Origin of the sequence: Candidatus Kapaibacterium thiocyanatum (genome assembly GCA_001899175.1) — a bacterium.
Taxonomy (GTDB): domain Bacteria; phylum Bacteroidota; class Ignavibacteria; order Kapaibacteriales; family Kapaibacteriaceae; genus Kapaibacterium; species Kapaibacterium thiocyanatum.
Window position 1 is genome coordinate 1 of sequence record MKVH01000002.1, and the last position, 57,671, is coordinate 57,671.

At 60.1% G+C, this 57,671-nt stretch carries 49 protein-coding genes and 1 pseudogene (1 of these 50 running past the window's edge); 19 read left to right on the top strand and 31 right to left on the bottom strand.

Features of this window, described 5'->3' with window-relative positions; genetic code table 11:
- Window positions 1-171: 171 nt before the first annotated feature.
- The 19 genes and pseudogenes from BGO89_00270 to BGO89_00360 all read right to left on the bottom strand — a co-directional run bounded on the left by BGO89_00270 (window position 172) and on the right by BGO89_00360 (window position 22,275).
- A complete protein-coding gene (locus BGO89_00270) occupies window positions 172-1,014 on the bottom strand; it encodes a hypothetical protein (protein OJX61073.1) in 843 nt (280 codons plus the stop codon).
- 107 nt (window positions 1,015-1,121) lie between these two features.
- Window positions 1,122-2,240: an ABC transporter permease gene (locus tag BGO89_00275; protein OJX61074.1), complete on the bottom strand. Its 1,119-nt coding sequence runs from the start codon at window positions 2,238-2,240 to the stop codon at window positions 1,122-1,124.
- Window positions 2,237-3,343: a multidrug ABC transporter permease gene (locus tag BGO89_00280; GenBank protein OJX61075.1), complete on the bottom strand. Its 1,107-nt coding sequence runs from the start codon at window positions 3,341-3,343 to the stop codon at window positions 2,237-2,239. The genes BGO89_00275 and BGO89_00280 overlap by 4 nt, the downstream gene beginning before the upstream one ends.
- A gap of 4 nt (window positions 3,344-3,347) precedes the next feature.
- Window positions 3,348-4,082: pseudogene (locus BGO89_00285) on the bottom strand (ABC transporter ATP-binding protein).
- Between the two features lie 10 nt (window positions 4,083-4,092).
- Window positions 4,093-5,010 (bottom strand): ATPase, encoded by a 918-nt coding sequence (locus tag BGO89_00290; protein ID OJX61076.1) that lies wholly within the window; start codon window positions 5,008-5,010, stop codon window positions 4,093-4,095.
- A 7-nt stretch (window positions 5,011-5,017) separates the two neighbouring features.
- On the bottom strand, window positions 5,018-5,914 hold the full coding sequence (locus BGO89_00295) for an HlyD family secretion protein (protein OJX61077.1): 897 nt from the start codon (window positions 5,912-5,914) through the stop codon (window positions 5,018-5,020).
- Window positions 5,915-5,926: 12 nt separating this feature from the next.
- The gene (locus BGO89_00300; GenBank protein ID OJX61078.1) at window positions 5,927-7,204 is read right to left on the bottom strand and encodes a transporter; all 1,278 of its coding nucleotides are present in this window, start codon (window positions 7,202-7,204) and stop codon (window positions 5,927-5,929) included.
- On the bottom strand, window positions 7,201-7,833 hold the full coding sequence (locus tag BGO89_00305) for a TetR family transcriptional regulator (protein ID OJX61079.1): 633 nt from the start codon (window positions 7,831-7,833) through the stop codon (window positions 7,201-7,203). Before BGO89_00305 ends, BGO89_00300 begins: the two co-directional genes overlap by 4 nt.
- A gap of 460 nt (window positions 7,834-8,293) precedes the next feature.
- Window positions 8,294-9,292, bottom strand: a complete 999-nt coding sequence (locus BGO89_00310; protein ID OJX61080.1) for a hypothetical protein — start codon at window positions 9,290-9,292, stop codon at window positions 8,294-8,296.
- A gap of 28 nt (window positions 9,293-9,320) precedes the next feature.
- Window positions 9,321-10,364 (bottom strand): type 2 isopentenyl-diphosphate Delta-isomerase, encoded by a 1,044-nt coding sequence (locus tag BGO89_00315; protein ID OJX61349.1) that lies wholly within the window; start codon window positions 10,362-10,364, stop codon window positions 9,321-9,323.
- Window positions 10,365-10,655: 291 nt separating this feature from the next.
- Entirely contained in the window at window positions 10,656-11,711 is a 1,056-nt protein-coding gene (locus BGO89_00320) for a DNA protecting protein DprA (GenBank protein OJX61081.1), read from the bottom strand.
- 38 nt (window positions 11,712-11,749) lie between these two features.
- Window positions 11,750-14,752, bottom strand: a complete 3,003-nt coding sequence (locus BGO89_00325) for a hypothetical protein (protein ID OJX61082.1) — start codon at window positions 14,750-14,752, stop codon at window positions 11,750-11,752.
- On the bottom strand, window positions 14,749-16,101 hold the full coding sequence (locus tag BGO89_00330) for a phosphoglucosamine mutase (GenBank protein ID OJX61083.1): 1,353 nt from the start codon (window positions 16,099-16,101) through the stop codon (window positions 14,749-14,751). The genes BGO89_00325 and BGO89_00330 overlap by 4 nt, the downstream gene beginning before the upstream one ends.
- Window positions 16,102-16,122: 21 nt before the next feature.
- Entirely contained in the window at window positions 16,123-17,421 is a 1,299-nt protein-coding gene (locus BGO89_00335) for a hypothetical protein (protein OJX61350.1), read from the bottom strand.
- Window positions 17,422-17,550: 129 nt separating this feature from the next.
- On the bottom strand, window positions 17,551-18,282 hold the full coding sequence (locus BGO89_00340; GenBank protein ID OJX61084.1) for a hypothetical protein: 732 nt from the start codon (window positions 18,280-18,282) through the stop codon (window positions 17,551-17,553).
- Window positions 18,283-18,286: 4 nt separating this feature from the next.
- On the bottom strand, window positions 18,287-19,357 hold the full coding sequence (locus tag BGO89_00345; GenBank protein ID OJX61085.1) for a hypothetical protein: 1,071 nt from the start codon (window positions 19,355-19,357) through the stop codon (window positions 18,287-18,289).
- On the bottom strand, window positions 19,354-19,938 hold the full coding sequence (locus tag BGO89_00350; protein OJX61086.1) for a hypothetical protein: 585 nt from the start codon (window positions 19,936-19,938) through the stop codon (window positions 19,354-19,356). Before BGO89_00350 ends, BGO89_00345 begins: the two co-directional genes overlap by 4 nt.
- Window positions 19,939-19,954: 16 nt before the next feature.
- Window positions 19,955-21,748, bottom strand: coding sequence for a hypothetical protein (locus tag BGO89_00355; GenBank protein OJX61351.1), 1,794 nt, complete (start codon window positions 21,746-21,748; stop codon window positions 19,955-19,957).
- 74 nt (window positions 21,749-21,822) lie between these two features.
- On the bottom strand, window positions 21,823-22,275 hold the full coding sequence (locus tag BGO89_00360; protein OJX61087.1) for a hypothetical protein: 453 nt from the start codon (window positions 22,273-22,275) through the stop codon (window positions 21,823-21,825).
- Between the two features lie 130 nt (window positions 22,276-22,405).
- On the opposite strand from BGO89_00360, the gene BGO89_00365 reads away from it, so the two are divergent.
- On the top strand, window positions 22,406-22,792 hold the full coding sequence (locus BGO89_00365; GenBank protein ID OJX61352.1) for a hypothetical protein: 387 nt from the start codon (window positions 22,406-22,408) through the stop codon (window positions 22,790-22,792).
- Between the two features lie 99 nt (window positions 22,793-22,891).
- Here BGO89_00365 and BGO89_00370 read toward each other — a convergent pair whose 3' ends face one another.
- Both BGO89_00370 and BGO89_00375 read right to left on the bottom strand, forming a co-directional pair.
- Window positions 22,892-23,134, bottom strand: coding sequence for a hypothetical protein (locus tag BGO89_00370; protein OJX61088.1), 243 nt, complete (start codon window positions 23,132-23,134; stop codon window positions 22,892-22,894).
- Window positions 23,135-23,148: 14 nt separating this feature from the next.
- Window positions 23,149-25,641: a hypothetical protein gene (locus tag BGO89_00375; protein OJX61089.1), complete on the bottom strand. Its 2,493-nt coding sequence runs from the start codon at window positions 25,639-25,641 to the stop codon at window positions 23,149-23,151.
- Window positions 25,642-25,925: 284 nt separating this feature from the next.
- Here BGO89_00375 and BGO89_00380 point away from each other — a divergent pair, with 284 nt between their 5' ends.
- Both BGO89_00380 and BGO89_00385 read left to right on the top strand, forming a co-directional pair.
- Entirely contained in the window at window positions 25,926-26,678 is a 753-nt protein-coding gene (locus BGO89_00380) for an orotidine 5'-phosphate decarboxylase (protein OJX61090.1), read from the top strand.
- Between the two features lie 113 nt (window positions 26,679-26,791).
- A complete protein-coding gene (locus tag BGO89_00385; GenBank protein ID OJX61091.1) occupies window positions 26,792-27,784 on the top strand; it encodes a hypothetical protein in 993 nt (330 codons plus the stop codon).
- 272 nt (window positions 27,785-28,056) lie between these two features.
- On the opposite strand, the gene BGO89_00390 is transcribed toward BGO89_00385, so the two are convergent.
- Window positions 28,057-28,425, bottom strand: coding sequence for a hypothetical protein (locus BGO89_00390; protein OJX61092.1), 369 nt, complete (start codon window positions 28,423-28,425; stop codon window positions 28,057-28,059).
- Between the two features lie 89 nt (window positions 28,426-28,514).
- The gene (locus BGO89_00395; GenBank protein OJX61093.1) at window positions 28,515-28,901 is read right to left on the bottom strand and encodes a glyoxalase; all 387 of its coding nucleotides are present in this window, start codon (window positions 28,899-28,901) and stop codon (window positions 28,515-28,517) included.
- 347 nt (window positions 28,902-29,248) lie between these two features.
- Between BGO89_00395 and BGO89_00400 the strand changes: the two genes are divergently transcribed.
- The 7 genes from BGO89_00400 to BGO89_00430 all read left to right on the top strand — a co-directional run bounded on the left by BGO89_00400 (window position 29,249) and on the right by BGO89_00430 (window position 37,752).
- Complete coding sequence (locus BGO89_00400; protein ID OJX61094.1) at window positions 29,249-30,262, top strand: epimerase; 1,014 nt, start codon at window positions 29,249-29,251, stop codon at window positions 30,260-30,262.
- Window positions 30,252-32,267 (top strand): hypothetical protein, encoded by a 2,016-nt coding sequence (locus BGO89_00405; GenBank protein ID OJX61095.1) that lies wholly within the window; start codon window positions 30,252-30,254, stop codon window positions 32,265-32,267. The genes BGO89_00400 and BGO89_00405 overlap by 11 nt, the downstream gene beginning before the upstream one ends.
- A complete protein-coding gene (locus BGO89_00410) occupies window positions 32,267-33,745 on the top strand; it encodes a hypothetical protein (GenBank protein OJX61096.1) in 1,479 nt (492 codons plus the stop codon). Before BGO89_00405 ends, BGO89_00410 begins: the two co-directional genes overlap by 1 nt.
- Window positions 33,723-34,598, top strand: a complete 876-nt coding sequence (locus tag BGO89_00415; GenBank protein ID OJX61097.1) for a bifunctional 5,10-methylene-tetrahydrofolate dehydrogenase/5,10-methylene-tetrahydrofolate cyclohydrolase — start codon at window positions 33,723-33,725, stop codon at window positions 34,596-34,598. Before BGO89_00410 ends, BGO89_00415 begins: the two co-directional genes overlap by 23 nt.
- Window positions 34,595-35,353, top strand: coding sequence for a hypothetical protein (locus tag BGO89_00420; protein OJX61098.1), 759 nt, complete (start codon window positions 34,595-34,597; stop codon window positions 35,351-35,353). Before BGO89_00415 ends, BGO89_00420 begins: the two co-directional genes overlap by 4 nt.
- 43 nt (window positions 35,354-35,396) lie before the next feature.
- Window positions 35,397-35,951 carry an adenylate kinase gene (locus BGO89_00425; protein ID OJX61099.1) on the top strand — a complete coding sequence of 185 codons (555 nt, stop codon included), beginning with the start codon at window positions 35,397-35,399 and terminating at the stop codon, window positions 35,949-35,951.
- A 121-nt stretch (window positions 35,952-36,072) separates the two neighbouring features.
- Window positions 36,073-37,752 carry a hypothetical protein gene (locus BGO89_00430; protein ID OJX61100.1) on the top strand — a complete coding sequence of 560 codons (1,680 nt, stop codon included), beginning with the start codon at window positions 36,073-36,075 and terminating at the stop codon, window positions 37,750-37,752.
- 10 nt (window positions 37,753-37,762) lie between these two features.
- On the opposite strand, the gene BGO89_00435 is transcribed toward BGO89_00430, so the two are convergent.
- Entirely contained in the window at window positions 37,763-38,458 is a 696-nt protein-coding gene (locus BGO89_00435) for a hypothetical protein (protein OJX61101.1), read from the bottom strand.
- Between the two features lie 335 nt (window positions 38,459-38,793).
- Here BGO89_00435 and BGO89_00440 point away from each other — a divergent pair, with 335 nt between their 5' ends.
- Complete coding sequence (locus tag BGO89_00440) at window positions 38,794-39,579, top strand: hypothetical protein (protein ID OJX61102.1); 786 nt, start codon at window positions 38,794-38,796, stop codon at window positions 39,577-39,579.
- Here BGO89_00440 and BGO89_00445 read toward each other — a convergent pair.
- Window positions 39,474-40,940, bottom strand: coding sequence for a hypothetical protein (locus tag BGO89_00445; GenBank protein OJX61103.1), 1,467 nt, complete (start codon window positions 40,938-40,940; stop codon window positions 39,474-39,476). The genes BGO89_00440 and BGO89_00445 overlap by 106 nt on opposite strands.
- A gap of 85 nt (window positions 40,941-41,025) precedes the next feature.
- On the opposite strand from BGO89_00445, the gene BGO89_00450 reads away from it, so the two are divergent.
- The 7 genes from BGO89_00450 to BGO89_00480 all read left to right on the top strand — a co-directional run bounded on the left by BGO89_00450 (window position 41,026) and on the right by BGO89_00480 (window position 49,247).
- Window positions 41,026-41,745, top strand: coding sequence for a hypothetical protein (locus tag BGO89_00450; GenBank protein ID OJX61104.1), 720 nt, complete (start codon window positions 41,026-41,028; stop codon window positions 41,743-41,745).
- 199 nt (window positions 41,746-41,944) lie between these two features.
- Entirely contained in the window at window positions 41,945-43,444 is a 1,500-nt protein-coding gene (locus BGO89_00455; protein ID OJX61105.1) for a hypothetical protein, read from the top strand.
- A gap of 66 nt (window positions 43,445-43,510) precedes the next feature.
- Entirely contained in the window at window positions 43,511-43,825 is a 315-nt protein-coding gene (locus BGO89_00460; GenBank protein OJX61106.1) for a hypothetical protein, read from the top strand.
- 86 nt (window positions 43,826-43,911) lie between these two features.
- The gene (locus BGO89_00465; GenBank protein ID OJX61107.1) at window positions 43,912-44,058 is read left to right on the top strand and encodes a 50S ribosomal protein L34; all 147 of its coding nucleotides are present in this window, start codon (window positions 43,912-43,914) and stop codon (window positions 44,056-44,058) included.
- A gap of 12 nt (window positions 44,059-44,070) precedes the next feature.
- The gene (locus tag BGO89_00470; GenBank protein OJX61108.1) at window positions 44,071-44,484 is read left to right on the top strand and encodes a ribonuclease P protein component; all 414 of its coding nucleotides are present in this window, start codon (window positions 44,071-44,073) and stop codon (window positions 44,482-44,484) included.
- A gap of 248 nt (window positions 44,485-44,732) precedes the next feature.
- Complete coding sequence (locus BGO89_00475; GenBank protein OJX61109.1) at window positions 44,733-46,580, top strand: hypothetical protein; 1,848 nt, start codon at window positions 44,733-44,735, stop codon at window positions 46,578-46,580.
- Between the two features lie 240 nt (window positions 46,581-46,820).
- Window positions 46,821-49,247, top strand: a complete 2,427-nt coding sequence (locus BGO89_00480; protein ID OJX61110.1) for a hypothetical protein — start codon at window positions 46,821-46,823, stop codon at window positions 49,245-49,247.
- A 326-nt stretch (window positions 49,248-49,573) separates the two neighbouring features.
- On the opposite strand, the gene BGO89_00485 is transcribed toward BGO89_00480, so the two are convergent.
- The 3 genes from BGO89_00485 to BGO89_00495 are packed head-to-tail and all read right to left on the bottom strand — an operon-like array spanning window position 49,574 to window position 52,688.
- Window positions 49,574-50,941 carry a hypothetical protein gene (locus BGO89_00485; protein OJX61111.1) on the bottom strand — a complete coding sequence of 456 codons (1,368 nt, stop codon included), beginning with the start codon at window positions 50,939-50,941 and terminating at the stop codon, window positions 49,574-49,576.
- On the bottom strand, window positions 50,941-51,360 hold the full coding sequence (locus tag BGO89_00490; GenBank protein OJX61112.1) for a hypothetical protein: 420 nt from the start codon (window positions 51,358-51,360) through the stop codon (window positions 50,941-50,943). Before BGO89_00490 ends, BGO89_00485 begins: the two co-directional genes overlap by 1 nt.
- A gap of 44 nt (window positions 51,361-51,404) precedes the next feature.
- Window positions 51,405-52,688 (bottom strand): 4-hydroxybutyrate CoA-transferase, encoded by a 1,284-nt coding sequence (locus tag BGO89_00495; GenBank protein ID OJX61113.1) that lies wholly within the window; start codon window positions 52,686-52,688, stop codon window positions 51,405-51,407.
- Between the two features lie 105 nt (window positions 52,689-52,793).
- Between BGO89_00495 and BGO89_00500 the strand changes: the two genes are divergently transcribed.
- Entirely contained in the window at window positions 52,794-54,824 is a 2,031-nt protein-coding gene (locus BGO89_00500; GenBank protein ID OJX61114.1) for a Fe-S oxidoreductase, read from the top strand.
- An 89-nt stretch (window positions 54,825-54,913) separates the two neighbouring features.
- Here the strand turns inward: BGO89_00500 and BGO89_00505 are convergent, their stop codons facing one another.
- The 3 genes in view from BGO89_00505 to BGO89_00515 are tightly spaced (at most 6 nt apart) and all read right to left on the bottom strand, a layout consistent with a single transcriptional unit that may run on beyond the window.
- On the bottom strand, window positions 54,914-56,191 hold the full coding sequence (locus tag BGO89_00505) for a hypothetical protein (protein ID OJX61115.1): 1,278 nt from the start codon (window positions 56,189-56,191) through the stop codon (window positions 54,914-54,916).
- A gap of 6 nt (window positions 56,192-56,197) precedes the next feature.
- Window positions 56,198-57,295 carry a hypothetical protein gene (locus BGO89_00510; GenBank protein OJX61116.1) on the bottom strand — a complete coding sequence of 366 codons (1,098 nt, stop codon included), beginning with the start codon at window positions 57,293-57,295 and terminating at the stop codon, window positions 56,198-56,200.
- A gap of 4 nt (window positions 57,296-57,299) precedes the next feature.
- Window positions 57,300-57,671 carry the end of an IMP dehydrogenase gene (locus tag BGO89_00515; protein OJX61117.1) on the bottom strand. 1,098 nt of this gene lie beyond the right edge of the window, so the window shows 372 of its 1,470 coding nt (coding positions 1,099-1,470); its start codon lies off the right edge, out of view; its stop codon occupies window positions 57,300-57,302.

Here is a 57,671-nt window from a genome sequence, read left to right on the forward strand (position 1 = left end):
GAGACCCTCGCGAGCGGTACCTACACCGTCATCGTCAGGACCTCCGATGGTATGGCTTCCGTACCCCTCGTCGTCAGACGATAGAAGCGCACGCAGGACAGGACTCTGCGAACAACGGACGTCCGATCTTCCTATGGAAGGTCGGACGTTCGTATTTGTTGGGCAGGCGAATTACTTCCCGATGCGCATGCCGAGTGCACGACTCGCTTCCCATCCGATGAGGGCGAGCTTTCGCGTCTGACCCCATCGGAATCCCGTGATACCGCCATCGCTCGTCACGACGCGATGACATGGGATGATGTAGCCGATGGAATTGCTTCCGTTGGCCGTACCGACGGCGCGTGAAGACGTGTTGCCGAGGCCCAGGCTGCGGGCGAGACCGGAATAGCTCCGCAAGGAGCCCTCCGGAATACGGAGCAGGGCATTCCATACCTTCAACTGGAATGGTGTTCCCTTCACATGCAGTCGTAGGGGTGATCTGCTCTCCGTGCCGTCGTGCAGGAAGGCATCAGCCGCACGATGATGATCGTCGGTCGCGGATTCGAGACGGGCGCTGGGCCAACGCATCCGCAGATCGTGAAGGGCCGTATCCACGTCGTCGCTGAAGTGCAGATGGCAGATACCCCGTTCCGTCGATGCCACGAGGTAGTCGCCGAATCGGGACCTGCCGAAGCAATAACGGATACGGAGGTTCCTTCCATGATCGCGGTAATCGTCGGAGGTCATCACGTCGAGCGTGATGGAATGACTGGTATGCATCGTGGAGGTCCGACGGAGTGGTACCGTCGTTTCATCGAACATGGTTTTCGCATGTCCGGACGTGATGTAGTGGAAGAACGTCTCCGGTTCGACACCCGCCCAGCGTTCGAAGAGATCGTGAAGTCGCCGGGTGGTGATTCCAAGACGTCGTGTCGTTTCATCCAGTACGATCGGTTCTGCGGCATGTGCCCGTACGTCGTCGATGATGGCGGCGACGAGTCGATAGTCCCGATCGTCGGAAGATGTCCTTGTCATGGCAGGCTCCTGTCGTCGACGTCGAAACTATGGACAAGGCCGGGGACGGACAATCCGGAAGTTGCCATCGTGAACCTCCGGAGACACGCGATATCCCGCAGGCGGGATCACATCGTCTTCCGGTAGTTCAGGATAGCCCATGCGTTCAACACGACTCCGATACCGAGAACGACGAAGAAATGCCCGCGAATATCGCCGAAGCTGCTACCCTTCAGCACGACCATCCGCATGACGTCGATGAAGTAACGGATCGGATTGATTCGTGTGAGAATCCCCGCCCAGTCGGGCATACTTTCGATGGACGTGAACAGTCCGCCGAGCATGATGAAGATCATCAGGAAGAAGAAGGCCACGAACATGGCCTGCTGCTGCGTGTCGGAGTAGGTGGATACGAGCAGGCCCAGGCCGAGCACGGCAAGCAGATAGACGGCGACGAAGGCCACGATCAGCAGGACGCTTCCTGCCGGAACGATGCCGTAGACCACGCGTGCGACCGTGAGGCCGATGCCCAGCACGACCAGCCCGAGGATCCAGAATGGAATCAGCTTACCGAGGACGAAATGATACTTCCTGATCGGCGTGACGTTGATCTGTTCGATCGTACCGATTTCCTTTTCCTTGACGATGTTCAGGGCCGACAGGTATGTCGCCACCATCGTCACGAGCAGGGCGAGGATACCCGGTACCATGAACATCCGGTAGTCGAGGTGGGGATTGAACCTGTTCGATGCCGTCACGTCGATCATCGGTGCCGGAGGGTATCGCGATGGTTCGAGCAGCCGCAGCCGGATCGCGGTGTTGTAGTCCGCGATGATCCTGCCGAGATAGGCGCCGCCGAGATTCGCCTTCACACCGTTGATCGCATTGACGGCGATGAAGAGTTTCTGTCCGTTCTCACGGATGAGGTTGCGGTCGAAGCCTGCCGGTATTTCGAGGATGAGGTCGGCCTTGTCCTGTTCGATGAGCGCATAGCCTTCGTCGAACGATGCCGGCCAGGCGGCGAGCCTGAAGTATCCGGATGCCACGATACGACGCGTCAGCTCGCGCGATCCGACGGAGTGGTCGTGATCGACGATGCAGAGCGTGACGTTCTTCACTTCGAAGTTGGCTGCCTGTGGCAGGATGAGCAGTTGCATCACCGGCATGACCATGATCATGGCCAGGATCGTCCTGTTCCGGAATATCTGACGGAACTCCTTCTGCAGCAGGAATTTCAGCGTTCTCATGCGAGGCGTACCTTGAATTTCCGGAGGCTGATGATCGTCAGCACGAGCGTCATACCGGTCAGGACCAACGTCTCCCTCCAGATCGAAGCCAGACCCGTACCCTTGATCATCACCGACTTGACGATGATGTAGTACCACTTCGCCGGCACGGCATTGGAGATGATCTGAAGCGGCAGCGGCATGTTCTCGATCGGGAACATGAAGCCGCTGAACAGTACGGTCGGCAGGAGCATGCCCATCATCGAGAAGAGCATGGCCGTCTGCTGCGTATCGGTCAGCGTCGAGATGAGGAGACCGAGCGACAGCGACGTCACGATGAAGAGCGTGCTTTCGAGGAAGAGCAGGACGATGCTGCCGTTGACAGGGAGGCCCAGGACGAAGATGCTGAGCAGGATGATCGTCGTGACGTTGACCAGTGAGAGAATGAGATAGGGAACGACCTTGGCCACGATGACAAGGAACGGTCTGAACGGAGAGACGAGAAGGATTTCCATGGTGCCGAGTTCTTTCTCCCGGACGATGGAAATGGACGTCATCATCACGCAGACGAGCATGAGGACAAGGGCCATGACACCGGGGACGAAGTTCGGTGCTCCCTTCAACTGCGGATTGTAGAGCATCCGCACCTCCGTCGTGATGCGATAGGGAAGAGCCGTGGATTGTATCATCTGCGTCTGATAGTCCATGACGATGGACGTCAGATAGTTCGTCAGCGTCGTCGCCGTGTTGGGCTCGGAAGCATCGGCGATGATCTGGATGCCGGCCTTGTTGAGGTGGACGAGATCGTCGTTGAATCCTGCGGGGAACACGACGGCGAGTTTGATGCGCCCTTGACGGAATGCCGCATCGATGTCGCCGTGCTTCGGAATCGTGCGTTCGATCCTGAAGTAGCTGCTGGCGGCGATCCTGTCTATGATCTGTCTCGATGCGACGTCGTGCGCTTCGTCCATGACGACGATGGTCGCATTCTTGACTTCGTTCGTGAGGGCGAAGCCGAAGATCATGATCTGGACGACGGGAAGACCGAACAGGATGAGGAGGGTCTTCCTGTCTCGCAGGACATGCAGGAACTCCTTCCTGATGAACGTCAGAAGCTGGTTCATGATCTCAATCTCCCGACCGTTTCGCTCCACGGGCGAGCGTGTAGAAGACGTCGTCCATCGACGTCGCGTCGAACTGCCGTTTCAGATTGGAAGGACTGTCCATAGCCTCGATGGCACCGTCGACCATGATGGAGATGCGATTGCAGTATTCGGCTTCGTCCATATAGTGCGTCGTGACGAAGATGGTCACTCCTCTGTCCGCCGCGGCATAGATGAGATCCCAGAACTGCCTGCGTGTGACCGGGTCCACTCCGCCCGTGGGTTCGTCGAGGAAGACGATGCTCGGTTCGTGCAGGAGGGCGACGGAGAAGGCGAGCTTCTGCTTCCATCCCAGAGGCAGTGAACCGACGAGTTTCTTGACCTCGTGTCCGAGCTCCAGCCTGTCGATCAATTGTTCGCTCTTCGTCTTGAGATCCTTGTCCGACAATCCGTAGATGCCTCCGAAGAACCTGATGTTCTCGGCGACGGTAAGATCCTCGTACAGGGTGAACTTCTGACTCATGTAGCCGATGTTGCGCTTGATGCGTTCAGTGTCGCGATAGATGTCGAAGCCTGCGACCCTGGCTTCGCCGGAGGACGGTCTGGAGAGGCCGCAGAGCATGCGCATGGCGGTCGTCTTGCCCGCGCCGTTGGCACCGAGGAAGCCGAAGATCTCACCACGGCGGACCTCGAAGGTGATCTCGTTCGCGGCGATGAAGTCACCGAATCGCTTCGTGAGCTTGTTCGTCCATATCACCGGATCTTCCATGTCAGGGCTTCATGAGTCGGATGAAACAATCTTCGATGGTCGGCTCGATCGTACGTATCTCGATGTCATCGTGTCCATGATCTGCGAGATAGGTGCGGAGGCGGCTCGTATCGGGGAGGGCCTCGTTGCCGAACGTCACGTGCAGGTATTCGCCGAAGGCGAAGCAGCTCGACGTCGCTTGGTAGCTCTCCATGTCGCGCAGCAGCCGATACATGTCGGCCGATCTCACGGCGAAGAGCGTATCGGGATAGGAGCGTACGATGTCGCCGGGTGTGTCTATCGACAGGATCCGGCCGCCCTGGATGAGAGCGATCCTGTCGCACAGCATCGCTTCGTCCATGTAGGGTGTCGACACCAGGATCGTGATGTCCTGGGCCTTCAGACGCTTGAGCATCTCCCAGAACTCCTTGCGCGATACGGGATCCACACCGGTCGTGGGTTCGTCAAGGAACATCACGGAGGGTTTGTGGATGAGGGCACAGCACAGGGCGAGCTTCTGCTTCATGCCGCCCGACAGCTTACCCGCGCGGCGTGTCCTGAACGGTTCGAGCTGGACGTAGATGTCCTTTACGAGGTCGTAGTTCTCCTCGATCGTCGTTCCGAAGAGCATTGCGAAGAAATTGAGATTCTCCTCGACGGTGAGGTCCTGATAGAGGGAGAAGCGTCCGGGCATATAGCCCACCCTTCCGCGTATCGCCTTGTAGTCGCGTACGACGTCGTATCCTTCGACGCTTGCCGTACCGGCATCGGGGAGCAGGAGCGTGGTCAGCATGCGGAAGATGCTGGTCTTTCCTGCGCCATCGGGGCCGATCAGACCGAACAGCTCACCGCGCCGTACCGAGAAGGATACGTCGCGTACGGCCTGGACGGTTCCATCGTCGTAGGTCTTGCCGATACCGTTCAGGATCACTGCATCCATGCGTGCCTCACTTGAAGCGTACTTCACCGTACATGCCGATCTTCAGACGACCGTCGTTCTTCACGCGGACCTTGACGGCATAGACGAGGTTGGCACGCTCGTCCTTCGTCTGGATGGTCTTCGGTGTGAATTCGGCCTTGTCGCTGATCCATGAAATCGTTCCGGAGTACTCCCGGTATCCGTTCTGTCCGTCGTCGACGAGAACGCGTACGTTCTGGTTCAGGCGGATCGACGAGAACTGGTTACCCGTGACATAGGCGCGCAAGGTGACGGTGGAGAGATCGCCGATCCTGTAGAGCGGCTTGCCGACGGCCGTCACTTCCTGCGCTTGGGCATACTTGGTGAGGACGGTGCCCGGGATGCGATTGACGATCCTGCTCTTCGCGATCTGATCGTCGAGTTGCTCGATCTGCACACGAAGGGGGATGGCTTCCTGCGTGATGCTCTGCGACGAGATGCCGAGCGTGGAGTACTGGGCATCGATCTGCTTCTCCAGCACTGCGACCTGGGCCCGCGCATCGTCGAGCTGTTTCGTCGTCGCAGCTTCGGCCTGTACGAGCTTTGTGACGCGTTGCAGCTCGCGTTCGGCCGTGACGAGCTGTTCCCGCAGTGCTGCGATCTGCGTCGCGATCTGCGGCTTCCTGCTCAGCACTGCGTCGATCTGTGCGACGAGTTGCTTCTTCTTCAGATCGAGCTGCGTCGTATCGACGTAGCCGACGTCCTGGCCGTCGACGAGAGTCTGGCCTTCCTCGATATCCAGACGTTCGATGAGGCCCGTGGCCTGGGACGATACGATGACTTCCTCCGTCTCGAAGGTACCGGCTGCGTCGGCATCGTTGTCGCCGTTGCCGCATGCCACGACGATCGATGCCGTCATGACGATCATGATGAACTTCGTGAACATCGATTCCTCGGATTACTTGCCGGAAGTGGTTTGATGGCCGTACTGGGCCATGAGCAGTTGCATGCCGTGGAGCAGTCGGTCCTGTCGGGCCAGATCCTCCGCATGTACTTCGCGCAGATAGTCGTTGGCCGTGATCGTACCGCCCTCGAGCTGGGCTTCGGCCGTGTTCTTCACCGATGCGCGCAGGACGATGATGTCGTCGTCGAGCTGCATCAGTTCGGCATATTTCTTCATGTCCGTTTCCTGTTGCGTGAGCGTCAGCTTCGTGTTGAAGAGGAAGGTCTCCTGCTGCACATCGACGATGGCGCGGTTCACATCGAGTAGTTCGCGCTCGCTGCCTGACGAATACAGGCCGGTAAGCGACCATGTCAGGCGCAACCCTCCGACATAGTAGGCCTCGAAGGAGTTCTTGAGCATGTTCAGCGCGGGCTTGCCGTATCCACCCTGGAAGAACAGGCCGACACGCGGCATACTGCGTGCGTCGATCGCGTCGTACTGTGCGTCGATGATTCTGCGCTGGGCATCGTAGAGACGGAGCTCAGGTCTGTCGATACCGTTCGAGAGCTGGATCGATGCCGGCTTCACGAGAACGACCTTCTCGTCGAGCGGGCGGTCCATGAGCAGTCCGAGCATGGCGGCATAGGTACGGCGGGCGCTGCCGAGCTCGATGTCCCGTTGGCGGGTTTTCAGCAGTTCGGCCTCGAGGACGTCGACGTTGCTTTTCAATGCCGTCCCGTTGGCCACGGCGGCCTTCATCTTCCGGATGGCCGCATCGAGGTCCTGTTTCAGTACGGCGATCTGTGCGCGTTGTTCGTCGATCAGCAGGATGCCGAAGAAGATCTGGTTGATACGTTCCCTGAGCTTGTACAGCTCGACGTCGATCTTGCGCTCTTCGGCCGTCGTCGAGACGTCCTGGATGCGTTGCTGTCGCGATATCGTCCCGCCATCGTAGAGCGTCTGCGATACTTCTCCGTAGACCTTGTACTGGTCCCTGCTCGGCGCATCGATGTTGATGCCGGGGAAGGAGATCGGAACCTGCGTCACGTCGGACTGATACGTGGCCTGTCCACTGATGCTGACCTGCGGAAGATAGCCCTTCGCCACGTTGTCCATCGAATAGTCGCGGCTGCGTGCAAGGAGTTCGCGTTGTCGTGTGAGCGGATAGTGCTCCGCGGCGCGTTGCTGGCATTCGTCCAGGGTGAGTCCTGCCGGCGTCTGGGCTTGCATCGCCGCGACCGATATCATGATGCCGCAAGCGACGGCGACATAATGCATGACCGTATGTTTCATGACTGCCTCGTCTCCATTGCTGCCTTCACCCATAGTGGAATCAGCGTTCTGCGTTCCTGCATCAGCGCCATGAAATCTTCCTGCTTCATTCCTGTTCCATACTGGAGCAGGGGACGTCCGATGAAGGGAAAGATGGTCAGACCCAGCAGGTTCATGATGAGATGGAGGGGATGGATCGCTGCCGCTCTGCCTGCGGCCACCTCTTCCTTGTATTGCTGCAGGAGAAACGAATTCGTGAGTGCGTTCTTCACGCCGATTTTCGATCCTATGCGTTCGGGATTCGCCTGGATCTCGCTGAAGATGAAGACCGGCATTTCCGGTGCGCGTTCCAGCATGTCGATGTAGCGGTTGACGATGGATGTGAATTTCTCCCCCAGCGTCGTGGACTTGTCGTTGACGACGGCGATGACGCCCTGTCCGAACTCCTGGAGGTTCTCCGTCATGATCAGTTCGAACAGCTTTTCCTTGCTGCGGAAGTAATAGTTCAGGAGGGCGAGGTTGATACCTGCCTGTTCGGCGATGTCGCGCGTCCTCGTTCCCGCATAGCCTTTCTGCAGGAACAGCTTGCGCGCGGCTTCCTTGATCCGTTCTTCCGTCGTTGGGTCCTGTTGTGTTTCTCCGGCAGTCACGTCGGCCCTTCTCGATGTGTGATGCGTTCGACGGACGCGAAACTAGGTTGAAACGGATGATTCAGCAAGAAGATTTAATCAAATGATTAATCACTTCGCATGTGACGTTGTCATAGCGAAGCGTATCGACGAGGGGAAGCTCGGGGAAGGTACGGCGTACGCCGTCGGTCCTGGGCTGGTATGACAGGACCTTGATGGCGGATGGCTCGATAGTCGCAATGGTCGGGACAGGACATCTGATCATGGATCAGAAGGTTTTGGCTGCGAGCCTATACGTCATGCCGGTGACGATATGGATATCGGGCGCGGATCATCAGATCGACAATCCGGGAGTGTCGTCGAGCATCCTGTTCGCTGGAACGGCTTCGTGTGGTGCATCGGGGATATGATATCCGATATCTGGACAGCACGTCGACGTCTATCGCCCCGCAAACAGCCACGATTGCCTGTTCGTATACCGCTACGATACCCTGTCCATCAGCTGCCGCCCGAGCGTTTCCAGGAGCGTCTGAGCATGGGTGAAGGGCAGGGCGTGGAGATGACGGAACGCATCGTCGCTGAGGTCCTGCACCAGCGTACGGGCATCGGCCAGCACTCCGAGCGCCTCCATCATGGCGATGACGTCGGGAATGCGTTCCCGTGACAGTCCGCCGTTGGTGAAGAATTCCTCGATGAGCGCGGCATATGTCACGTTCTCGTGATTCCGTGCACGTTCACGAGCGGTAAGGACGAGCCACGTGCGCTTGCCCTCGACGATGTCGCCGCCGGGAGTCTTGCCGAAGGCTTCACTGCCGATGAGGTCGAGGAGATCGTCCTGGACCTGGAAGGCGATGCCGATCTCGCGTGCGAACGTGCGGAGATGGTCCAACGTCGTCGAGTCGGCGCCGGCCATATGGCCGCCGATAGCTGCCGAGGCTTCGAGAAGCTTGGCCGTCTTCTTCGTGATCATGCCGAAATAGTCGTCGACGGTCACGTCGTCGCGATGCATGAGGGCGAGGTCGAGCGCCTGTCCGTCGCAGACGTCGATGAGACCGGTGCTGAAGGCGGACATGACGTCGAGTGGACGCGGAGAGTGAGCTGCCGATCGTTCGAGGAGACGCATGGCCATGCCGATCATGACGTCGCCCGAAAGGATGGCCGTACCATCGTTCCATTTCACATGGACGGTGGGCCTGCCGCGTCGGATGGGCGAGCTGTCCATGATGTCGTCATGGACGAGCGTGAAGTTGTGGAGCAGCTCTACGGCGACGGCAGCGGACAGGCAATGATGGCGGGAGCCGCCTGCGGCCTCGCAGCAGAGGATGGTGAGGAGTGGGCGTATGCGCTTGCCCCCGCCGTCGAAGAGATAGCGGACGGGTGCATAGAGGGAATCGGGTTCCGGGAACTCGTCGAGGAAGGACGTCAGCGTTTCTTCGATTTCTTCGAGATGCGATGCGAGTGTCGTTTGCGGTATGGACATGGTCGTGATTCGTTGATAGCTCGAAAGATTATGCCGACGATCGCAGCCGTGCGTGGCGCAGGTCTGCGATCGTCGCGCTGCCGGTCAGGAACATCCACTGACGCAGATGCAGTTCCAGGGTCCGGAGCAAGGCGACGGCCCCGGTCACACCCTCGTTCATGATGGCGGAGATGACGGGACGTGCCACACCGCAACAGTCGGCGCCGAGAGCGATGCATTTGGCGACGTCCGTACCGCTCATGATGCCGCCCGAAGCGATGAGGAGTGGACGAGGTACGACGGTGGACAGAACGGAAGCTACCTCCCGTACGCATTCGGCCGTCGGAATGCCTACGTCCCACAGGTGATCCATGCGCTGTCCATCGTCGCGCCGCAGGATTTCGACACCGGCCCAGGACGTACCTCCCGCACCTGCGACGTCGATACCATGAACGCCGACGCCAACGAGGCGTCGAGCCACGGCCCCGCTGATTCCGGCACCGACTTCCTTGACGATGACCGGTCGGTCCGTTCCTCGTACCAACGCTGCGATTCCGTCGAGCACACCGCGGAAGCGTGGTTCGCCTTCGGGCTGGAGGAGTTCCTGCAATGGATTGAGATGCACGGCGACGATGTCCGCACCGAGCGAGTCGAGAACGTGCATCAGACGCGGTTCCGTGTTCTTCCAGTCGGCGATCTGTGCCGCACCGATATTGGCTACGAGGGGGAAGGTCCGTTCTGGACGGGCCGCACTGGCATAGGTGGGAAGCTGGGCTTCATCGACCATTGCCGCACGTATGGAACCGAGGCCCATCGGTATGCGCAGTTCGTCGCATACCTCGCCGAGCATGGTGTTGATGCGTTCTGCATCGGCATATCCTCCCGTCATCCCGGTGATCATGATGGGCATCGAGCACGGATGACCGAAGAAGGAGATGTCGGTCGTTACGTCCGCAAGATCGATTTCGGGCAGGGCATCGTAGTCGAGCTCGTAGCGTTCGAGGCCCGTCGTCTTCGCTCTGAACGTCACATCGTCATTGACGCACAGGTCGACGTGCTGCTGCTTGCGTGATGGGAGGGAATGATCCTGCACGGTGGTCTTCCGATGGAACAACGCCGGCAAGTTACGCAGGTGGGGCGACTGTAGGGGGATCACGGAGTACCGGTATTCTACGGTCGTGTCGTCGAATGACGAGTGCGATACCACGACCGGAACGCTACGGTTGCACGATCGACATCATCCTGTATGTACACTACCGATGTTCGGACCAACAGGGTACGACCCGATCCGGTGTTCAGGGGCATGAACAGGATCCTATCGGTAGGCGAAGACGTGCACCGGCGTCCGTGTACCTGGTTCATCGACGAACGATCACGTCCTCGCTCATTCCATCGCGACGAATCGCTGGCCGGGGAGGCGGCGTACGAAGCCCCTGAATTCGAGATCGAGGAGCGTCTGCAACACGGTATCGACGGAGAGGGCCGTCTCGCGGGCGATGTCGTCGACGTACGTCATGCCGTTGCCGATGGTGTCGATCAACCGTCGTTCGATACCGGAGAGCTCCGGACGTGGTCGTGCGCCGAGCCCGGGCAGCCTGTCGATACCGAGATCCTCGAGAAGCTGTCGCGCATCGCACAACGTACGGGCATGACCACTGGCGAGCAGGGCATTGCATCCGGCACTGCGCTGGGATGTGACGGGACCGGGAACGGCGTAGAGCGGGCGATGATGCTGCCGTGCGAACTCGGCGGTGATGAGCGCCCCACCGGTACGTTTGCTTTCCACGATGACGACGGCATCGCCGAGACCGCTGATGATCCTGTTGCGCTGAGGGAAGTATGGAGGCAAGGCCGCCTGGCCCCGTGCATATTCGCTGACGATGCACCCACCACCGTCGACGATACGTTCGGCAAGTCTCTTCGCATGGGCGGGAGTGATGCGATCGATACCGCATGCGATGACGGCGGCGGTGATACCGCTCATGGCGATTGTGGCTTCGTGAGCGAGTGTGTCGATGCCGTTGGCGAGTCCGCTGACGATGCAGCATCCGGCTTCGACCCATGCCCTGACCAACGACTCGGTGACGGGTCTGCCGTACTGTGCCGTTGCGGCACGTGTACCGACGACGGCGATGGCCGGAACGTCGTCGGGCGGCAGCCGACCGCGCACGTCGAGCACGATGGGTGGATGGGGGATGGCACGGAGCCGTGCAGGGTAGGTATCGCAGAAATACGTGACGATGGTCGAATCCGCGGAGGTATCGACGGGCGGCACGTCGGTATCGTCGAGTCCGAGTGGCAGTCCGATCGTCCTGCCGATCCTGTCCAGTGCTTCATCGATCGTCCCGCATGTCCGCACGAGTGCGATGATATCGGCCGACGTCAGGCCGCGCATGCGGGTGAGGGCTACGATATCGTCGACGGGCCATGGTGACTGCATGTCCTATCGTGCGATGACGCGGTGAATCGTGACGTTCGTCAGAACGCTACGAGTCGTGCACGCACGGCATCGCCCACGGCTTCACGGATGTCGGACGTCGGTAACAGCGCGATCACATCCGTCAATGCATGTTCGAGCGAGCTGCGGAAACGCTGCAGTTGCGGAAGGAGTTCGGCGATGAAGGGCGCGTCCGTCGGGATCTCGACGTGGATCTTGCCGAGTTCGGCGAGCAGGGCGACGATGTCCGCTTCTTCCTGCGACGAGCAGTCGACGATGTCCTCGACACGGTTGCCCCGATAGCACGATACCTGCCAGTTGAACATCGTCCGTGTGGCTTCGGCACGTGTGATACCATCCGGCAGCAGGATCGTCCGCCGATGCTCGTCGGGCAGTTGCTCCAGTGCCGGCGTATACCAGGAAGCGAGAGGACGAAGGCGATGACGTTGTTCGATCTCGTGCAGGAGTGCGAGGGCGAGCTGACGGAGATTGGTACGGTCGCGGCGCCATGCCATCGCGAAGCGATAGATCCAGCGCTGCTCTTCCGCCGTCAATCCGAAGACCTGTTCCATGAAGTAGACGTCGACGCGGCGACGGTCGCGTTCGACGCCATCCGGGCGCACGGCATCGGAGCTGTCCGTACCGTATTCGACGGCGAGGGAATGGACGGGCCGGCGCATGAAGTCACGATGACGTCTGATATCGACGGCGAGGAGCATGGCATCGGTCGGTACGGGGAATGCGGCCACGTCACGTACGGTGATGTCCTGGGCATGATGGTCGCGCCTGAACAGCTCGTAGAGAAAGAGACCCATGGTGGAGTTCATCCACAGTGCGAGAGGATCGGCCAGGCGCTCGTCGGTGAGCGTGATGCCGATGGCGGCATCCGTGATGAAGGCATGGACGGGGTTCGTCGTGACGATCCAGCGTCCGTCCTGCACCTTCGGTACGATGAGATGGGGAACGTCCGTGGTGCCGATCGTCCACCAGGGATCGCGTACACGCACGGTCGCACGAAGATGGATCCCCTCCCGCTCGAAGGCTTCGATACGGGTGAGGACGTTGAGACCTTCCAGTTCCTGGCGTCCGGCATCGATCATGAGAAGCCGATGGTCGGCACGGGGCATGCCCGCGATGCTCTCCAGCTCGTCGGCCGACATGATGGTCGTCGTATCCACCATGTTCCCGTTCGGAAGGGAGCGCTGCCAGAACTGCATTTCGAGATGGGCATCCGCGATGGTATGCATGTCGGGCAGGAAGAAGTCGTTCGCTCCCGTGCGCATGCCACCCGTCGCATGACCGACGTCCGAGAGCGGGCGCAGGCGTCCCGTAACCTTGCGGACGATGCCTGCGACGATGTCCGGCGGTACCAGGAAGTCGAACCACCCCTCTTCACCCAGGCCGGCACTGGCGCGGATGAGGCGTTGCGGTACGACGCGTACGAGGACTTCTTCATTGACCTTGCCTCGCTCGCTCGCGTCGAGATAGCCGAGGAAGGCGTCGATGGCCGCGATCCGTTTGGGTTCCGCCTCGCGTGGTGCGTCGGACGTGGGGAAGAAGTTGGCGAGCGGCTGACGGATGTAGACGAAGCGTGCGGGCATGGTATCGTTCGCCTCCCGCTGACGTGCGATGATGCAGCAGAGTCCGGCATCCGGCGTGGAGAAGGGCTGCGCATCGCTCATGAAGATCCTGTCGATCGAGAAGCGCGAGGCCAGGATACCACGCAGCGTGGCATAGCGCGGGTCGTGCAGGGCTGACATCGGGAGGAAGAGGACGACGGCGCCCTGGGGCGTCATCGACAGTCGCTGCAGGAGCAGGCGCAGGCGATGACGTTCCGTGACGTCGGTCGACGTGAGGCAGACGAGATCCCAGGCGCCCTGGACGTGATCGTGCCTCCGTATGATGCGCACATCGGAAGGATGCTCGAGATGACCGCTGCCACGGAGCAGGACGAGGCGCTCGTCGTCGGGCGTCGGTGCATAGATCCGGGCATCGGGTATCGTGTTTGTGCGCGCGAGGGCGCGAAGCCGTACGGAACAGAGGCCAGTACTCGGACCTATTTCCAATGCGCGGATCGTCGAATCGGGATGGATGTCGGCAAGGATGGAGCGCAGGGCCACGTCGATGACGTCGACGGTAGGCACGGCGCGTTGCTGGCGTGCGAGGCACCATTGGAGGATCGTATCGACGGCGCTATGCAGGTCGCGAGCAGCGAGGCGTTCGCCATCGAAGCGATGGAGGAACTGCGCGAGATCCGCCAGCGTACTCCGGAAGATGTCGGCGCGCTGCTGGACCACGTGCAGGTCGTCCACGCGCGACGGGAACATGGGATAGCCCCGTTCGTGCGCATCCCTGAAGTAGGCGCCCACGATGTCGAGCATGAGGCGTGTGCCGCGCATGCCCCAGGGAATGGACAGACGGTCGAGATCTTCGGCGCGTCGCATCTGAAGGAGCGTGTAGGCCGTGACGGACGTGACGAGACGCAGGACCTTGTCGCGTTGCAACGGACTGCGGTCCGTACATGCGATCATCTCGTCGGCGGCCTGCGTGATACGCGAGGCGAGGAACGTTGCCGGATCGCGTGCGGGATGAGGAGACGTATGGACGACGGTATCGCGGAGGATGGTCCGGAGCGCGTCCGTGACCATGACCGATGCTGCCGATGCGCGGACGTCGTCGAGCGTCACCACGTCGGCTCCGGAGATGGAGCGTACGATCTGCTCTTCGTCGGGCAGGCGGCGCGTGACTGCATCGGTGACGAAGACGACGCACCGGCGGAAATTGACGAGGGCGAACAACGGCGCCTGCATCCGTGCTGCCACGCTCCGGGCACGGTCGCGCGCGAACTCGTCGTATGGACGATCGGAAGGGGACAGGGCCTGAAAAAGACAGAGTGGTTGTGCGCCGTCGCCGCGTACGAGGACGAAGGTCCCTTCCACGCCCGAGATGGCTTCGCACGTCAGATCCAGATCGGCGCGCTCGATGGCATCCTGGAGGCAGAGCATCAGGAGCGAGCGTGCATGTTCTTCCATGAGTCCACTCATGCCGACCGCTCCTGCAGATCGGTGACGCGTGCGATCAGTCGTTGCGCTTCCTCAAATGAAGGCGCTTCGGCGATGATGCGCATGATGGGTTCGGTGTTGGAGGCGCGGACGTGGACCCAGCGGTCGGTCCAGGCTGCGTGCAGACCATCGTCGTCGTGGATGATGGCATCGGCGAATGCCTTCCTGCATTCGTCGAGAAGCGGGCCTATCGCAGCCCTGTGGTCGAGCGTCATCTTCGTCTTGATCATGTCGTACCGCGGCAGTTCGGCCACTGCGGCCGACATCGTGACGGCCTTGAGCCGAAGCAGGGCCGTGACGAGACCGATACCGACCATGGCGTCCCGTCCGTAGTGACATGCCGGATAGATGACGCCGCCCGATCCCTCGCCGCCGATGACGGCACCGACGTTCTGCATCCTGCGTACGACGTTGATCTCACCGACAGGTGCGCGATACGTCGTCTGCTTCGCCGCCGCCGCCACGTCGTCCACGACGCGTGTCGTGGAATAGTTCACCACGACGGGCCCGGTATTGCCGTAGGCCAGGACGGCCGCCGTCGCCAGTGCGATGGTATTCTCCTCGCCGATGGGTTCGCCGTGCTCGTCGTAGAGGACGAGGCGGTCGCCGTCCGGATCGACGGCGATGCCGAAGTCGGCCCGTTGCTCACGGACGGCCTCGCCGAGTCCCGTGAGGTTCTCGGCGGTGGGTTCGGGAACGTGGGGGAAGATGCCGCTGCCGTCGCAATGCAATGGAATGACCGTATAGCCGAAGCGTTCGAGGAGCTTGGGCACGATGAAGGAGCCGCTGCAGTTGACGGCATCGACGACGACGCGCTTGCCGTTGGCATGAGGTGCGCGTTGTACGACGCTGAGGCCGAGGATGGTGCTGATGTGACGTTCGATGGCGTTGTCGACGTGGACGACGTTCCCGCTCTGCTGATCGGCCGACAGGACGAAGAGACGATTGTCCACGTGATGCCATAGAGCATCGTTCTGGGCTGCATCGAGGAAGACGCCGTCGGCGCCGATGAACTTCAGCCCGTTCCATGGGGCCGGGTTGTGCGATGCCGTGATGGCGATGCCTCCGGCCGCATCGCTGTGTTCGGTGAACAACTGGACCGTCGGCGTCGGAACGAGGTCGAGCATGTGCACGGTGCGCCCACAGGCGCGCAGGGTGCCCAGGACGACGTCCGCGATCCACGTACCGGAAGGGCGTCCGTCACGTCCGACGACGATGGGGCCCTGGGGTTGCAGTGCCGAGAACGCTGCCGTGTAGTCTGCCACGATCGATGGGGTGAGCGAGTCGCCGAGCGTGGCACGAAGACCCGAGATGCTGCGGATGAGGGGCATGGAGTGACTGCTGATGATGGTTCAGTTGGAGCGCTGACGTACGAGACCTTCGATGTCGTCAGCACGACGTGGCAATGCGCGCGACATGTTGACGGGATCGCCCGTCGTGATGAGGATGTCGTCCTCGATGCGGATGCCGATGTTCCACCACTTCCTGTCGCACGGACTGCCGTTGGCGATGTAGATGCCGGGCTCGACGGTGATGACGGAGTTGGGTTTGAGCGGTCCGCGCGTTCCCGCATCGTGGACGTCGAGGCCGAGGTAGTGGGACGTGCCGTGCATGAAGTACTTGCGTACGTCGCTATCGCTGTCGATGATGCCGAGTGCGCGCAGTCCCCTGATGATGACCTTGCGTGCGGCTTCGTGCGGTGCGTTGAAGGTATTGCCTGCGCGTGACGCTGCGATGCCGCTGTCCTGCGCCTCGAGTACGATGTCGTAGATCTGACGCTGTTCCTTCGTGAAGCGTCCGTTCACCGGAAACGTGCGTGTGATGTCGGCGGTATAGCCATGATATTCCGCACCGCAGTCGGCGAGGACGAGGTCGTCCGATGTGGTACGGCGGCGGTTGGTGACGTAGTGCAGGATGCAGGCGTTGTAGCGCGAGCCTACGATGGAGGGATATCCGACGTCCTCGGCACCGAGACGCTTGAACGTGTATTCCATCAACGCTTCGAGTTCGTATTCGGTCATGTTCGGCTTCGCGCCCTTCATCATGGCGATATGGCCTTCGATGGAGATGTCGATGGCACGCTGCATGAGACGAAGCTCGGCCGTATCCTTGATTTCGCGCATGGCGGCGAGAAGAGGAAGGGTCGTTGCCAGGACGAGATCCGGGTATCGTTCCTTCAGACCCTTGCGAGTCTCTCCATCCATGTAGACGTTGCGTCCGAGAACGGAGAGCGTCACGGATTTCGTGGGGAAGTTCGGAACGAACAGACTGTCGAGATGCGGCATGAGGCCATCGAGGAAGTCCTTCAATCCGGATGCGGACAGGGCCGTATCGACGCCGAGGATGGTCATGGCCTCCTGCGGTCCCATTTCGACACCCGTCCATTGTTCGCGCGACTGGACACGATCCCGGACGAAGAGGACTTCACGGACGCGTCGTCCGCCGATATCGACACCGGCCGGTACGAGGAGCAGCGCACCCCCGGCGTACGGGAAGCCGGAGAGATAGAGCAGGTCGCTGTTCTGGCGGTATTCGTAGTCGACGTCGTTCTGACGGTTGCGCACGTCGGCGCTCAGCAGCAACACGGCGCTCTTCGGCGACAGATCGCGGAGCAGGCGTTCCCTGCGCTCCTTGTGGACGTGCGGTGGAATACCGTCCGTATCGTAGATCTCGACCGCGAACTGGGCCGGGCAGACGGCGACGGTACAGAAGAGCAGGACGAGGGGCAGGATGGAGTGACGCATGGACAAAAATACGCGTGAAGGAGCGTCCGCATGGCATCATATGGCGACGCCGATGGCGGCGGCTTCCACACGTCGGGCGCCGGCCATGAGCAGGGCCATGGCGGCACCGTTCGCGGTGGCGCCCGTCGTGAGCACATCGTCCACGACCAGCAGACGCAGATTACGGACGCGGTCGGGTCTGCGGACCACGATGGCATTCCTCACGTTCTTCAGACGCTGCCCTGCGTCGAGCCTCGTCTGGCTGCCCGTATAGTGCGTACGGACGAGGGCGTCGTCGATCATCGGAATCTCCATGGTACGGGCCACGCCACGGGCGATGAAGTCGGCCTGGTTGTAGCCCCGTTCGCGGCGCCGTGCGGGATGGATCGGCACTGGAAGCACGGCATCGACGTGAATGCCGGCGACGGTGGTAAGCATGGTACCCAGCTCCTCGCCGAAGGCGACTGCGAGCTTCGTTCTGCCGTCGTACTTGACGGCATGGATGGCGTGCTGGATGGTCGTGCCCGTGCCGACGGGATAGAGGGCATGGACGTCGGAGAGTGCCAGGTCGTCGGGATGGAAGTGCGTCGCGATGCGGGGAAACAGTTCGTACGATGGCGGGGCGATCCGGTGGGTATCGAGGGCCGTATCATCGATGCCCGGCATGCGGGTCGTACGTGTGCCGAGATATCGGCCGGTCATCAGGCAACGCCGGGGAAAGACGACGTCGTCGAAGGCACGGAACCAGGTGACCAGACTCCGTACCATGACGGTACGGAGTCCGGTCATGGCATCATACTCGTGCTTCGTTCACGAACTGGAGACGTTCTGCGAGATCACCGGGCAGGGCCGGGGTATGCGTCCGCGGGATGAGGAAGCTGCTCATGGCCGTGATGTCGTCGAAGACGCGCTGTTTCAGCGTCGTCATCATCAGGTAGTCATGGCCGCTCGACCCGCCCGTGCCGACGCGCATGCCGATCATGCGGCTGACCATCATCGTATGACGATAGCGCCAGAGCGAGACCAGACGATCCAGCTCGATGACGGCGTCCAGGAAGCGATAGGGGATCTGGAGCAGGGGATACTCGCGATACGTCGAGATGAAGAGTACTGCGAGTGTGGCGCGCTGTGACAGACGGCGCGCCCCCTGGGCGACGAGGGCATCGTACTGCGTCGTGTCGAAGATGGCCAGGAAGCCTTTCTCGTTGGCGTCCACCTGCGCGAGCGCTTCCGACGGATCGTGCCCTTCGGCTTCGGCCAGGCGGCGGATCTCCACACGATCGTTGTCGAGCATGTTCCGCACGGCAGTACGGTACTCTTCCCAGAACGTATACGATCCCGATTCCATGAAGGGTAGCTTCTCCAGCCATTGCTGGACGACGGAGAAGAGCGTGGGACCGTTCGTCGCCGCTTCGATGGCGGCACGATGTTCTTCGGTCAGGCTGTCCCGATAGCTGCGCAGCACGCGGCGATCGTCCGACAGGCCCAGCGTGCGTTCGAGGACGCGCCACTGCACGGACTGGAAGCCGCTGGCGGGGTTCAGGAAGGCGCGGAAGTCCATGAAGTCCGGAGGCGTCATGGTTTCCAGGATCGTGAACTGGTTGGCGGCATGCTCCATGATGCGGTTGACGCGCTGGAGCCGCGCGTGGCATGTGGCCACGCTGGCCTCCGGAACGTAGTCGCGGTCGAGGTCGTCGATCACCGTCTTCAGTTCGAACAAGACCTGCTTGAACCACAGTTCGAAGGTCTGGTGGGTGATGATGAAGAGCAGTTCGTCGTGGGCATGGGCGCCCTGCTTGTCGCTTTCGGGATGCTGCGAGTCGAGTACCCTGTCGAGTTCGAGGTAATCGCTGTAGTAGATCATTGGATGTCTTCCTTATGGAATACTGCCGTCTGTGCTACGCGGTCATGCAATGCCATACGGGCTTCACCGAGTGCGAAGAAGCAGCCGATGAAGATCACGAAGCTGGCGAAGCCCGCGATATAGTCGAAGAAGGCGAGCGCAGGCAGCAGAGCGATGAAATTGAGAAGTGACGAGATATGTTTCACGGCCCAGCGCTTCGCGAAGAGAGCTACGTTCCCGCGCCTCCCGTCCGCATGGGCGATCTTGAGACCGAAGACGAGCTTGCCCGGAGATGAGCCGATGGCCATTTCGATCATCGAATAGAGCAGTCCGACGATGACGCTCGTGAAGCTCATGCTCTGCACGATCTCGAGGATGTAGTCGATCTGGCTTTCGGGAATGCCGAGCATGGAATAGACGCCGTACAGCTGATCGATCTCCTCGCTGGAGATCATCGACGTCTGTACGCCCATGTTCACGAGGACCATCGCGAGGGCGAAGATGAGGGCGACCATCATGATGCCGTCGAGGATGACAGCCAGGAGGCGTTTGCCGAAGCCGACACGCAGGTATTCTACTGGTGGCCTCATGGACCCGCCCATGGGGTTCTGGGAATAATCAACCGGCTGCACGATTCACCTTGGATGGTTGTACTTGTTCGAGGATACGTACGGCGATGTCGTATTTCTTGAAGGGGGGCATGAGATAGATGCCGTCGATGCGATTCATGACGGACCGGAGGAATTCGACGGTGATGTCGATACCCACGGCAGTGGCGTGTTCGGTGTCGGTACCGGCCGCCCGCATGCGTTCGCGGACCCATACGGGAATCGCCATGCCGGGCACTTCGTAGTGCAGGAATTCCGCATGACGGATCGTCCGGAGCGGAATGACGCCGAGCATGAAGCGGATGTCGATGCCCTGGATACGTTCGAGGAAGGTATGGAGCAGTTCTTCGTCGAAGATGGGCTGGGAGAATGCCACGTGCGCGCCTTCTTCGGCCTTGGCCGCCAGACGGTCGATCTCGCGTTCGAGGTCTTCGGCCGCGGGGTTCACCGCACAGGCGATGCAGAACTGCGTCGGCTCGCCGAGCGGATTGCCCATGAGGTCCTGTCCATGATTCATCCTGCCCATCGCGCGGACGAGGCCGATGGAGTCGACGTCATAGACGCTCGTGGCGGACGGGAAGTCGCCGATATGGGTCGGATCGCCGGTGACGGCGAGGATGTTGCGCAGGCCGAGAGCGTATGCGCCGAGGACTTCGGCCTGGAGGCCGACCATGTTGCGGTCGCGGCAGGCGAGGTGCGTGATGCATTCCATGCCGGTCTGCGTCTGCACCATGTGCGAGATGGCGATGGGACTCATCCGCAGGCGCGCACGCGCTCCATCGGAGATGTTCACGGCGTCGATACCGTGCGCCTTCAGATAGCGTGCGCCGTCGATCACGCTGTGCATGTCGAGGCCCCGGGGAATGTCGAGTTCGACGGTGGCCACGAATCCGTTCCCGAGCGTACGCTGGAACGTCGAGCGTGAATCCTCTGCAGCATCGCGGCCATGTTCCTTCGGAGCGTGCTTGATCACGACGGGTGCCGTGCCTACGCCATGATTGCGTACGGCATCGGCGATGGCCCTGATGTGTTCCACGGTAGCGCCTCCGTCGGCACCGATGATGGCGGCGCCGTGTTCGACCAGACGTGCGGCCGCACTGGCTACGTACTGCGGTTCCGCATTGTAGACGGGAAAACCGTCGATGATGGTGGGGATACCGATGTCCGGTTGGGCGCAGAGCGCCACCGGGCTGACGCGGAGGGACTGGACGATGGCGAGCATGCGCTGCGGGCCTACCGTGCCGTTGCTGCCGAGGGCCGTGATGCCGTGACGCGTGAGCCGCTCGGCGACGTCGCTCGGATAGGAGCTGGCCAGGACGGAACCGTCTTCCGGAAACGACTTCGATGCGACGAGCGGTACGTCCGTACTCAGCGCTCGTACGACGTCGATGGCGATTTCGAGTTCGTCGAGATTGATGAAGGACTTCAGCATCACGATGTCGGCGCCGGCGGCCAGCAGTGCCGTCACCTGTTCCGTGAAGCATGCGCGGAGATCGTCGGGTTCGAGCGGACCGAGCGGACGCAGGAAGCGGCCGGCGGGACCTACGACGCCCGCGACGACGGCACGGTCACCCGCGGCCGTCCGTGCGATCCATACACCTTTACGGTTGAGTTCGTGAACGCGGGCCGACAGCATCGAGGATTCGAGTGCGTACCTGTTGGAGTGCATGGTATTGCTCTGCAACAGCGTAGCGCCGGCGTCGAGGAATTCATGATAGATACGTTCGATCACGACGGGATGAGCCAGGTTGTAGCGGTCGCAGGGACGTTCCGAGAATCCGCGCTTCGCGAGCTCGATGGCCATCGAGCCATCGGTAACGATCGGTTCACGCCCGAGCTTGTCGCGGAACACCACGGCCCCGTTCGTGAGGGTGGTACTCATTCCTTGCGCCCCTTTCTCCATCCGTCGAGAGAGAATGGCGATGCCGGATACTTCCACAGGAAGGCGCAGCCGGCGATCATCATCGTATTCTTGGCCACCTTGATCCAGCTCACTTCTTCACCGCCCTGCGAACCGAAGCAGCCGCAGTCGATCTTGAGTCCTTGCGACACCGCCCATGCGATGGCCCCGGTGAACATCACGAGCATGATGCCGCAGAGCAGGGCGCTCGTTCGTACGCGCAGGCCGGCCAGCAGGGCCACGCCGCAGAGGAGCTCCAGCCACGGGATGACGAGGGCGTAGGCGTGGATGACGAAGGAGGGGAGGAGATGATAGTGATCGATCGACGTTGCAAAGGCCAACGGTTCCATGATCTTCGGTATGGCTGCATAGAGGAAGAAGCCACCGAGATAGCAGCGAAAGATCAGCGAGAGCCAGGGTATCGCATTCATGCCCGCAAGTTACGATGGAAGAACGAAGGATGACTTGCTACCCCTTCGCGGAGATGCTATATTCGACGCGTTACGTTTCCACATTCTCACTGCACGGAGGGGTCAGATGTACGAAGAAGATCTCAGCGCGATGGACGCATCAGGAGCGGCCGGACTCGGTATCGGCTTCTTCCTGTTCATGATCGTTATCTATCTTTTCTATGGCTATTGCATAGGACGGATACTCCAGAAGGCCGGCAAGCCGCTATGGGTCGGCTTCGTGCCGATCTACAACAACATCGTCATGCTGGAGATCATCGGACGTCCGGTATGGTGGATCGTGCTGCTCCTCATCCCGTTCGTGAACTTCATCATCCTCATCATCACCTACATCGATCTGGCCAAGAGCTTCGGCAAGGATACCGTCTACGGCATCCTCCTGATCCTCTTCGGATTCATCATGCTGCCCGTCATGGCGTTCAGCAAGGATATCCAGTATCAGGGCCCTGCGGTAACGCAGCCGGGACCGGTGATCTGACGATTCTCGACCGCGAATCGAATATGAGAAGGGCAGCCCATGGGCTGCCCTTCTTCGTTTGAACGTCATGATCGGGTCATGTCCGTCATTGCCTGTACCTCACGCAAAGGCCAGCCAGGTGGAGATCCAGCTCCAGACGATCAGGATGACGACGATGGAGCTCAGGACGATGCCGATGCGGGCAAGCAGTACGGCACCCTTGACGTCACGCCGCTCGCGCGGATCGATGCTGTCGCCCGCCGGTTGCAGGCGTGCCATACGGAGCACCTGCATACCGCAGACGAGTCCTGGTACGCCCCATACGATGGAGAGGACGATGGAGGCATAGCCGAGCCATACCATTGATGTCGTGCGTTTCACAGTTTCTTCGCGTCCAGTGCCGTTTCGATCTGCAGTGCGAGGTCGGCGAAGTGAGCTTTCGTGGATGCATCGGATGACGATGCGGACTTGAGCTTCTTCAACAGTCCGGTGAGCTGGGCGCGGGAGAGGGCACGGACGTCGGTGTTGTAGACGTCGGGTCCACGGAAGAACGCGGCGAAGGCGTCGCCCGTCGGTGCTGGTGCAGGCTTCTCGGCCTTGGCGATCAATGACTGGACGAAGTTCCGCTGCAGGTTACGGCGATAGAAGTCCACCGGGCCGCGCGACGTCACCTCCTTGAAGAGCATGGTCTCCAGATCCGTGAAGAGCTCCGATACCGAATAGGCCTGCGTGCCGAGACGTGCCTGCTGGTCGATGAGGCGCATGAGCTTGTCGTTGCTCATGGTGGTGCGCATTATGCTCGTCTGGAAGTCGGCCAGTTGCTGTACGCCACCGTTCGGGGCGATCACACCGAGTACGCGATCGTCGAGCAGCCATGTCGGCGTCGTGAAGACCTGTTCGTTGAGGAAGGTGAGGGCCGCCTTCTGACGCTCCTTCGTCACCGGCGTGAACTGCGGTCCGGCCACACCGAAGACCTTGCGTTCGATCTCCACGCCACCGGGGATGTTGGCCACGTGGCCCATCTCGCGGCGCCACTGTCCGAGAACGTCGCCATAGAGTTCGTCGAGCTGACGGAAGTTCTTTCCTTCCTGATACGTGGCATCGTAGAGATACCCCATAATGCGCTTGAGGTTGGCTACACCGTAGGTGCCGGCCTTGATGGCATCGTCGCCGAGATCTTCCATCTGCGACGTCGGATCCATCGTAAGCCATTGCTGCGCACCGAAGCGGAGCATCTTGTCCGTCTCGGACGCCCTTGCCCACTTGTGGAGCGTATCCGTTTCGGCGTCGGAGGTCGTGGCGCCGATGATCGGACGATATCCCCAGCGGATGGAATGCTTGTCGTATGGTCCGATGCCCGGCATCGTATTCACGTTGTCGCCGGGCTGGGCGACGTAGTTGAAGCGCGCATAGTCCATGATGGACGGTGCGGTGTTGTAGAGCCTGGTGAACGTCGACGAGCGCAGCGAATCCACGGGATAGGAGTTCGAGGCCTTCATGTTGTGGGGCAGGCCGAGCGTATGACCCACTTCGTGCGTCGCGACGAAGGAGACGAGCTCACCCATCAGATCGTCGGGATAGGGCAGCTTGCGTGCGCGCGGGTCGGACACCGCCTGTGTGAAGTACCAGCTCGTGAGCAGCTTCATGATGTTGTGGAACCAGCCGATATCGCTTTCGATGATCTCGCCCGTGCGCGGATCGTGGATGTTCGGTCCGTAGGCATTCTCGATATCGGAAGGATAGTAGCGGATCACGGAATAGCGGGCATCTTCCGGCGACCATTCGGGGTCTTCCTGCGGCGTGGGGGGATCGATGCAACGGATGGCGTTGCGGAAGCCTGCGGCTTCGAAGGCCGTGTTCCATGCTTCGACGCCCCGTTTGAGCCACGGACGCCACTGGACTGGCGTCGCGGGGTCGAGGTAGTAGGTGATGGGCTTGATGGGCTCGACCAGTTCACCGCGGAGGAAGGCGGCCGTATCCTTCGGCTCGAGCCTCCAGCGCAGGATGTACTGGCGCGTCAGCGCTTCCGCTTCGGGACGGCCGTAGTCCGTCTGATAGAGCGAGAAGAATCCCACACGAGGATCGGCGAGACGAGGCGTCATCGGCTTCTCGGGCAGGCGCACCATGGAATGGTGCATGGTGAAGCTGACGGTGCGCGACTGCGGATTCTGCGGAGACTGGTCGGCATTGAACGTGATGACGTTCTCGACTTCGATATTGGTCGGGAAGCTGCGGGCGTACTCGACGTAGGAGCGCTCGCGGTCCAGCATCGAGATCTTGAATTCCTGCCGCAGTTCCCGGCCCGGGGTCATGATGCCGACGTCCGTCGTATAGAGATCCGTCACGTCGATCACGATCGTCGACGAATCCTTGTTGAAGGCCTGGATGGGGAAGGCCTTGATGACTTCGTCGAAATTGGAGGCCTTCACTGCCCGGCTGATGGGCAACGAATCGGCGGCCACGTTCTCGTAGCTCACCGTCCGTAGCATGATCTTGTCGAATTTCCGTTCCCAGCGGATCACCTGCGTCGTGTTTTCCTCGCCGCCGTAGCCTATTCTCGGCGTCTTGGCGAGTCTCGATACGAAGAGCAGCTCCCTGCCGAGTTCCTGCTTCGGAATCTCGTAGAAGACCTTGTCGTCGATGCGATGGACGATGAACAGACCCGAGTCGCTCACGGCTTCTTTCGTGATCACCTTGTCGTACGGTTTCGGACCCTTCTTTCCACCGGCCGCGGCCGCATCACCGCCACCGGGTGGCGGCGTGGACGTCTGCTGCGCACTCTGTGACGATCCACAGGCCATGACGAAGGATCCTGCCGCAGCCACCAGGGCCATGCGAGCAAGTTCGAGGGGCTTCGGAAGATGTACCATCATTGGGCTGAACTATGAAGAACGGTAGGAATTGTGCGTCGGAAATTATCACTATTGAAGGCAAGACTTCATTGCCGGAATTGCCAAAAATAAAACAGTGTCCGCTGCGCCGGGTATTGAACCCGCAACGGACACCGTGTGTGTGTGATGCATGAAGACGTCGCAAGCGACGGAGGGTGATCCCCATGCATCGGGGGAAGTCGAGAACCAGTAAAACAACCGAAACGCAAGATAGTTACAATCCGGCCGTGTATTTCTTGCGGCGCGGCGATATTTTTGCACCTATGCCACCATCCGGACTCTGTGTCGGCCTCGACATCGACCTCGCCAAGTTGCCGCGTCATCTTCAGCAGCGTGATGATGCCGTCGTTCTGTTCAACCACGCCGTGATTGAAGCTACGCGCCACGTGGCCGCCAGCTACAAGATCAACCTGGCGTTCTACGAGAAGCTCGGAAGATCCGGCATCGACGCGATGTACGCCACCCGCGAAATGGTGGGCTCTTCCTATCTCATCGCGGACGCCAAGCGTGGCGACATCGGGAATACGTCGAGCGCCTATGCCGCCGCCCTCTTCGAGGATCTCAGGGCCGACGCCGTGACGGTGGCGCCCTATATGGGACGCGACTCGGTCGAGCCGTTCCTGGCCGTGCCCGGACGGATGGTCTACGTACTGGCTCTCACGAGCAACCCCGGATCGCAGGATTTCCAGCGATGCCTGGTGGACGGCGAACCGCTCTACCGCAGGGTGATGCGTCTGGCCCAGTCCTGGGAACGATCCGGCGAGATCGGCTTCGTCGTCGGCGCCACGCATCCGGACGAGCTCGCCGAGATCCGCACATCCTGGCCCGATGTTCCGCTGCTCATCCCCGGTCTCGGTTCGCAGGGGGGAGACGAGGCGGCGACGGTTGCCGCGAACGGCCGTGGTCCAGCCCTCTATAATGTATCGCGGGGCCTTCTCTATCGCAGTGGCGAAGAGAACTTTCACGAGGCGATCCGCACCGAAGCGGAACGTCTTGCAGGGGTCCTGACGTCCTGACCCCGTGGCGCGGAAGCAGGTAGTACCACCGAACACCGGCATCGTTCCGATGTCGACGGGATACCGTCACATTTCCTCCATATGCCGCCACGAGACGGATACAGGAGGATGCGATGTCGTTCACGACGATACCGGAGCGCCTGCTCCAGCGAGCCGTTCATGTCGTTCTGGCCGATCCGGCCAGGCGCCGCATCTGTACGAACGGCGATACGATACAGGTCGTGGCGGGAGGGATGATCAACCCACACGAAGGGCCGGATTTCCGGGACATGGCGATCCTGCACGAAGGTACGGTCCATATCGGAGCGGGGGAGTTCCACAGAAGGGCCTCCGACTGGTATGCACATGGACATGAGAACGACAGGGCGTATGGTTCGTTGCTGCTTCACGTCGTCCTGATAGACGATCTGCCCGTATCGGCCGGTAAGTGGACGGTCGTGCTCGAGAGGGACGAAATCCTTCGTGGCCTCCGTTCCTTCCGTGGTCCCGGAAAGCAGGTGGCCGTCGATCTTCCCGTCGAGGAACTGCAGCATCACGCCTTGTTGCGATTGCTCAGGATGACCGCCGAGGCCGACGTTCTGGTGCAGCGTCTCGGTATCGCCGAGGCCTGCCGTGCCATGACCAGCATATGGTTCGACCGGCTTTCACGGAGGCGACATCGTCCGTTTCCCGAAGGTCTGCTGTATATGCTGAGGCAGCATCTGCCGTATGCGCCCCTTGGCCTTCTGGCCGTGGAGCAGACGATGATCGATCCGGCCATCCTCATCCCGAGCATCGGCCATGCCGAACGGACGTCCATCGCCGGTGAGGGGAGAATGCTCCGTCGCGAACTGTTCGTCAATGCCATCCTGCCCGTATGCTGTGCGACGGCCGACGATATACGACGTATCGTTCTGCTGCAGTGGTACTGGGGAGCGGATAGCGTCCATTCCTACGGCGCGCTGCGGCGCCGCTTCCCCTCGATACCCCAGTCCTACGTCTGGCAGCAGCAGGGCCTCCTCGAATTCATGCGGCATCACGGGACCCGGACATCCGTATGCTCGGACGTCATCAGGGGCTATGGTCTGTCCGATACCCTGGGCTTCCTGCGACTGGTGGAGGGATGAAGAGGCGGTTCGCGCAAGCTGGCCGATATCCGTACCGGCGATCGTATCGCTTCCGGTTCCGTCGGAAGCCCAGTGCATAGCGGTACGGACGTTCCGATCGGGTGGATGGGGTTGCCGAATCGTCGTTCCATTCGATTCAGTCATGCGTCGGCACTATTCACGTTGCGAACCCCGGCATACGTCCAGCCGCCCCTTCCACGTTCTGGAGAACGATCACGGTATCCATGGGGATTCGTTCCGGCTGGTCATGGTATTCTGCACGGACGATCCGCTCAATCCTTCAGTCGTGATTCTCGTGATGCGTCGTGAAGGTCGGCGTAGAACACGTCCCATACCAATAACTCCGTGCTTCCGATCTCGTTCATCGGACTTCCTGCGGCGAGCTCGAGAGCCCGTTCTGGACTCGATGCACGTATCAGAGTGAGGCCGCCGCTGTGATTCTCGAAACCTCCACCTCCGCATGCTACCAGTGAACCTGCGGCATGGAGTTCCTTCAACCATGTCATCAATCGTGGAATCCTCTTCTCGAATTCTTCAGGATCGAATACTTCATCCGTTTGGTGTGATTTCCAGATCAGTGCGTAGATCGTCGGCAATACCGTGTCCGTACCGGGTGCCGGGTGTTCATGTCGTGTATCCATCTCGCATCGTATCGACAGTGGAAGATCGGGTTAATGGCGGAGGGCGTAAGCTACGTTACGGATGCGTTGTCGTCATCATGGCGCCACTACTACATATGGAATACATTGAATTTATGACCGTCCGGATCGGCGAATACGAACCCGTAATACCCTTGACCGAACTCTTCGGGTTCCGAAACGATCGTCCCTCCGGCCTGCCGCACGCTCTCCTCCCACCGATCGACGTCTTCCACGCTGTCGGCGGAAAGCGTGAAGATGATCTCGTTTCCGGCGGTCGGATCGACGATCCGCCCCTTCATGGCAGGCTCGAGCACATCATTCAGGAAGAAATGGATGATGAACTTCTGGTCGCCGAACAGAAAGCTCGTCAGTTGATCCGAAGCTCCATTGTGCTCGAATCCAATGCGTGTATAGAATTCCGTTGTCCGCTCCAGATTGCCGACACCGAAATTGGCCCATATGCGTTTGGTTCTCATAGAGTTCATTGGAATACACCAAATGAATGATCGATGGTGGCATGATCGTGCGGAAAATACCCGTTCCGGCGCTACCATCGCGTTCCCGGTCCGGGCATTGTTACATGTTCGCCTATGGATGGCGGAATTCAAGGATATGTTCCGGTATGGGCGCCGTATCTGTCAGTGGTCGATCCACTCCTGCCGATGGACCACCGCATCGTGCTGTCGACCCGGCACGATGCCGATTCTCATGGAACCAACCCGGGGGCCTTCCGGCACGATGCCGATGACGTCGAGTCCTGTAGTGGGAACCGCGTTGTATTTTTGCGGTTTCATGAATCCAGTCATCAACTTCGGAGTTCGACGTGTCTCGATATACGCTTGTCACCGGTGCCAATGGAGAGATCGGCCACAGTTTGCTTGAAGCGTTCGCCAGGGACGCCGACCGCGCCGTCGTCGCCGTCGATCTTGCACCAATGAGCGCCGAGCTGGCCGCTTCCTGTGCCGCCACGCTTCAAGGCGATATCTCCGATCCCGCCCTGGTCGCACAGCTCGAGAACTACGACTTCGAAGAGATCTATCATCTGGCGGCCCTGCTGTCGACCAGCGCCGAGAAGGCGCCCGAACGCGCCCATAACGTGAACGTGAACGGAACGATGGGCCTCCTGTCGATGGCTCGCCGCATCGGCAAGCGTACGGGACGTCCCGTCACGTTCCTCTTCCCGAGTACGATCGCCGTCTACGGCCTGCCCGGCCTCGCAGCGAAGAATGCCGCCGGACGTGTCACGGAAGACCAGTATCTGACGCCGACGACGATGTACGGTATCAACAAGCTCTACTGCGAGCGCCTGGGCGAATACATGTCGGATCGGTACGGACAGATGACGGATGAAGGCGTCGAAGGTGCCGTCGATTTCCGCGCGCTGCGTTTCCCGGGTCTTATCTCTGCCTTCACCGTGCCGACGGGTGGTACCAGCGACTACGCTCCGGAAATGATCCACGCCGCCGCGCAGAACAAGCCCTACGCCTGCTTCGTGCGGCCCGATGCACGGATTCCATTCATGGCGATGCCCGACGCGGTAAAGGCACTCGTCCAGCTTGCCGGAGCACCTCGCGCGAGTCTGTCGCAGCGCGTCTACAACATCGGCGCCTTCGCTCCTTCCGCTGAAGAGATCGCCGCCAAGGTGAAGCAGGCCTTCCCCGAAGCATCCATTACCTATGTCCCGCACGTCAAGCGTCAGGCCATCGTCGATTCGTGGTGTGCCGACGTCGTCGACGATGCCGCCAGGAAGGACTGGGGATGGAAACCGGACTACGACATGGACAGGGCCTTCGACGAATACCTGATTCCGAACATCGTCGGCGTCTATGCCGGTTGAACGCCGACCAAATGCGCTCGTCCACGAGCAGTCCCCCTACCTGCAGCAGCATGCACATAATCCTGTGCGGTGGCTGCCGTGGACGGACGAAGCGTTCGCCCTGGCGAAGGAACAGGACAGACCGGTCTTCGTCAGCATCGGCTATGCGACGTGCCATTGGTGCCACGTCATGGAGCACGAGTCCTTCGAGGACGAAGACGTCGCCGCTTACCTGAACGAACACTTCATCTGCATCAAGGTCGATCGCGAGGAGCGTCCCGATGTCGACGCCGCCTGCATGGACGTGTGCCAGGCGATGACAGGGCATGGTGGATGGCCGTTGACGATCATGATGGACTCCCTGCGGCGCCCCTTCTTCGCCGGCACCTATTTCCCGCGCGAATCGGGAGCCAACCGTATCGGCTTCATGGACCTCGTCCGGCGCATCCGGGCGGTATGGGATACCGAACGTGAACGTCTCGAGCACTCGGCCGGGGAGATCACGACGATGCTGAAGGATCAGGCCGCGGCCGACCTTCGTGGCGACGTACCCGCCGACGTAGAGGACGTCGTGGTGGACTACCATCGGAGGATGTTCGACGATACCTGGGGAGGCTTCTCCGTCCGTCCGAAATTTCCGAGTCCGCACCATCTGCTCCTGCTCATGCGTCTGGCACGGACGCGGCATGACCCATCGCTGATCGACATGGTCCGTACGACGCTGGATGGCATGCGTTCCGGCGGGTTGTTCGATCACGTCGGCTTCGGCTTCCATCGATACAGCACCGATCGTGAATGGCTCGTGCCGCACTTCGAAAAGATGCTCTACGATCAGGCCATGCTCATGTGGGCCAATACGGAGGCATGGCAGGCGACGGGCGACGATGCCTACCGCACCGTCGTCGGAGAGATCGCCGAGTACCTGCGCCGCGAGATGACGTCGGCCGACGGCGATTTCTTCTGTGCCCAGGATGCCGATTCGGAAGGGGAGGAAGGTCGCTTCTATACGTGGTCTTATGACGAATTCCGGAGTCTGGTCGAGGATGACGCGATCGTGGACCTGATGTCCGTACACCGCGACGGAAATTTCCATGACGAGGCTACCGGTTCGGCGACGGGGTTGAACATCCCGCACGTACGGATGTCACGTCTGCGTGAAGAAGTCACCCATACGACATGGCCCGCCGCCCGGCATCGACTCTATGAACAGCGCAGCCGACGGATATGGCCGCTCACCGACGACAAGGTCCTCGCCGACTGGAACGGTCTGATGATCGCTTCACTGGCCCGGGCCGGGCGTGCCTTCGATGACGAAGGCCTGACGGCCATGGCACGTCGTGCCTATGATGCGGTGGTACGCCACCTCGGTGGACAGGATGGCGGCGAATGGTCGCATCGCTACCGCAACGGACATCGCGCAGTGCGTTCGATGCTCGATGATCATGCGGCCGTCGCCCTCGCGGCCTTCGAACTCTATCAGACGACGTCCGACCGTGGCTATCTCGACGACGTCCGGCTCCATCTCGACACCATCGAACGACGATTCAGTGACGACGGCGTCCTGTACATGACCGACGCCGACGTCCATGACGCCATCGTACGTCAGAAGCAGGGCTTCGACAGTGCCTATCCCAGCGGTAACAGTATCGCAGCCTACGTGATGGCCTGCTATGCCGTCCTTACCGGCGATGCGGACATAGAGCGCAGAGCGATCGAGGCCGTGCGTTCGCACGGTTCGTACCTCGCGCGGATGGCGACGGGCTATTGCATGCTGCTGTGTACGTGGGATCTTCTGAAGCATGGTGGCCGCCAGTTGTCCATCATAGGTGATCCGTCCGATCCCTTCGTGATCGAAGCACGGCGTATCGTCGGAAGGTCCTTCCTCCCGCACGTCGTGCTGAACCACCATCGTGATGCGACGGGCCTGCCCCAGGCGTGCGTCATGGTATGCACGCACGATTCGTGTCTGGCGCCCATCACGTCGATCGCGGAGCTTCGGGCCTGGATCGAAGAAGAGGGCGTGTGATGGGAGTCTACCTCGGTATTCTGCATCTGCTGTCCGTTCTCGGCATCTTCCACGTCCTGGCCATCGGGACGTTCGGGCTGACGCCGCTGGAAGCCGGGATGGGGCTCCTGATGCTGTGGGTGCCGGTCTACGGACTGTGGCTCGGCAAACCCTTCATCGTACCGCGGAGATGGGAGACGACTGCCCTTGTGTCCGTCTGGGCCGTGATGACGGTCGGTTGTCTTGGACCGCTGTTCTCGGCCGACACGACGTTCATCATGCAGTCGGTAAAGACCCATGCCCACTTCACCTACCTGTGGCTCTTCTGCTTCATCATGTACTGCATGCCGGTTTCGGCCGCCGACATCGTGAAAGGATACCGGTTCCATTTCGGCGTATCGATCCTCGTCATGCTCTTCGCCATCTACCAGCTTCCGGCGCGGGCACTCGATCTGCCGGGAGGGTGGCTGGAAATCGTGAACGTTTCCTTCCAGCGCGTCAACGAGGAAACGGAGTTCCAGCAACTCGCCCTCCGATTCGCCGATTTCTATCGGGCGACGTCGATCTTCACGGAACCGTCCTCCCTCGCCATCTACTCCAGCTATTCGCTGGTCATGCTGGTCCTGCCGTACGTCCGCAACAGTCCGCACATCATCCGTCGGGCCTGGCTGCGCATCTTCATCATGATCATCACGCTGCTCGGGCTCTTCCTCGCGTTCTCGCTGACGGGACTCATGCTCGTCGGTGTGGCCTTCATCCTCATCCTGTTCCTGTACAGGGGGATCGCGTGGAAGCGTTTCGGGGCGATTCTCGTCGTCAGTGCCGTCATCCTGTTCTGCACCGACCTGGTCGTCACGCAGTATTCCGGCGTCAGCGTTCTGGGACTCTTCGGTGCCCGGCTCGAATCGATCCTGACCGGTCAGGCTGCCGCGGGAGAGGGCAGTACGATCGTGGGCGAATCGCTGACGCAGCGGACCGGCGACTACGAAGCCTCGTGGGAAGTATGGAAGGAGAACCCCTGGCTGGGTACCGGGCCGGGCAACTTCGGGAACTCGACGTTCGGACGATATCATAACGCCGCATTCCCATCGACGAGCTACGGCAGTGTACTGGCCGAGCTCGGAGTCGTAGGGCTTTTCGTCTTCGTCGTCTTCCTCGTAGGGCTCTTCCTCAGGATGCTGATGGACGAACGGAAATGGACGAAGGGGCATCGCGGAGAGGATTCCGATCTGGAACGCCTCGTCCCATCCCTGCCGTTTCGGGCGCTGCTCCTTATCTTCGTGTGCTTCAACGGCAACAACCTCGTAACGGCGACCTTCTGGTTCGAGGTCATCCTGATGCTGGCAGTACAGAGTGCCCTGCACCGTGCTACCGGAGTCGACCGTACGAGGCAGATTTTTCTGGTCCGGAAGCCGTGGCGGGACATCGTGTTCGCGTCGCATTCCGGCCATGATACAGGCAGAATAGGACAGGCGAATGGCAGTGCGCATCGACGGTAAGGCAATTGCAGCGACGATCCGGGAAGAGATCCGCATCGATGTGGAGCGCATGCGTGCCGAACGGGGCCGCGTCCCCGGATTGAACCTTCTGCTCGTCGGCGACGATCCGGCGTCACAGGTCTACGTCCGCAACAAGGGCAAGGCCTGCGAGGAAGTCGGTATTCGCAGTCTCATCGACCGTCGTCCCTCCGATATCACCGAAGAAGAAGTTCTCGACATCGTCCGGAACTGGAATGCCGATCCTGACGTGGACGGCATTCTGGTTCAGCTTCCGCTTCCGAAGCATATCGATGAACACAAGGTCATCGAAACGATCGATCCCGACAAGGACGTGGACGGCTTCCATCCCGTCAGTGCAGGAAGACTCATGATCGGTCTGCCCGGCTTCGTATCCTGCACGCCGGCCGGTATCCTGGAACTGCTCAAGCGATCGGGAGTGGAAACGTCGGGCAGACATGTCGTGGTGGTCGGACGCAGCAACATCGTCGGCAAGCCGATCGCCATGCTGCTCGCCCAGAAGCGCACGGGAAATGCCACGGTGACGCTCTGCCATACCGGGACGCAGGACCTCGCGTCGTACACGAAGCAGGCCGACATCCTGATCGCCGCCGTCGGTGTGACCCATCTCGTCAAGGCCGACATGGTGAAGCCCGGTGTCGTGATCGTCGACGTCGGTATGAATCGTATCGAACGGCCGGACGGTACGTCCAGGCTGACAGGTGATGTCGACTTCGAGGCCGTGGAGCCCATCGCCGGAGCGATCACTCCGGTGCCCGGTGGCGTAGGTCCGATGACCATCGCCATGCTTCTCAAGAATACGCTCACGGCGGCAAGGGGAGTACGCGGAGAATGAAACGAGATCTGCTCGACGTCATCCACGAGGACGAAGCCGTCGTCGTGGTCAACAAATCGCCGGGGCTCCTGGCCATTCCGGATCGATTCGACAAGTCGCTTCCCGACGTACGGTCGCTCGTACTCGAGCGGTACGGCGAGGCCTTCATCGTCCACCGTATCGACCGCGATACGTCCGGTCTGATGGTCGTGGCCCGTACCGCCGAAGCCCATAAAGCGCTGAACGAACAGTTCGAGCACCAGCAGGTACGGAAACTCTATCATGCCATCCTGTCCGGTGTGCTCGATCGGGACGAAATACCGATCGACATTCCGCTGTCGCCCGACCCGCGGCGCAAGGGACTCATGAAGCCCTCCGCCCGGGGCAAGGAGGCACATACCGTCGTCCGCAGCCTCGAACGGTTCCGTCTAGCCACGCTCGCCGAATGTCGGTTGATCACCGGCCGTCAGCACCAGATCCGTGTCCATTGTGCGGCCATCGGATTTCCGCTGCTCGTGGACAAGGACTACGGCAAGTCGTCGGAGTTCCTGCTCTCTGCCATCAAACGGAAGTACAACCTCGCGCGGAACGCCGAGGAGCGGCCGATCATCGCCCGTCATACCCTCCATGCCTATGAGCTGACCCTCCGACATCCGTCGACAGGGGACAGTGTCTCGTGGCAGGCTCCGTATCCCAAGGACTTCGCCGCCACGCTCCAGGTCCTCCGCAAATATGCCGCGCCCTACGCATCGGCATTCAGTGATGACTTCTTCTAACGTCGTATTTTCGCGTCCATCATCGTTTTCTGAATCTGCGCCCATGATCATCGTTCTCTTCGGAGCGCCGGGTGTCGGCAAAGGCACCCAGGCTGATATTCTCGCCCAAAAGCTCGGTATCGCCCATCTCTCGACGGGAGATGCATTCCGTAGCGCCATCTCCAATCGGACTCCGGTCGGACTCCAGGCCAAGGAATACGTGGACAGCGGTAAGCTCGTACCTGATGAGATCGTTGCCAAGATTGTTGAAGAGGCAATGGCAACTTCTGATTTTTCAAAGGGATGCATACTTGACGGCTTCCCTCGTACACGGACGCAGGCCGATGCGTTGTCGGCACTGCTCGATCATGTAGGACGTGATATCGAGCGTGTCGTGAACATCACGGTCGACGATTCCACGATCGTAACACGTCTGCTCCAGCGTGGCCGTACCGACGACGTGGAAGACGTGATCCAGCATCGCCTCGACGTGTACAACCAGGAAACGGCTCCGTTGCTGGACTACTATGCCGCCAGGGGCAAGCTGGTGTCGATCGATGGCCTCGGTACGGTCGAGGAAGTCAACCAGCGCATCCTCGATGCCCTTCGCGGCACATAATTTGCTACCCACGGTTATCCACACAGCTATCCACAGTCCATCCACTACTGGTGGAAACCGTATGCGATGCAAGATTCTACGATGTCTGGTCCTGCTGGCAAGTGCATTGATTATCAATGGGATGTCTGCGCATTCCCAGATCAGGCAGCATGAGTTCGGCATCGGCCTCGGCGGTGGAGTAAGCAAGTACTACGGTGAGTTCACCGACGATCTGTTCGGGGCAGCGGGTGAGGCATCCTTTACCTACACGCCGTGGCAGTATCTGACACTCGGTCTGAACGCTCACGTCAACCAGCTCCAGTGGCGGGTCACACGCGACCGTATGGCGAGGTATCCGGGGTATTTCGGAGCTAATGCCCGGATCGGCGGACTCTATCCCGGAACGTTCGCTACGATCGAGGACAGGAATCAGTCCCGTTTCAGCGCCTACGAATTCACCGCCGTCGTCAATATCCTGCCCTACGATCGCATCGTGCCGTTCGTCGGAGCCGGTGCAGGTCTCGCGACGTGGTCTCCTACGAATGCCGAAGAACATACCTCCCTGCCCAATAATGCGGCCGGCAGGTATGACAGACTGACCTGGACGTTCCCGGTACTGGCCGGATTCCAGGTCTTCGTGACGGAAGATCTATCCTTCTTTGCCAAAGGGGCTTACCGGTTCACGTTGACGAAATATCTCGATGATGTCCCGTTCTCCGACAGCTACGATAATGTCGGTACGCTGACGGGAGGCTTGATCTTCCACTTCCACGGCAACGACGATCCCGATGGTGACGGCCTGTCGACCGCAGAGGAAAAGGCGCTCGGCACCAACCCCAGAATGGTCGATACGGACGGTGACGGACTGCTCGACGGTGAAGAGGTTCGCGTATACAGGACGAATCCGCTCCATAAGGACACCGACGATGACGGATTGACGGATGGTGAGGAGGCCCTTATCCACCATACCAACCCGCGTGTCGCCGATACCGATGGCGATGGCCTGTCGGATGCTGTGGAAGTGTTGAACCAACGCACTAACCCGTTGAATGTGGATACAGATGGCGATCGTCTGTTCGATGGCGAGGAAGTCATGCGTCACAAGACGAATCCTCTGCGCGCCGATACCGACTACGATGGCGTCGAGGATGCCGACGAGTTGAGCTGCCGCTATCAGACCAACCCGCTGAACCCGGATACCGACGGGGATGGGTTGATCGATTCCAAGGATCCCGAGCCTGCACTGCGCTGTGCAGGCTGTGGAGGAGGGAATGCCGGAACAGGACCGTTCCCGTATGCCACGCCGCCTCAGAAGGAAGCTCCGCCGCCCCCTCCTCCCGCTCCCGAACCGAAGCCTGAACCCAAGCCCGAGCCCGAACCGGCAGCACCGCCGCCTGCGCCCGCTCCGAAGAAGCGGAAGGCTTTCACGAAGGATATCCGGTTCAAGCTCAATACGGACGAGTTCGATTTCGACCAGCCGGAAACGCAGAAGAACCTCCAGGAACTCCTTGCCTATATGCAGGAGAACTGCGACGATCTCCAGGTCATGCTGGAAGGACATGCATCATCGGACGGACCGGCCAAACGGAACAGGGAACTGTCCGACATGCGTGCGAAGAAAGTCAGGCAATGGCTTATAGAACAGGGAGTTATGCCTACCAAGATCCGTGGGGCGGTCGGCTATGGATCGTCCGTGCCGCGCGTCAAGGAGCCTGTCGGACGCGAAGCCGCATCGATGAGCCGTGAGGACCTGGAAGCCATTCGCGGTCAGAACAGGCGCATTGAAGTGGCGATCCTTCGTGACTGCGCGAACGGTCTGTAATGATAAGGGCTTACCAGCGTAGGCCGAACCATGCGACGGATGGAGCGATCCTGACGGCGGGTGCCGGCAGGTGGTAGAGATGCAACGTCCGGAACACCTGCTGCAACCACGCGGGGAGGCCGGGAATCCGTTGAAGATTCCAATCCAATGACAGATAAAGGACATGGCGCCCTCCACCTTTCCCATCCAGTCCTTCCACGGAATGCCCGACGGCCAGATTCAGCCAGGCGGGATACCATCGCTGCCAGGCGGTCGGCAGATAGTCATGGACGCCCACGCTGAGCCAGTGCGTCGTGCTGGTATAGTCGTCGATGATCGCACCGTAGGCTCCATCCCTGAACGCCTGTGACGGCCAGAAGCTGATCTGCATTTCCAGTGGACGCAGGGCCGGGACATAGTGTTTGACGACAGGGAAGGCCGCACCGATGACGTCGGCGCCCATGTCTCCCCACGAGAAGCCATAGTCTTTCGAGAAGCCGTCCCGGATCTCGACGTAGGTCTGATAGGTGAGGCCGAGCCCGGCTGCATACCATATCGACGTCGTGGAGTCCATTCCGCACCAGCGGAAGAGGTCGCCATACACCGTTCCGACGGCATAGGGGAAGTAGGCGTGGCCGACCTTGTCGGCACCCAGTGCATAGGTCCAGTCCTGCTCCCAGTTCACATGGAATGTGGAAAACTCACCCTTCCACCACAGGTTGTTCACAAGACCGTGCCCGACGATGAATCCGCCCAGGGTCACAGCACTCAAGCCCCCTAATTTCCAATAGTTTATCGTGTCCTCTGCTGCCGGCTTCCTACCCTCTTCCGGCGTCGTCGTACTCTGGGCACTCACATATTGTCCACATACGCAAAACCACGTAAGTGTATGGAGCAAAAGCTGTTTCATTATCGCGGTCACGAAAGGGGTGGAGATTACCCGTTGAGGGATATCGGGGCGGGTGCTGCTGGATTTCATGAACAGATTTTCATGGAAGATTCATTGGCGGTCCTGCCGAAAGGTGGTTATTTGGCCGTTCTCCACACGGAGGAAAGGTAATTATGACCCATTCTATCTCGATGAAATCGGTGCTGCGAGCGATCATTTTCGTGATCGTCTTTCTTGCCGTGATGTCGGTAAGCTTCCTCGTCGAAGCCCACGACCTCCCGGCCGGAGTCGCAGCGGCCGAGGTAACGCCGGACGATACGGCCGTTACCATCGAGCGTTCCTTTCCGATGACGGACGTGACGGATGGACTAGCCTCATGGTATGGTCGCCAGTTTCATGGACGTCGTACGGCAAGCGGACGCAAGTTCGATATGCATGCGTATACGGCTGCTCACCGCAGTCTTCCCTTCGGTTCATTGCTGCGTGTCGTCAATCCTTCCAACGGTCGTACGGTCATCGTCGAAGTGACGGACCGCGGTCCGTTCATCCGTCGACGTGTCGTCGATCTTTCCTATGCGGCTGCAAAGGAACTGGGCGTCAGCGTCGCACCCGTCGAAATGGATGCCATCACGCCCGGCGACATTCTCGCTCATTATAACGAGCAGGGAGATTCGATGGTCGTCGTCATCGACGAGGACATGGACATCGTCGTCCTGCCGGCTACGGCGGTGCGCCCGATGGCCGAAGGCACGTCCACGTCGCTGACGGAAGCGTACAAGTCCGTACGGGAATCGTCGTCGTGCATTCTCGTCCTGCCTTCGGAAGACGGCAAGGGCCTCTCCTTCGTCCCGGTTCAGCGGATGCCGTCGGCCCAGTCGAGCACGATGCTCAGGACGGAAGGCCGTATCGTTTCCGCCAGCCGTTCCGATTCTTCGGGTGAGCACTCCGTACAGGACTGAAACTGGTGGTTCACGCCATCGATCGTCAGGACGGTGCCCTGGACTCCTGCCGCATCCAGCACGTTCGACATCGCCGCCGAGTTGATGTCGGCAGGGACGGTGACGTCCTTTTCGGCGTAGAGTGCCAGCACGGGAACCCCTACGCTCCGCAGGATTCCGGGGGCATCCATCTTCATGTACGATAACAGCCAGGGCATGATGACGACGCGCAGGTAGTCGTTACGGTCTGGACCGTAGAGTTCGGAGAACTCGGGCATACCCTTCAGCGAGGGTGTATTCCGGGCGACGGCATCGGCTACCTGTCCCATGGCCTTGACGGCTTCGTCGTCGTCGATCGTATTCTCGAGGATGTGGATCCATTTCGAGATGAGATCGGTATAGGTGTCGACGACGTTCGTCGACGTGCCCCGCTTCGTTTCCATCGCCTCGATCTGCGACGTCAGGAGTTCGGTTCCCGCCACGGCCGGAGTGGCGGCGGCGCAGATGCCGCGTACCTGCGGTCTCATCCTGGATGCCAGAACCGCTGCGAGCCCACCTTCACCATGGGCATAGAGAAAGATCCGGTTCGTATCGACGTTGGGATTCGCCCTCAGATAGTCGATGGCAGCCACGGCATCGTCGGCCACGTCCTCGACGGTCATCGTCGACGGCTTTCCTGTAGAATGCCCCATACCACGATCATCGACGCGCAGTGCGGCGAACCCGCGACGTGCGAAGGCATCGGCGATGACGAGGAAGGGCTTATGCCCGCCGACTTCGCCGTTACGGTCCTGCGGACCTCCGTCGGAGATGAACAGTACGACGGGAAAGCGTCCCGACAACGAGGGCTGGCACAGTGTTCCCTCGAGACGGACACCCGCCCGCCTGTTGATGACCTTGACGTCGGATGTGATGTAGGGGACGTCGGTGGTCGGCTCCTGGAACTTCTGAACGGTGACGATCTTGCGCAGACGCAACGGCTGCTTGTTCCCGTTTTCGGTCCATGTACCGCTGATGGACTTGTCGAAGGGGTCGTAGCTGCCTTCGAAGCGTACGTTCGTCTGTTCGTCGAAGAACAGCAGCTTGTCCGGCATGCAGGACGCGTTACGGAACCGGATGCCGAACAGGGACCTGTCGGGTCTGTCGAAGTAGGCCTCGCAGGGTCCGTTGGGATATGCCGTCACGTGCAGGATGAGGCGCCACCACTGCCGGCTGATGGATGTGATGCTGCCGCCCCATTGTCCGGACAGCGACGTATCCGGCATCGCCGTTCCCAGTGTGAAGCCATCCTGGGCCGAACTACGGTCCGGCAGGAAGCAGATGGACAGGAGGATCAGCAGGAACAGGGCGGGAACAGAACGGGGAATTGCGGAGTTATGCATATCTGAAGGGTAGTTTGAAACCTGTGCTGCAAATTTGCGTAGCCGGACGTCATTCAATCATAGTTTTTTGGACACTGGAGACGACATGAAGGTCTATCGCTCACTACTTGCATTGTTCATGGTCATGGCGAGCGCGGCCGTCGCTCATGCCATCACCGTCGACGAGATCATCGAAAAGAATCTCCAGGCTCGCGGCGGGATCGACAAGATCAAGGCGCTGAAGAGCTTCAAGTCCACCGGAACCATCAGCGCGGGTGGGCAGGAAATCGAGTTCACCCAGTACATGAAGCGCGAACGCAAGATGCGGATGGAAATGGCCATCATGGGCACCAGCATCGTCACGGGCTTCGACGGTACGAACGGCTGGACCGTGAATCCCATGATGGGATCGGACAAGGCCACGGCCCTGCCCGCCGAACAGGCCAAGATGATGTCGGCCCAGGCCGATTTCGACGGTGAGTTCGTGGACTGGAAGAAGAAGGGGACGAAGATCGAGTACGTCGGAACCGTCGACGTCGATGGTGCCTCGGCCTACAAGCTGAAGATCACGGACAAGGATGGCGATGTACGTCACTCGTATATCGACGTCACCAACAACCTCGAGCTCAAGACGGAAATGACGACGGATTACCAGGGACAGAAGATGGTGGTGGAAGTCGTCTTCTCCAACCACAAGCCGATCGGCGGCATCATGGTGCCGTGGTCCATCGACGTGCGCTCGCAGGGTCAGTCGGCTCAGTCGCTCACGATCAAGGACGTGAAGCCGAACATCGACATCCCCGATATGATGTTCATGATGCCCTGATATCCGTACGATATCGACGTATGAACGATGGCTCCGCTGGTCGGGGCCATCGTCGTTTCCGGCCCGCAAGACCCTGTTCCGTACAGGAAGGGATTTTGGTTCATGATGGCAGGAAACGTAGTACCGGCTCGTGTGCGGGAAAAATCCATTTCCGTACCTTTGCTATCCTTCGCCATCATCAACAGATCAGGAATCCACAGTGAAACGCCCGCTCCATCTGGTCGTGTTCGTCTGCGTTGTCGCCGTATTGACGCAAGGTTTCCAGTGCGCCTCGCCGGAAATGTCCACGGCCCGCAATGCATTCAAGCAGAAGGACTATCAGAAGGCCCGGACCGCATTGGAAAAGGTCGTCGCTGCCGAGCCCACGAACTGCGAGGCCTGGATGCTGCTGGGCGATGCCAACCAGAATCTCAACGATACGGACGGTATGGTGGCCGCCTATGCGAAGGCCCGTGCATGCCCCGACGTGCGTCCCGAACAGCAGTCGCGCATGTCGCTGACCCTTTACAACGCATGGGTAGGGGAGTACAACGGGGCCATCGCCAGTTTCAACAAGTACGTCGAAACCAAGGACCGTTCCGAACTCGATGCCGCCACGACGCATCTCGAGCGTGCCCTCGTCTTCAAGCCCGAATTCAGCGAGCCCCTCTATCTTCTCGGACAGGTACAGGAAACGAAGGGTGATACCAATCGCGCATTGACGGCGTACGAGAAGTGGTGGGCGATGGAAGAGCAGGGATTCAACATCCTGAAGCAGAAGGGCGTCCTGCTCGGTATGTCGCGCGGTGACCTACTCAAGAAGCTGGGCACTCCTGCCGCGATGAAGACCGATACCATCGAGAACGGCGTGATCTTCAAGGATCGTTTCGATATCGGTGGTCGTGACATCTACACGTTCAGCACGCGCGAAGGCACGGCCGTCGACGGAACGCTGGAAGGCTTCACCTACAATCCTCCATCCACGCTGACCGATGCCGAGAAGTGGCGGTCGCGCACGACGTCGGTAAGCACTCTCAAGGCCATGGCCTACATCGCCTATCAACGTGGCAAGCTGCAGGAAGCCTATGACTACTGTACGAAGGTCATCGAACTCAAGCCCGCGGATGCTGAACTCGTTCCGCTGCGGACGCAGTTGCTGCAGGAGCTCGGCAAGACCGACGAAGCGATGGTCCAGCTCAAGGGCCTCGTCGAACGCGAACCGAAGAATACCGTTTATCGCCTGCAGTATGCCTCGATTCTCTCCGGTGCCGACCGTACGGACGAAGCCATCGCGGAATACAGGAAGGTGCTGGAAACTGATCCGGGTAACGAAGCGGCTCTGTACAACCTCGCCGCCGCCTACAAGAACCTGGCCGGTACGAAGCAGAAGATCGAGAACGACAAGCTCGACAAGGACAAGAAGTACAAGCCCAATACGGCATATCTTGACGATCTGAGAACGTCGGCCGACTACTTCGAGCGTCTGCGGAAGTCGTTCAAGTACCGTGACGACCTCATCGTCCTGGACCAGCTCGCCAACATCTACGAGGTGAGCAAGGACAAGTCCAAGGTCGCCGCCATCATCATGGAGCTCGAGGCACTCGAGGAGAAGTACAAGACGTCGGCCGAATACTACCGCGTCATGGAGGGGCTCTATGCCCGCAACAAGATGATGGACAAGATGAAGACGGCGGCCGACAAGGGCGCAAGACTCAAGTAAGCGATTCCTCTCATTCCCGACGAGGGAACAACAGTTTCAACACAGTTTTTCGGGTAGGCGACACCTATGGCAAACAATCCCAACGAACAGCAAGGGCAGCAACAGCTCACCATCGAGCTCGGCGACAAGGAGGCGGAAGGCATCTATTCGAACCTTGCCATCATCTCCCATTCGCCGGCCGAATTCGTCATCGACTTCACGCGCGTTCTGCCTGGTGTACCCAAGGCCAGGGTTCACGCCCGCATCGTCATGACGCCCCAGCATGCCAAGCTGCTGCTCCACGCACTCGCGGAGAACGTCGGCAAGTTCGAGCAGCAATACGGCGATATTGCGGTCGACGGACAGCAACTGGCCTTCCCCGTAGGAACGCCGATCAACTAAACCGATGGGAGAGAGCGGTATAACGGAATTTTTCCGTAGATTTGCCGTTCTTCCCAACATGTGAATGCCATTAGGTCAGGTGTATAATGAAGCGTACCTATCAACCGAGCAAGCGTAAGCGTCTGAACGTGCACGGATTCCGCGCCCGTATGGCGACGAAGAACGGCCGCAAGGTCCTTAACCGTCGTCGTGCGAAGGGTCGTTACCGTATCGCCGTCAACTCTTCACGTTAAGATCGAAGCATCATGGTCCTGCGGCCGCTCAAGGGCTATCGGACCTTCTCCACGGCGTTCGAGAAAGGAAACCGGTTCGTTTCGGGTCCGCTCGTTCTCAGCGTGGTATATCATCCAGCAGATACGATGGTGGACGGTCATATCGGATTCGGTGTGACCGTCAGCCGACGCAAGGCACGGACTGCGGTGATGCGCAATCGTATCCGACGTTTATTGAGGGAAGCCATCCGGGCTTCCGTCGCACGGTATGAAGGTCCTTGCCGGGACTGCCGCATCGCGACGATCGTGGCGGTATGGCGTTCCACCCCGGCCGCTCCGATGCTCCTCAGGCTGCACCACGTGCAGCCGATTGTCGACACCTTGCTGCAAAGGGCACTTGCCGCATGCATGGACGTTCCGACGACATCACAGCACCCTCCGTCATGACGCGAGCCGTTACCGCATTGATCCGGTTCTATCAAGTGGCCGTGTCTCCCTTGTTTCCGAAGTCCTGTCGTTTTTCTCCGACCTGCTCCGAGTATACCGTACAAGCCGTACAGCGGTTCGGCGTCATACGCGGACTATGTCTCGGCATGCGCCGCATCGCGAAGTGTCATCCGTTCCATCCGGGCGGATACGATCCGGTGCCGGATGCCGATACGCATCATCATTGTTCCACCCGTTGATAGTTCCTCATGGATCGTAATTCCATCATCGGTATCGTCCTGATCAGCCTTATCGTCGGCGGCTGGGTATTCTGGCAGAGTACCGTCAGCAAGCGCGACGTGACTCCTCAGCAGACGGCCCACAGGACGGAGCGTTTCGATTCGGCCCGCACGGCCATCACGAATCAGCCGGCGTCCGTCACCTCCGTAGCTGCGGATGCAACGGCGGAACGTATGATCACCGTCGAAACGGACCTTCTCCACATACGCCTGAGCAGTTACGGTGGAACGATCCGGAGCTGGAAGTTGAAGAAGTATCAACCCTGGTACAAGGCCGAACAACCCGATGCTCTGGTCGACCTCGTCCAGCCCGGTGCGCGTGAGTTCGGATTCACGTTCCGGACGACGAACGGGCAGAAGATCGAGGCCCGCAACGTGCCCTTCGAGTGGCAGGTACAGAGCGATTCCGTCCGCGTCAGCGGCGATGCCGCCATCACCATCAAGGGCGTGGCCCACACGGTGAACGGTGGCGTCATCGAACGTCTCTATACGTTCCGCGGCAACAAGTACGACGTCAAGACCTCCATCGTCCTCGACAACATGGAAGGCGTGATTCCTCCCACGAACCGCTACGTCAATCTCGAGTGGAGCAAGGGAATCAGGTATCAGGAGGGAAGTACCGTCGACGAGTCGAACAACGCCGTTGCCATCGCTTCCTATAACGGTGAGATCGACGAACTCGATGCCACGACCTACAACGCACCGGAAGAGCGCTCGGCATCGGGCCGTATCGACTATCTCGCGACGCGTTCGAAGTATTTCGCGGTAGCGATGATTCCCCCGGCCGGATTCGACGGTTCGGTCTACTATCGCGGTACCCGCTACGGCGCACCCGAGAACGGCTACGTCGAGCAGTACGGCCTCATGTACAAGCTGCCGTACAGCGGCGGCCGCCAGACGCACGTGATGACGCTCTTCGCCGGTCCCATGGACTACGACGTCCTCAAGGAATACAACCTAACGGGTGTGATGAATTTCGGTCTGAAATGGATCGTAAAGCCCATCGGCGAGTACTTCATGCTTCCGATGCTCAAGCTCATCCACAGTGGTATCGCCAACTATGGCGTTGCCATCATCCTCTTCTCGATCCTGATGAAGCTCCTTCTCTATCCGCTTTCCATTACACAGGTGAAGTCGGCCCAGAAGATGCAACTGCTCGCACCGCTCATGAACGAGATCCGCGAGAAGTACAAGGACGACATGCAGACGCAGCAGCAGGAAACGATGAAGCTCTACAGTCAGTACGGCATCAATCCCGCCGGTGGCTGTCTGCCGCTTCTGCTGCAGATGCCCTTCCTTTATGCACTCTATGCCGTGCTCAATCTCAACATCGAGCTTCGCCAGGCATCCTTCCTGCCGTTCTGGCTCACGGACCTTTCGGTGCCCGACGTCATCCTGCATCTGCCCTTCAAGCTTCCGCTCTTCAACATCGACAAGTTCTCGGGTCTGGCACTTCTCATGGGAGCCACGCTCTTCATCCAGCAGAAGCAGGCCGTGACCGATCCCCGCCAGAAGGGCCTCGTCTACATCATGCCCGTCATGCTCACACTGATGTTCTCGACCCTGCCCGCCGGCCTGAATCTCTACTACTTCATGTTCAACGTCATGGGGATCGGCCAGCAGCTCTACCTCACGAAGTTCAGCAAGAAGAAGCTCACCCTTGCCGATCTGAAGACCATGCCCGTCAAGGAATCCTGGTTGCAGCGCAAGATGCGGGAGGCACAGGAAGTGGCGGCCTCGCAGGGGAGGACCCTGCCGGGACAGTCAGCCCAGCGTCCTGTGAACGGCAACGGCAAAGGCACGAGAAAGAAGAAATAACCCGCTCTCCACACACCCCCTCCGGATATTCCGCAGGGGGTGTTCCATTTCCTGTGTAACTAATTTCCGGTCATCCTGTCACTTGTCCGAATGCCGGGTTCCGCCCATACGGAATATCTCCGTCGCGGTGGTTCGAAAGACGTTGCAAAACCCGGTTCGCAGGCTATTTTTGGTGGTTAGGGACAATCCTCAGAATACACCGTTCCATCTCATTTATTTTACAGTTGAAAGGAGCAGTCTATGAATGCTCGCTCACTCGTTCGCACGTTGGCAGTAGGCGTGTGCACGTTTGCTGTCGGAGCCATGTCGCTGATGGCTCAGAACAGCTTCGACCGCGTGTCCCTGATCGAGCAATTCACGAGTGCCACATGTGGCCCGTGCGTTGCAGCCGGTCCGGTCATGGCCCGTGTCGTCAAGCTTAGCAATGGTGTGGTGTCCATCCGGTACCACATGAGCTTCCCCGCAGAAGGCGATCCGTGGAACGTCTCGAATCCTTCCGAGAATTCCTCGCGTCAGATGCTCTACTCCGTTAATTCCATCCCGACGTCGCAGGTGAACGGCAAGTCGAAGGTCGACCCGCGTGACGAAGCTACGCTCCTGTCGACGATCTCGACCGATGCCGCCGTGAAGAGCCCCGTTCAGATGACGGTAACGCAGTCGGGTGGAAGCGTGGCCGTCAAGATCAAGACGAACATCGATCTCAATGCCCACAAGCTCCAGGTCGCCGTCGTCAGCCGCCGTACGGTGCTGCCGAACCTCCCGTCGACTCTCGCAAACAGCAACGGCGAAAGCGAATTCTTCGATGCCATGGTGAAGATGCTTCCCAATGCATCGGGTACGAGCCTGTCCCAGTCGGCAGGTGGAGAGCAGACCTACAACTTCACGTTCGCACCGGGTACGGGCGAACTCTGGCCCTCCGGTATGCAGTACATCGTCGCCTTCGTCCAGTCCACGGGTTCGACGAAGGAAATCATCCAGGCCGGTACGAACCTCGACGAAGTCATGCCGAACGTCACGATGGCTGGTGCCAAGTGGCAGTACATCACCAAGGGTGGACAGAAGACGGCCGTCCTGACGCTGTCGAATCCCCGTGACAAGGCGATGGACGTCGAAGTATCCATCCCGAACCGTGCCAATCTCCAGCAGATGGGCGTTACGGTTACCGCCGACAAGGATGTCGTCTCCATTCCCGCCAAGGGTTCGGTGACGGTCAACATTTCGGTGACGGCTCCCAACGCCGCGATGTTCATTCCGGTCCAGGTCGAAGCCAAGCCCATCAATCTCACGACGGGCATTCCGGCAACGGCTACGGTCGAATTCGGTTATCTGACCGAAGGTGCACGCTTCGCTTCCTACTATGGTGCCTCGGACGGTGCCGTCGCCTTGCATGCCAGCGCCATCGCATCCGAATACGGTAACGATGCGGTCTTCATGCCCCTCGCTACGGAAATCGTCAACGCCTATCCGCCGACGTCGTTCGACGCAATCGGCTTCTCCGTCGACTACTACAGCCGTGGCGCACTGCTCAACGGTCTGCCCATCGTCCAGGCCGTGATGCAAGCCGGCAAGGGTGCCTGGGTGACCGGTGAAGTCGAGCAAGCCATCGCCTACAACAATGCCGGTTTCGAGTCCGTCAAGACGTTCTTCGAAAACACGCTCCAGCTTCAGCCGTGGGGCCAGGCCAACACGGTCCAGCGCTATACGCAGACGGGGCAGAACATCAGCCTCCAGACGTTCCCCATCAAGGGCATCAACGGCGATCCCATCGGTGAAGGTCTCAACGCTACGGGTAACCAGTACAACCAGCAGACCTGGCCGTTCTGGGTTCGTGTTACGGACCTCCTGAAGCCCAAGGTCGGTGCTACCTCCGTCCTCAGCGCAAGCTTCGATAACAACGTCGCCAACGGTGCAACGGTTCGCGTCGTCGCCAGCAACGGTGCCAAGCTCGTCTACAGCTCCTTCGGTCAGGAAGCCATCGCCGATGCAACGCAACGCAACGGCAATGCCAACCGCACGCTCAAGTGGCTGCTCGCTTCGGCCCTGCCCCAGATCACGGCCAGCGTTCCCCAACTGAACTTCGGCGATGTCAAGGAAAGCACGTCGAAGGACATGACGGTAACGTTCTCCAACTCCGGTCAAGCCGAACTCCGTATCACGGAAATGAACCTGACGGGTGCCGATGCTTCGGCATTCGACATCATCTCCGGCGCTCCGGACAACCAGCCGATCGTTCTGTCCGCAGGTCAGTCGCGCACCGTCAAGGTCCGCTTCTATCCTCTGACGGTCAAGAGCGGCTTCGTCGCTTCGCTCCAGGTCATCTGCAACGCCGCTTCCAATCCGTCCGTCCAGCTTCTCGGCAACGGTACGCCCTCGACGAGCGTCGAAACGGAAGTTGCGAGCGAATCCGGTGCCCTCGGCATGCGTCTCGTCGGTGCCAACCCTGTGTCCGTTTCCTCCGAAGTTGAAGTCAAGAGCACGTCGTCCGACGTCGTGACGGTTTCCGTCGTCGACAACATGGGCCGCACGGTCGCTACGCTCTTCAACGCTCCGGTCGCCGGTTCGCAGCGTGTGGCCCTGTCCTCCGCAGCACTCGCCAACGGCATGTACACGGTCGTCGCCACGAACGGCAACGAACGCGTCGCACTGACGATGGTCGTCGCACGCTAAGACATAGTCGAGCAGTCGAAACGAACGAGCCGGCTCCTTCAGGAGCCGGCTCGTTCTCGTTTACGGGAGAGCAAGAGATGAGCCAAGAGATGAGTACGGGATGGTTATCCCATAGGAAGGAATGACGGATAGCGCGGGTCGGCACATGAGGAACGGGGGATGGACTCCCATTCGTCCATCGCAGGACGGTGGGCGTGGCTGCATCATGGGTATGGGGCGTACATCCATGTCGGATGGTGAGCGAGGGGTACTCCTACGAAACGCAGTACGCCGCATCATACGATCGAATCACGACGCCACGTGAATACCCGGCCGACGGTCCCGGCCTACCTCTTGTACTGATATCTCGCGCCGGGCGGCAGAGCCGAACGCAGGCGATAGTCGCCGAAGCCCGTGTTGTCCTCGAAGGTGAACGTCTGCGAATTGGGATAGGTCCACCGTACGAGCAGGGCGGAACCGGTCTGCGACGTATACCGCTCGATATTCATCGGCTCGCCGTAGATGATGTAGATCATGCCCATGTCGGTGAGCCAGCCTTCGTTATAGCTCTTGTAGACCTTGTTGGCGTATTCGATACGGGCGTAGTAGTCTTCGAAGGCTTCGTTGCGTGTCGTATTCGGTGTGGGGTCCAGCTTCTTCCAGAAGTCCTCGAACAGGGCCTGACGATCAGCCTCCGTCGGTGCGCCGAGGATCTGGTCGATGTCGCTTTGCGACGGCACGACGTAGCGCAGTTGCCGGATCGCCCGGTTGAGATCGCTCAGGATGGCCGTGGTGGCCGTACGGGGGATGATGAAGGGCCGGGTCGTCATCGACACCGTTTCGTTCGTGTCCAGGACGGTCGTGAACGGATGCATCCGCACGGTGAGCGAATACGTGCCGGCCGTCGGACGCGGTGGATAGGTCAGACGCATGAAGTGCTGCTGCGTCTTCTCCTTGAGCGTCTCGGCACTGCCGCTGACGCCGGAGGAGAGGAGTCGTCCGTCCTTCTGCGCGATCTTCCACGAGAACCCGACCTGTTGCGGGACGCGTTCCGCATACGTCTCGAAGAAGATGAAGAGGGGATTCTCGAGATTCCAGATGGCATCGCCGATGAAAGGCGTGATGGAGTAGCGGCTGCCACGCTGCTCGATCTCGCTCACGTAGAGGATGCTGCTCAATGCCGGCAGCTCGTCGTTGAAGTCGGATACCGTAAGCGTCTTCGTCTGGGTATAGTCGCGCCTCGAGAACTGGTCGGTCACCGTCACCTCGATCCGGTAGGTGCCCGGACGCAGTGTGAAGGAGCGCTGGACGATATCGGCCTTGCCCGTCTTGCCACGGCTCGTACCGTAGTCCGCTTCCGCGACTTGACGTGTGAAGGTCGTGTCCAGGAGCTTGCGGCCGACGGTATCGCGGATGGCCATTGTCACGCGATACTGGGCGGCGAACATCTTGTTGTATTCCTGGAACTCCATCGACTGATAGGGGACTGCGAGATAGAGGTCCACCCGTGCCTTGTCGTCGAACAGCGAGCCGCGGAAGGCGAGGGCGTCGACGCGAATGGTCGACGACATGTCGCCCGGTTGTGCCGCCGCGGGCTGGGGAGGCGGAATGCGCTGCGGTTGCTGCGCAATCGCCGACGTCAGGACTCCTGCCGTGAAGAGCCCCGCCAACAATCCTGTCATGGACAGGGTCCGGATGGGAATGCATCGTACCATTATTCTCCAACGAATCGGATGGCGGTCGTACCAGTGAAGCCCGTCGCCACGACGCGGACGGAGTCGATAGCGCCCACGAGTGTCGTTCCGTCAGGAAATGACGGACCGTTCGGCGTAAAGACATGCTTGAAGATGACCGTGTCGGCTCGCATCACGTCGAAGACGGCCGTGCCCTTGGATATGGACGACGATACGAGCGAAAGGTGTTGACGGGACTTGAGCGGGGTGATGACGTTCGGATTCGTGGATCCGTACTTGATGGCGTTCAGGGCCGTTATCGTAATCGTCAGCGTATCGTCGATACGATTGGAACCCAGATTGAACTTGCTTTCGGAGATGACGGTCTCTTCGCTCGAGCAGCCGACGATCGACAGTGAGACGAAGAGGAGGACGACGAAGGACGTGAGTGCCGGGCGCATCAGTACTGTCCGGAATGGTTGGGAAACGTCGGGCAAGTTACGGCTCAGCATCGAACCGCTATCTTCAGAAGATCACGCGCTTCGCGTGCCAGTTGTTCACGGACGTCGGGATGGGCGATGGCGATCAGTGCTTCGGCCCTGTCGCGAAGGGTCTTGCCGTGCAGATAGGACACGCCGTATTCCGTGACGACGTAGTGTACGTGGGCACGGGACGTGACCACACCCGCACCGGGCTTGAGCATGGCGGAGATGCGGCTGATACCCTTGGCTGTACGCGAGGGCAGCGCGATGATCGGCTTCCCGCCCTTGCTCAACGCGGCCCCGCGGATGAAGTCCACCTGACCACCGACGCCGCTGTATGGAGCGGGGCCGATGGAGTCCGCGCAGACCTGGCCGGTGAGATCGACTTCGATGGCGGAGTTGATGGCCGTCATCTTCGGATTACGCATGATGACGGAGGGATTGTTCACGTACGCCACGTCGAGCATGGCCACCATCGGATTGTCGTCGAGGAAGTCGTAGACCTTCCGTGTACCCATCACGAACGTGGCTACGATCTTGTATGGATGGATCGTCTTCTCGCTGCCGTTCACGATGCCCCGTTCCACGAGAGGAATGAGACCGTCGGAGAACATCTCCGTATGGACGCCGAGGTTGCGGTGCGACGTCAGTTCGTGGAGCACGGCATCCGGGATGGCGCCGATGCCCATCTGCAGGGTGGCTCCGTCTTCGACCAGGCTTGCGACGTGTCGTCCGATGGCACGCTCGACGTCTCCGAGCACGGGAGGCGTGACTTCGGGTATGGCATCGTCCACGCTCACGCAATACGTGATCTTGTCGAGATGGATGAGGGCATCGCCATGGGACCGGGGCATGTTCGGATTGACCTGTGCGATCACCGTCCGTGCGGCATGCAGGGCCTCGTGAGCCGCCTCGACGGTGACGCCGAGCGAGCAGAAGCCGTGCTTGTCCGGCGGTGAGACGTGGATCAGTGCCACGTCGATATCGATGATCCGGTCGCGGAAGAGCCGGGGGATGTCGCTCAGGAAGACAGGAGTGTAGTCGGCGCGTCCTTCCCGAACGGCCGTTCTCATGTTCCTGCCGATGAACAGGCAGTTGACGCGGAAGACTCCCTCGTAGCGCGGGTCGGCATAGGGGGCGTCGCCTTCCGTGTGGAGCTGGACGATTTCCACGCCGTGCAGTCTGTCGGCATGGGCCGTGAGGGCATCGACGAGTCGCCTGGGGGCGGCCGCCACACCGTGCAGGAAGATCCGGTCGCCCGGGTTGACGGCCTGGAGCGCCTGATGGGCGCTGACGAATGAGGGCATGGAGTCGAACGGTACTGTGGAGAACGGATCCGAAAATACGATCCGGCGATGCCACGGAGAACAGGCGCCCTTCCGTACTTTTGCAAGGCACAACGAGAGACGTCAATGGAACTTCAGAACTACCTGTTCATCATCGTATTCGTCGGCGCGTTGGTGCTGTTCGGACGCAGCACACGACGCCTCATCTCATGGCTCAGGATAGCCAGGCCCGACGTTCGCTGGGACCGCATCCCCGAACGGATCAGACAGACGCTCATCGTCGGCTTCGGTCAGAGCAAGATCCTGCGCGACAAGGTAGCGGGGCCGATCCACGCCGGTATCTTCTGGGGCTTTCTCGTCCTGCTGGCATCGGCCATCGAAATGGTGCTCGAAGGACTCATTCCCGGCGGCACGCTGAACTTCCTCGGACCGGTCTATTCGGTCATCACGATCCTGACGGACATCTTCTGTCTGCTCATCATCGTCGGTACGATGATGTCGCTGTGGCGCCGCTACGTCAAGAAGGTAAAGCGCCTGCAGGTCGAAGGAGAGAAGGTCGAAGCCGGTCTCATCCTCCTCACGATCTTCTGCATCGTGACCGCACTGCTGGTGCAGAACGCACTGCGCGTGCATGTCGAAGGCGCGGACTTCTCGTGGGCCGTACGCCCCGTCGCACGTCCGCTCGGTAACCTGCTCGCCGCCATGTTCGGTCCGGGGGCACTGTCCTTCCTCTTCCACGCAGGCTGGTGGATCCATGCCGTCTTCATTCTCGCCTTCCTGAACTACCTGCCGTACTCCAAGCACCTTCACGTACTGACGTCGATCCCGAATGTCTTCTTCTCCCACATCGGTCCGAACAACGCGATGGAGAAGATCGACTTCGAAGCCGAAGGAGTGGAGAAGTTCGGTATCGTGGACGTCGAGGACTTCTCGTGGAAGACCCTGTTCGACGGTTATACGTGTACGCACTGCGGTCGCTGTACGAGCGTATGTCCGGCCAATCAGACGGGTAAGGTACTGGATCCACGCGGCGTTATCGTGGCCATCAACGAGCGTACGATCGACAAGGCACCGCTCATCCTGAAGAAGGAACGGGGCGAGGAGCTGACGCAAGCCGAACAGCAGATATGGGACAGGAAGCTCATCGGCGACTACGTTTCGCCGGACGCCCTCTGGGCCTGCACGACGTGCGGCGCCTGCATGCAGGAATGCCCCGTCAACATCGAACACGTACCCGCCATCGTCGGCATGCGCCGTTCGATGGTGATGATGGAATCGTCGTTCAACGACGAAAGCGCACTGCTACCGGACATCTACAGCAACATGGAAACGAATGCCGTGCCGTGGGGCGGCTTCGCGCAAGCCGATCGCGCGAACTGGGCCGAAGGCATGGGAATCAAGACGGCTGCCGAAGACCCTGCCATGGACGTCCTGTTCTGGGTGGGCTGCGCGGGATCATATGACGAACGTGCGAAGAAGATATCCCGATCCTTCGCCGAACTGATGCAGGCCGCCGGTGTGGAATTCCGCATCCTCGGAACCGAAGAACATTGCAACGGCGACGTCGCACGGCGTACAGGTAACGAGTACCTCGCCGACATGCTGACGAAGACGAACATCGAGACGATGCAGCGTTACGACGTAAAGAAGATCGTCGCGACATGTCCCCACTGCTTCAACACGATCAAGAACGAGTATCCGCAGTTCGGCGGCAACTTCGAAGTGGTGCACCATACGCAGTTCATCAAGGAGCTGATCGACACGGGCAAGCTGAAGATCGATCGTGCCTCGGCATCGAAGGAAACGATCACGTATCACGACTCCTGCTATCTCGGACGCTACAACGAGGAGTACGAGGCGCCGCGCGCCACGCTCACGAACGTTCCCGGACTGGAGATCCTCGAAGTGTCGAGGTCGAAGGACCGCGGTCTGTGCTGCGGAGCCGGTGGCGGTCGTATGTTCATGGAAGAGCATGTGGGCGACCGCGTCAACGTCGTGCGTACCGACGAACTGCTGGCCACTGGTGCATCGACGATCGCCGTGAACTGTCCGTTCTGTACGACGATGATCACGGACGGCGTGAAGGCCGCCGATCGTGTCGACGACGTCCAGGTTCGCGACGTTTCCGAAATCCTTCTGGATCACATCGTCCGCTGACGTTCGATACTACCACGAAGAGAACATCATGGATCCCCCGATACCTCGCGTGTCGGGGGATCGTTCGTTTCGGGAGGGGGGATCCCCGCTCAGTGGATACGGAGGGAACGCGACAGCACGCGCGACAGTTCACCCGTGAGCATGCGGCGCTCGAAGCCTTCCACGTATTGTTCGTCGGGATGAGGAAGCGCGTTCTTCTTCCACTTGTCGTACATCTCGATGATGCACGTCGCGATGGCGTCCACATCGTCCGGAGCGGTGATCCAGGCCGCTCCATAGCGTTCGGCATCGCGTCGCAGTGCTCCATCGGGCAGCGAGGCGAGGATCGGCAGCCGTGTGCCGAAGTATTCGTAGAGTTTTCCGCTCGAGACCGTATCGGCGTTCTTGCCGTAGCCTACCATCATCCACAGTGCATCGCTGTCCTGGAGCAGGGTGACGGTATCGGCATGGGACATGTAGCCGTGGTCATGGACGATATCCTGAAGGCCCAGTTTCTTCACCGTCTTCCGGTGTTCGTCGCGCAGCAGGCCGGCGAAGTGAAGATCGAGCGAAATGTCCGGTCGGTCCTTCAGCACCTTCTTCACGGCGCGGAAGAAATAGGACGGCGTGATGAACTCGTAGAAGATCCCTGCATAGGTCAGGCGCATCGCTGCATGTTTCGTATGATTCCGATGCTGCTGCATGTCCTCCGCATCGTAGCCGTGAGGGATGATGACGACGTCGTCGAAGGCCAGTTGCGGATAGGTGGCGATCAGCCGTTCCTTGATGCGTCTGTTCGTGACCACGATCTTCGAGGCATGGGTGAGGACGTCGTACTCGTACTGCTTGTGCAGGTGCGCATGCCAGGGTGTGGGATAGAAACTGAACTGGTTGCCGTACCAGAGATCGCGGTAGTCCAGGATGAGGGGGATGCCGGTCTCCGTGCTCAGCACGGCACCGGCCATCATGGGAGAGAAGGGCGGGCCCGAGACCAGGATGGCGTCGAAGTCCACGTCCTTCACGAGGTCGCGCGCCAACATCAGTGCCTGACGGGACCAGCTCTTCTTGTTGTCGGGTACGAAGATTGTGCTGCTTGCGCGGTTGAGCATCTTGCGCAGCACTTCGCGGGGCATCCTGACGGTGCCCTTGTTCTTGAGGAGGCTGTTCGGATCCTTGCCGCTCGTGCGGTGAATCGTCACGTCGCGTCCTTCCAGTTCATCGAGGAGCGACTGGTCGTGCGCATAGTACGCCGTCGGCCCGGTGGCGATCACATGAGGATGCCAGCCGTAGTCGGGCAGGTACTTGACGAACTTCGTGATACGCTGAACGCCGCTGAGTCCCATCGGTGGGAAGTAGTAGGCGAGGACGAGGACGTTGAGTTGTTCCATGCCCCCTTACACGATCACCAGTTCACGAGGAGCGGAGGTAAGGATGTCCGGGCCATCCTTCGTGATCACGACGTCGTCTTCGATACGCATGCCGAACTTGCCGGGAAGGTAGATGCCGGGTTCGATCGTCACGACGCAACCTTCGGGCAGGACTTCCTTGGTATTGGCATAGGAGACGCGAGGATTCTCGTGCACTTCATAGCCGAGGCCATGACCGAGGGAATGGCGGAAGTAGTCCCCATAGCCTGCCGCCGTGATGAGGTCGCGTGCGGCAGCGTCGAGCTGTGCCGCCGTCACTCCCGTCACCGCAGCGTCGAGTGCCGACAGATGGGCATCGTAGAGTACGGCGAAGACGTCCATCACCTTCTTCGACGGCGTGCCGATGGCGAAGGTACGGGTCATGTCGCTGTAGAAGCCGTGAACGCAGCAGCCGAAGTCGACCGTCACGACGTCGCCCTTCTTGATGACGCTGTCGCTGGCGCGGCCATGCGGCATGGCGCTGCGGGCACCGCTCACGACGATGATGTCGAAGGCATCCTTCTCGGAGCCGAGCTCGCGTGTGGTGTTCGCGAGCATGGTGGCGACCTGGCGTTCCGTCATGCCGGCCTTGACGGAGCCGAGCATCCGTTCGTAGGCCATCGAGACGATATTGGCGGCGTGGGCGAGTTCGTTGATCTCGAACGGAGCCTTCACACGTGTGATGGTCTCGGGAAGGCCGACGGCTTCCATCATCTTCGCGGGAGCCATGGCCTTCTTCATCGCCTTGAAGCCGCTCACCGTATGCCGTGTGGGATCGTAGCCTACGGTCTTCCACTTCGAGGCGAGGCCGGAGGCCGCGCCCCAGAAATCGCGGTCGATGACGACCTTCAGCCCGTCGAGGGGATAGACTTCCTTCTTGACCTGGATATCGTACAGGTCGTTCGTAAAGAAGTGGATAGCCTTGTTCGATACTATTGCCATTGCCATCGAACCGCTGAAGCCGAAGAAGTACCGGAGAGAAGGCGTATGGGACATGACGAGAGCGTCGAGTCCGTGAGCCTTCATGCTTCTGCGCAGCGAGGCGATACGCTCTGCCGCATAGTTGACGTGTGCCTTGCTAGCCATGGTATCAGCGCGTATAGTAGTTGGGAGATTCCTTGGTGATGATGATGTCGTGCGGATGCGACTCGCGGAGTCCCGCTGCCGTCATGCGTACGAACCGTGCATGCTGTTGCATTTCGCCGAGGGTAGTGCAGCCGCAATAGCCCATCGCCGCGCGCAGTCCACCGACGAGTTGATAGATAGTATCGCTTACCGTACCCTTGAACGGAACCCGGCCTTCGATACCTTCGGGAACCAGTTTCGAGATTTCGTCCTCGACGTCCTGGAAGTACCTGTCCGCCGATCCCTGTCCCATGGCACCGAGCGAGCCCATGCCACGATAGATCTTGTAGGCACGACCTTCGAGCAGCACCTTCTCGCCCGGAGATTCTTCATGTCC

Excerpts from the sequence above, each read along its gene's own strand:
- BGO89_00390 (OJX61092.1), bottom strand. The coding sequence starts at position 28,425 with ATGGATACACGACATGAACACCCGGCACCCGGTACGGACACGGTATTG.
- BGO89_00490 (OJX61112.1), bottom strand. The coding sequence starts at position 51,360 with ATGCGCCCGGCACTCACGTCCTTCGTCGTCCTCCTCTTCGTCTCACTG.
- BGO89_00475 (OJX61109.1), top strand. The coding sequence starts at position 44,733 with ATGGATCGTAATTCCATCATCGGTATCGTCCTGATCAGCCTTATCGTC.
- BGO89_00300 (OJX61078.1), bottom strand. The coding sequence starts at position 7,204 with ATGAAACATACGGTCATGCATTATGTCGCCGTCGCTTGCGGCATCATG.
- BGO89_00460 (OJX61106.1), top strand. The coding sequence starts at position 43,511 with ATGGCAAACAATCCCAACGAACAGCAAGGGCAGCAACAGCTCACCATC.
- BGO89_00440 (OJX61102.1), top strand. The coding sequence starts at position 38,794 with ATGACCCATTCTATCTCGATGAAATCGGTGCTGCGAGCGATCATTTTC.
- BGO89_00430 (OJX61100.1), top strand. The coding sequence starts at position 36,073 with ATGTCTGCGCATTCCCAGATCAGGCAGCATGAGTTCGGCATCGGCCTC.
- BGO89_00320 (OJX61081.1), bottom strand. The coding sequence starts at position 11,711 with ATGCAGTCACCATGGCCCGTCGACGATATCGTAGCCCTCACCCGCATG.
- BGO89_00420 (OJX61098.1), top strand. The coding sequence starts at position 34,595 with ATGAAACGAGATCTGCTCGACGTCATCCACGAGGACGAAGCCGTCGTC.
- BGO89_00405 (OJX61095.1), top strand. The coding sequence starts at position 30,252 with ATGCCGGTTGAACGCCGACCAAATGCGCTCGTCCACGAGCAGTCCCCC.
- BGO89_00310 (OJX61080.1), bottom strand. The coding sequence starts at position 9,292 with ATGTCCATACCGCAAACGACACTCGCATCGCATCTCGAAGAAATCGAA.
- BGO89_00410 (OJX61096.1), top strand. The coding sequence starts at position 32,267 with ATGGGAGTCTACCTCGGTATTCTGCATCTGCTGTCCGTTCTCGGCATC.
- BGO89_00415 (OJX61097.1), top strand. The coding sequence starts at position 33,723 with ATGGCAGTGCGCATCGACGGTAAGGCAATTGCAGCGACGATCCGGGAA.
- BGO89_00380 (OJX61090.1), top strand. The coding sequence starts at position 25,926 with ATGCCACCATCCGGACTCTGTGTCGGCCTCGACATCGACCTCGCCAAG.
- BGO89_00275 (OJX61074.1), bottom strand. The coding sequence starts at position 2,240 with ATGAGAACGCTGAAATTCCTGCTGCAGAAGGAGTTCCGTCAGATATTC.
- BGO89_00340 (OJX61084.1), bottom strand. The coding sequence starts at position 18,282 with ATGACCGGACTCCGTACCGTCATGGTACGGAGTCTGGTCACCTGGTTC.
- BGO89_00370 (OJX61088.1), bottom strand. The coding sequence starts at position 23,134 with ATGGTATGGCTCGGCTATGCCTCCATCGTCCTCTCCATCGTATGGGGC.
- BGO89_00445 (OJX61103.1), bottom strand. The coding sequence starts at position 40,940 with ATGCATAACTCCGCAATTCCCCGTTCTGTTCCCGCCCTGTTCCTGCTG.
- BGO89_00465 (OJX61107.1), top strand. The coding sequence starts at position 43,912 with ATGAAGCGTACCTATCAACCGAGCAAGCGTAAGCGTCTGAACGTGCAC.
- BGO89_00385 (OJX61091.1), top strand. The coding sequence starts at position 26,792 with ATGTCGTTCACGACGATACCGGAGCGCCTGCTCCAGCGAGCCGTTCAT.
- BGO89_00345 (OJX61085.1), bottom strand. The coding sequence starts at position 19,357 with ATGATCTACTACAGCGATTACCTCGAACTCGACAGGGTACTCGACTCG.
- BGO89_00270 (OJX61073.1), bottom strand. The coding sequence starts at position 1,014 with ATGACAAGGACATCTTCCGACGATCGGGACTATCGACTCGTCGCCGCC.
- BGO89_00510 (OJX61116.1), bottom strand. The coding sequence starts at position 57,295 with ATGGCTAGCAAGGCACACGTCAACTATGCGGCAGAGCGTATCGCCTCG.
- BGO89_00350 (OJX61086.1), bottom strand. The coding sequence starts at position 19,938 with ATGGGCGGGTCCATGAGGCCACCAGTAGAATACCTGCGTGTCGGCTTC.
- BGO89_00470 (OJX61108.1), top strand. The coding sequence starts at position 44,071 with ATGGTCCTGCGGCCGCTCAAGGGCTATCGGACCTTCTCCACGGCGTTC.
- BGO89_00375 (OJX61089.1), bottom strand. The coding sequence starts at position 25,641 with ATGGTACATCTTCCGAAGCCCCTCGAACTTGCTCGCATGGCCCTGGTG.
- BGO89_00450 (OJX61104.1), top strand. The coding sequence starts at position 41,026 with ATGAAGGTCTATCGCTCACTACTTGCATTGTTCATGGTCATGGCGAGC.
- BGO89_00295 (OJX61077.1), bottom strand. The coding sequence starts at position 5,914 with ATGTTCACGAAGTTCATCATGATCGTCATGACGGCATCGATCGTCGTG.
- BGO89_00505 (OJX61115.1), bottom strand. The coding sequence starts at position 56,191 with ATGGAACAACTCAACGTCCTCGTCCTCGCCTACTACTTCCCACCGATG.
- BGO89_00425 (OJX61099.1), top strand. The coding sequence starts at position 35,397 with ATGATCATCGTTCTCTTCGGAGCGCCGGGTGTCGGCAAAGGCACCCAG.
- BGO89_00500 (OJX61114.1), top strand. The coding sequence starts at position 52,794 with ATGGAACTTCAGAACTACCTGTTCATCATCGTATTCGTCGGCGCGTTG.
- BGO89_00495 (OJX61113.1), bottom strand. The coding sequence starts at position 52,688 with ATGCCCTCATTCGTCAGCGCCCATCAGGCGCTCCAGGCCGTCAACCCG.
- BGO89_00360 (OJX61087.1), bottom strand. The coding sequence starts at position 22,275 with ATGAATGCGATACCCTGGCTCTCGCTGATCTTTCGCTGCTATCTCGGT.
- BGO89_00280 (OJX61075.1), bottom strand. The coding sequence starts at position 3,343 with ATGAACCAGCTTCTGACGTTCATCAGGAAGGAGTTCCTGCATGTCCTG.
- BGO89_00290 (OJX61076.1), bottom strand. The coding sequence starts at position 5,010 with ATGGATGCAGTGATCCTGAACGGTATCGGCAAGACCTACGACGATGGA.
- BGO89_00325 (OJX61082.1), bottom strand. The coding sequence starts at position 14,752 with ATGAGTGGACTCATGGAAGAACATGCACGCTCGCTCCTGATGCTCTGC.
- BGO89_00355 (OJX61351.1), bottom strand. The coding sequence starts at position 21,748 with ATGGCCATCGAGCTCGCGAAGCGCGGATTCTCGGAACGTCCCTGCGAC.
- BGO89_00395 (OJX61093.1), bottom strand. The coding sequence starts at position 28,901 with ATGAGAACCAAACGCATATGGGCCAATTTCGGTGTCGGCAATCTGGAG.
- BGO89_00485 (OJX61111.1), bottom strand. The coding sequence starts at position 50,941 with ATGGTACGATGCATTCCCATCCGGACCCTGTCCATGACAGGATTGTTG.
- BGO89_00365 (OJX61352.1), top strand. The coding sequence starts at position 22,406 with ATGGACGCATCAGGAGCGGCCGGACTCGGTATCGGCTTCTTCCTGTTC.
- BGO89_00330 (OJX61083.1), bottom strand. The coding sequence starts at position 16,101 with ATGCCCCTCATCCGCAGCATCTCGGGTCTTCGTGCCACGCTCGGCGAC.
- BGO89_00480 (OJX61110.1), top strand. The coding sequence starts at position 46,821 with ATGAATGCTCGCTCACTCGTTCGCACGTTGGCAGTAGGCGTGTGCACG.